This is a genomic window from Rhodosalinus sediminis (genome assembly GCF_003385555.1).
GTDB lineage: Bacteria > Pseudomonadota > Alphaproteobacteria > Rhodobacterales > Rhodobacteraceae > Rhodosalinus > Rhodosalinus sediminis.
In genome coordinates, this window is record NZ_QOHR01000001.1 from 1 (window position 1) to 52,148 (window position 52,148).

General features: G+C 73.2%; 60 protein-coding genes, 2 tRNA genes, 1 other RNA gene and 1 riboswitch (1 of these 64 running past the window's edge). Of the genes, 32 read left to right on the forward strand and 31 right to left on the reverse strand.

Annotation, left to right across the window (positions count from 1 at the left end; all coding sequences use genetic code 11):
• Nucleotides 1-501: 501 nt before the first annotated feature.
• The gene (locus tag DRV84_RS00005; protein ID WP_115977701.1) at nucleotides 502-1,761 is read left to right on the forward strand and encodes a vWA domain-containing protein; all 1,260 of its coding nucleotides are present in this window, start codon (nucleotides 502-504) and stop codon (nucleotides 1,759-1,761) included.
• A 255-nt stretch (nucleotides 1,762-2,016) separates the two neighbouring features.
• Here DRV84_RS00005 and chrA read toward each other — a convergent pair whose 3' ends face one another.
• Nucleotides 2,017-3,234, reverse strand: coding sequence for a chromate efflux transporter (gene chrA / locus DRV84_RS00010; RefSeq protein ID WP_115977702.1), 1,218 nt, complete (start codon nucleotides 3,232-3,234; stop codon nucleotides 2,017-2,019).
• Nucleotides 3,235-4,514: 1,280 nt separating this feature from the next.
• Here chrA and DRV84_RS00015 point away from each other — a divergent pair.
• Together DRV84_RS00015 and ychF are read left to right on the forward strand one after the other, a co-directional pair.
• A complete protein-coding gene (locus tag DRV84_RS00015) occupies nucleotides 4,515-4,718 on the forward strand; it encodes a hypothetical protein (protein WP_115977703.1) in 204 nt (67 codons plus the stop codon).
• Between the two features lie 67 nt (nucleotides 4,719-4,785).
• Nucleotides 4,786-5,883 carry a redox-regulated ATPase YchF gene (gene ychF / locus DRV84_RS00020; protein ID WP_115977704.1) on the forward strand — a complete coding sequence of 366 codons (1,098 nt, stop codon included), beginning with the start codon at nucleotides 4,786-4,788 and terminating at the stop codon, nucleotides 5,881-5,883.
• Between the two features lie 22 nt (nucleotides 5,884-5,905).
• Here the strand turns inward: ychF and DRV84_RS00025 are convergent, their stop codons facing one another.
• Nucleotides 5,906-6,715, reverse strand: coding sequence for a response regulator (locus DRV84_RS00025; RefSeq protein ID WP_115977705.1), 810 nt, complete (start codon nucleotides 6,713-6,715; stop codon nucleotides 5,906-5,908).
• A 178-nt stretch (nucleotides 6,716-6,893) separates the two neighbouring features.
• Between DRV84_RS00025 and DRV84_RS00030 the strand changes: the two genes are divergently transcribed.
• Nucleotides 6,894-7,352, forward strand: a complete 459-nt coding sequence (locus tag DRV84_RS00030) for a GNAT family N-acetyltransferase (RefSeq protein WP_115977706.1) — start codon at nucleotides 6,894-6,896, stop codon at nucleotides 7,350-7,352.
• Between the two features lie 79 nt (nucleotides 7,353-7,431).
• Here the strand turns inward: DRV84_RS00030 and DRV84_RS00035 are convergent, their stop codons facing one another.
• The 6 genes from DRV84_RS00035 to DRV84_RS00060 form a co-directional block, all read right to left on the reverse strand.
• Nucleotides 7,432-8,049, reverse strand: coding sequence for an ABC-type transport auxiliary lipoprotein family protein (locus DRV84_RS00035; protein WP_158547703.1), 618 nt, complete (start codon nucleotides 8,047-8,049; stop codon nucleotides 7,432-7,434).
• A gap of 8 nt (nucleotides 8,050-8,057) precedes the next feature.
• Complete coding sequence (locus tag DRV84_RS00040; RefSeq protein ID WP_115977708.1) at nucleotides 8,058-9,797, reverse strand: MlaD family protein; 1,740 nt, start codon at nucleotides 9,795-9,797, stop codon at nucleotides 8,058-8,060.
• 9 nt (nucleotides 9,798-9,806) lie between these two features.
• Entirely contained in the window at nucleotides 9,807-10,595 is a 789-nt protein-coding gene (locus tag DRV84_RS00045; protein ID WP_115978029.1) for an ABC transporter ATP-binding protein, read from the reverse strand.
• 2 nt (nucleotides 10,596-10,597) lie between these two features.
• Entirely contained in the window at nucleotides 10,598-11,731 is a 1,134-nt protein-coding gene (locus tag DRV84_RS00050) for an ABC transporter permease (RefSeq protein ID WP_115977709.1), read from the reverse strand.
• Between the two features lie 140 nt (nucleotides 11,732-11,871).
• Nucleotides 11,872-12,561 carry an NAD-dependent deacylase gene (locus DRV84_RS00055; RefSeq protein ID WP_115977710.1) on the reverse strand — a complete coding sequence of 230 codons (690 nt, stop codon included), beginning with the start codon at nucleotides 12,559-12,561 and terminating at the stop codon, nucleotides 11,872-11,874.
• Nucleotides 12,562-12,565: 4 nt separating this feature from the next.
• Nucleotides 12,566-12,751, reverse strand: coding sequence for a CTP synthetase (locus DRV84_RS00060; RefSeq protein WP_115977711.1), 186 nt, complete (start codon nucleotides 12,749-12,751; stop codon nucleotides 12,566-12,568).
• A 206-nt stretch (nucleotides 12,752-12,957) separates the two neighbouring features.
• Between DRV84_RS00060 and DRV84_RS00065 the strand changes: the two genes are divergently transcribed.
• From DRV84_RS00065 to DRV84_RS00085, 5 genes are all read left to right on the forward strand, one after another.
• On the forward strand, nucleotides 12,958-13,272 hold the full coding sequence (locus DRV84_RS00065) for an HPF/RaiA family ribosome-associated protein (protein WP_115977712.1): 315 nt from the start codon (nucleotides 12,958-12,960) through the stop codon (nucleotides 13,270-13,272).
• 51 nt (nucleotides 13,273-13,323) lie between these two features.
• The gene (locus tag DRV84_RS00070) at nucleotides 13,324-13,722 is read left to right on the forward strand and encodes a DUF2177 family protein (RefSeq protein WP_115977713.1); all 399 of its coding nucleotides are present in this window, start codon (nucleotides 13,324-13,326) and stop codon (nucleotides 13,720-13,722) included.
• Between the two features lie 41 nt (nucleotides 13,723-13,763).
• Nucleotides 13,764-14,066 (forward strand): hypothetical protein, encoded by a 303-nt coding sequence (locus DRV84_RS00075; protein ID WP_115977714.1) that lies wholly within the window; start codon nucleotides 13,764-13,766, stop codon nucleotides 14,064-14,066.
• A gap of 111 nt (nucleotides 14,067-14,177) precedes the next feature.
• Nucleotides 14,178-14,969, forward strand: coding sequence for an inositol monophosphatase family protein (locus DRV84_RS00080; RefSeq protein WP_115977715.1), 792 nt, complete (start codon nucleotides 14,178-14,180; stop codon nucleotides 14,967-14,969).
• A gap of 213 nt (nucleotides 14,970-15,182) precedes the next feature.
• A complete protein-coding gene (locus DRV84_RS00085) occupies nucleotides 15,183-16,214 on the forward strand; it encodes an AI-2E family transporter (RefSeq protein ID WP_115977716.1) in 1,032 nt (343 codons plus the stop codon).
• A gap of 250 nt (nucleotides 16,215-16,464) precedes the next feature.
• Here the strand turns inward: DRV84_RS00085 and DRV84_RS15835 are convergent, their stop codons facing one another.
• A complete protein-coding gene (locus DRV84_RS15835; protein ID WP_205026712.1) occupies nucleotides 16,465-16,800 on the reverse strand; it encodes a hypothetical protein in 336 nt (111 codons plus the stop codon).
• 489 nt (nucleotides 16,801-17,289) lie between these two features.
• On the opposite strand from DRV84_RS15835, the gene DRV84_RS00095 reads away from it, so the two are divergent.
• From DRV84_RS00095 to DRV84_RS00110, 4 genes are read left to right on the forward strand one after another with little or no spacing between them, the layout of a single operon-like run.
• Nucleotides 17,290-17,790 (forward strand): type III secretion system chaperone family protein, encoded by a 501-nt coding sequence (locus tag DRV84_RS00095; RefSeq protein WP_115977717.1) that lies wholly within the window; start codon nucleotides 17,290-17,292, stop codon nucleotides 17,788-17,790.
• Nucleotides 17,791-17,820: 30 nt separating this feature from the next.
• Complete coding sequence (gene proC / locus DRV84_RS00100) at nucleotides 17,821-18,636, forward strand: pyrroline-5-carboxylate reductase (RefSeq protein WP_115977718.1); 816 nt, start codon at nucleotides 17,821-17,823, stop codon at nucleotides 18,634-18,636.
• Nucleotides 18,629-18,967, forward strand: a complete 339-nt coding sequence (locus tag DRV84_RS00105; RefSeq protein WP_115977719.1) for a tRNA-binding protein — start codon at nucleotides 18,629-18,631, stop codon at nucleotides 18,965-18,967. Before proC ends, DRV84_RS00105 begins: the two co-directional genes overlap by 8 nt.
• Nucleotides 18,964-19,914, forward strand: a complete 951-nt coding sequence (locus DRV84_RS00110) for a 2-hydroxyacid dehydrogenase (protein ID WP_115977720.1) — start codon at nucleotides 18,964-18,966, stop codon at nucleotides 19,912-19,914. Before DRV84_RS00105 ends, DRV84_RS00110 begins: the two co-directional genes overlap by 4 nt.
• Before the next feature lie 86 nt (nucleotides 19,915-20,000).
• Here the strand turns inward: DRV84_RS00110 and DRV84_RS00115 are convergent, their stop codons facing one another.
• From DRV84_RS00115 to DRV84_RS00140, 6 genes are all read right to left on the reverse strand, one after another.
• Nucleotides 20,001-20,255, reverse strand: coding sequence for a hypothetical protein (locus DRV84_RS00115; RefSeq protein WP_115977721.1), 255 nt, complete (start codon nucleotides 20,253-20,255; stop codon nucleotides 20,001-20,003).
• Between the two features lie 57 nt (nucleotides 20,256-20,312).
• Complete coding sequence (locus tag DRV84_RS00120; RefSeq protein WP_115977722.1) at nucleotides 20,313-20,903, reverse strand: thymidine kinase; 591 nt, start codon at nucleotides 20,901-20,903, stop codon at nucleotides 20,313-20,315.
• 38 nt (nucleotides 20,904-20,941) lie between these two features.
• A complete protein-coding gene (locus DRV84_RS00125; RefSeq protein WP_115977723.1) occupies nucleotides 20,942-21,322 on the reverse strand; it encodes a thiol-disulfide oxidoreductase DCC family protein in 381 nt (126 codons plus the stop codon).
• Between the two features lie 54 nt (nucleotides 21,323-21,376).
• Nucleotides 21,377-21,619: a CDGSH iron-sulfur domain-containing protein gene (locus tag DRV84_RS00130; protein ID WP_115977724.1), complete on the reverse strand. Its 243-nt coding sequence runs from the start codon at nucleotides 21,617-21,619 to the stop codon at nucleotides 21,377-21,379.
• Between the two features lie 65 nt (nucleotides 21,620-21,684).
• The gene (rimO, locus tag DRV84_RS00135) at nucleotides 21,685-23,043 is read right to left on the reverse strand and encodes a 30S ribosomal protein S12 methylthiotransferase RimO (RefSeq protein WP_115977725.1); all 1,359 of its coding nucleotides are present in this window, start codon (nucleotides 23,041-23,043) and stop codon (nucleotides 21,685-21,687) included.
• Between the two features lie 194 nt (nucleotides 23,044-23,237).
• Nucleotides 23,238-23,897: a GcrA family cell cycle regulator gene (locus DRV84_RS00140; protein WP_115977726.1), complete on the reverse strand. Its 660-nt coding sequence runs from the start codon at nucleotides 23,895-23,897 to the stop codon at nucleotides 23,238-23,240.
• 232 nt (nucleotides 23,898-24,129) lie between these two features.
• Between DRV84_RS00140 and DRV84_RS00145 the strand changes: the two genes are divergently transcribed.
• The gene (locus DRV84_RS00145; RefSeq protein ID WP_115978030.1) at nucleotides 24,130-24,915 is read left to right on the forward strand and encodes an ABC transporter permease; all 786 of its coding nucleotides are present in this window, start codon (nucleotides 24,130-24,132) and stop codon (nucleotides 24,913-24,915) included.
• 4 nt (nucleotides 24,916-24,919) lie between these two features.
• On the opposite strand, the gene DRV84_RS00150 is transcribed toward DRV84_RS00145, so the two are convergent.
• From DRV84_RS00150 to fsa, 4 genes are all read right to left on the reverse strand, one after another.
• Nucleotides 24,920-25,612: a CDP-alcohol phosphatidyltransferase family protein gene (locus tag DRV84_RS00150; RefSeq protein ID WP_115977727.1), complete on the reverse strand. Its 693-nt coding sequence runs from the start codon at nucleotides 25,610-25,612 to the stop codon at nucleotides 24,920-24,922.
• A gap of 353 nt (nucleotides 25,613-25,965) precedes the next feature.
• Entirely contained in the window at nucleotides 25,966-26,895 is a 930-nt protein-coding gene (locus DRV84_RS00155) for a tyrosine recombinase XerC (RefSeq protein WP_192881375.1), read from the reverse strand.
• Nucleotides 26,892-27,614 (reverse strand): DUF484 family protein, encoded by a 723-nt coding sequence (locus DRV84_RS00160; RefSeq protein WP_115977729.1) that lies wholly within the window; start codon nucleotides 27,612-27,614, stop codon nucleotides 26,892-26,894. Before DRV84_RS00160 ends, DRV84_RS00155 begins: the two co-directional genes overlap by 4 nt.
• A 39-nt stretch (nucleotides 27,615-27,653) precedes the next feature.
• On the reverse strand, nucleotides 27,654-28,307 hold the full coding sequence (fsa, locus tag DRV84_RS00165) for a fructose-6-phosphate aldolase (protein WP_115977730.1): 654 nt from the start codon (nucleotides 28,305-28,307) through the stop codon (nucleotides 27,654-27,656).
• A gap of 72 nt (nucleotides 28,308-28,379) precedes the next feature.
• Between fsa and DRV84_RS00170 the strand changes: the two genes are divergently transcribed.
• The gene (locus tag DRV84_RS00170; RefSeq protein WP_115977731.1) at nucleotides 28,380-30,578 is read left to right on the forward strand and encodes a primosomal protein N'; all 2,199 of its coding nucleotides are present in this window, start codon (nucleotides 28,380-28,382) and stop codon (nucleotides 30,576-30,578) included.
• A gap of 25 nt (nucleotides 30,579-30,603) precedes the next feature.
• Here the strand turns inward: DRV84_RS00170 and DRV84_RS00175 are convergent, their stop codons facing one another.
• On the reverse strand, nucleotides 30,604-31,665 hold the full coding sequence (locus DRV84_RS00175) for a YeeE/YedE family protein (RefSeq protein WP_115977732.1): 1,062 nt from the start codon (nucleotides 31,663-31,665) through the stop codon (nucleotides 30,604-30,606).
• A 146-nt stretch (nucleotides 31,666-31,811) separates the two neighbouring features.
• Here DRV84_RS00175 and DRV84_RS00180 point away from each other — a divergent pair, with 146 nt between their 5' ends.
• Nucleotides 31,812-32,687: a 50S ribosomal protein L11 methyltransferase gene (locus tag DRV84_RS00180; RefSeq protein ID WP_115977733.1), complete on the forward strand. Its 876-nt coding sequence runs from the start codon at nucleotides 31,812-31,814 to the stop codon at nucleotides 32,685-32,687.
• A 108-nt stretch (nucleotides 32,688-32,795) separates the two neighbouring features.
• Nucleotides 32,796-33,134 (forward strand): hypothetical protein, encoded by a 339-nt coding sequence (locus tag DRV84_RS00185; RefSeq protein WP_115977734.1) that lies wholly within the window; start codon nucleotides 32,796-32,798, stop codon nucleotides 33,132-33,134.
• Between the two features lie 103 nt (nucleotides 33,135-33,237).
• Here DRV84_RS00185 and DRV84_RS00190 read toward each other — a convergent pair whose 3' ends face one another.
• Nucleotides 33,238-33,438 carry a DUF1127 domain-containing protein gene (locus tag DRV84_RS00190; RefSeq protein WP_115977735.1) on the reverse strand — a complete coding sequence of 67 codons (201 nt, stop codon included), beginning with the start codon at nucleotides 33,436-33,438 and terminating at the stop codon, nucleotides 33,238-33,240.
• A gap of 359 nt (nucleotides 33,439-33,797) precedes the next feature.
• Between DRV84_RS00190 and ruvC the strand changes: the two genes are divergently transcribed.
• The 3 genes from ruvC (at nucleotide 33,798) to ruvB (ending at nucleotide 36,074) form a co-directional block, all read left to right on the forward strand.
• The gene (gene ruvC / locus DRV84_RS00195; RefSeq protein WP_115977736.1) at nucleotides 33,798-34,298 is read left to right on the forward strand and encodes a crossover junction endodeoxyribonuclease RuvC; all 501 of its coding nucleotides are present in this window, start codon (nucleotides 33,798-33,800) and stop codon (nucleotides 34,296-34,298) included.
• Entirely contained in the window at nucleotides 34,295-34,972 is a 678-nt protein-coding gene (gene ruvA, locus DRV84_RS00200; protein WP_115977737.1) for a Holliday junction branch migration protein RuvA, read from the forward strand. Before ruvC ends, ruvA begins: the two co-directional genes overlap by 4 nt.
• A 70-nt stretch (nucleotides 34,973-35,042) precedes the next feature.
• On the forward strand, nucleotides 35,043-36,074 hold the full coding sequence (gene ruvB, locus DRV84_RS00205) for a Holliday junction branch migration DNA helicase RuvB (protein WP_115977738.1): 1,032 nt from the start codon (nucleotides 35,043-35,045) through the stop codon (nucleotides 36,072-36,074).
• Nucleotides 36,075-36,378: 304 nt separating this feature from the next.
• Here ruvB and DRV84_RS00210 read toward each other — a convergent pair.
• A tRNA-Tyr gene (locus DRV84_RS00210) sits at nucleotides 36,379-36,462 on the reverse strand.
• Nucleotides 36,463-36,591: 129 nt separating this feature from the next.
• Here DRV84_RS00210 and DRV84_RS00215 point away from each other — a divergent pair.
• From DRV84_RS00215 to DRV84_RS00240, 6 genes are all read left to right on the forward strand, one after another.
• Nucleotides 36,592-37,371, forward strand: a complete 780-nt coding sequence (locus tag DRV84_RS00215; protein ID WP_115977739.1) for a TrmH family RNA methyltransferase — start codon at nucleotides 36,592-36,594, stop codon at nucleotides 37,369-37,371.
• A 10-nt stretch (nucleotides 37,372-37,381) separates the two neighbouring features.
• A complete protein-coding gene (locus DRV84_RS00220) occupies nucleotides 37,382-37,744 on the forward strand; it encodes a hypothetical protein (RefSeq protein WP_115977740.1) in 363 nt (120 codons plus the stop codon).
• A gap of 179 nt (nucleotides 37,745-37,923) precedes the next feature.
• The gene (gene ribB / locus DRV84_RS00225) at nucleotides 37,924-39,048 is read left to right on the forward strand and encodes a 3,4-dihydroxy-2-butanone-4-phosphate synthase (protein ID WP_115977741.1); all 1,125 of its coding nucleotides are present in this window, start codon (nucleotides 37,924-37,926) and stop codon (nucleotides 39,046-39,048) included.
• Nucleotides 39,048-39,599, forward strand: coding sequence for a 6,7-dimethyl-8-ribityllumazine synthase (locus tag DRV84_RS00230; RefSeq protein ID WP_115977742.1), 552 nt, complete (start codon nucleotides 39,048-39,050; stop codon nucleotides 39,597-39,599). Before ribB ends, DRV84_RS00230 begins: the two co-directional genes overlap by 1 nt.
• 10 nt (nucleotides 39,600-39,609) lie before the next feature.
• On the forward strand, nucleotides 39,610-40,089 hold the full coding sequence (gene nusB / locus DRV84_RS00235; protein WP_115977743.1) for a transcription antitermination factor NusB: 480 nt from the start codon (nucleotides 39,610-39,612) through the stop codon (nucleotides 40,087-40,089).
• Between the two features lie 69 nt (nucleotides 40,090-40,158).
• A complete protein-coding gene (locus tag DRV84_RS00240) occupies nucleotides 40,159-40,473 on the forward strand; it encodes a hypothetical protein (protein WP_115977744.1) in 315 nt (104 codons plus the stop codon).
• 60 nt (nucleotides 40,474-40,533) lie between these two features.
• Here the strand turns inward: DRV84_RS00240 and ssrS are convergent.
• A non-coding RNA gene (gene ssrS / locus DRV84_RS16305) (6S RNA) lies at nucleotides 40,534-40,690 on the reverse strand.
• Nucleotides 40,691-40,775: 85 nt separating this feature from the next.
• Here ssrS and DRV84_RS00245 point away from each other — a divergent pair.
• On the forward strand, nucleotides 40,776-41,237 hold the full coding sequence (locus tag DRV84_RS00245; RefSeq protein ID WP_115977745.1) for an MmcB family DNA repair protein: 462 nt from the start codon (nucleotides 40,776-40,778) through the stop codon (nucleotides 41,235-41,237).
• Here the strand turns inward: DRV84_RS00245 and DRV84_RS00250 are convergent.
• Nucleotides 41,234-41,449, reverse strand: coding sequence for a DUF6324 family protein (locus DRV84_RS00250; RefSeq protein ID WP_115977746.1), 216 nt, complete (start codon nucleotides 41,447-41,449; stop codon nucleotides 41,234-41,236). The two genes, DRV84_RS00245 and DRV84_RS00250, sit on opposite strands and share 4 nt — an antisense overlap.
• A gap of 183 nt (nucleotides 41,450-41,632) precedes the next feature.
• On the opposite strand from DRV84_RS00250, the gene DRV84_RS00255 reads away from it, so the two are divergent.
• Nucleotides 41,633-41,709: transfer RNA gene (locus DRV84_RS00255), tRNA-His, on the forward strand.
• Nucleotides 41,710-41,816: 107 nt separating this feature from the next.
• Here DRV84_RS00255 and DRV84_RS00260 read toward each other — a convergent pair.
• On the reverse strand, nucleotides 41,817-42,569 hold the full coding sequence (locus DRV84_RS00260) for a hypothetical protein (protein WP_239994940.1): 753 nt from the start codon (nucleotides 42,567-42,569) through the stop codon (nucleotides 41,817-41,819).
• Nucleotides 42,570-42,642: 73 nt separating this feature from the next.
• Nucleotides 42,643-43,218 (reverse strand): gamma-glutamylcyclotransferase family protein, encoded by a 576-nt coding sequence (locus tag DRV84_RS00265; protein WP_115977747.1) that lies wholly within the window; start codon nucleotides 43,216-43,218, stop codon nucleotides 42,643-42,645.
• A gap of 93 nt (nucleotides 43,219-43,311) precedes the next feature.
• Here DRV84_RS00265 and DRV84_RS00270 point away from each other — a divergent pair, with 93 nt between their 5' ends.
• The 4 genes from DRV84_RS00270 (at nucleotide 43,312) to gcvP (ending at nucleotide 48,482) form a co-directional block, all read left to right on the forward strand.
• Nucleotides 43,312-43,755 (forward strand): RrF2 family transcriptional regulator, encoded by a 444-nt coding sequence (locus DRV84_RS00270; protein WP_115977748.1) that lies wholly within the window; start codon nucleotides 43,312-43,314, stop codon nucleotides 43,753-43,755.
• Nucleotides 43,756-43,792: 37 nt separating this feature from the next.
• Nucleotides 43,793-43,882: riboswitch (glycine riboswitch) on the forward strand.
• 155 nt (nucleotides 43,883-44,037) lie between these two features.
• Nucleotides 44,038-45,156: a glycine cleavage system aminomethyltransferase GcvT gene (gcvT, locus tag DRV84_RS00275; protein WP_115977749.1), complete on the forward strand. Its 1,119-nt coding sequence runs from the start codon at nucleotides 44,038-44,040 to the stop codon at nucleotides 45,154-45,156.
• A 17-nt stretch (nucleotides 45,157-45,173) separates the two neighbouring features.
• The gene (gcvH, locus tag DRV84_RS00280) at nucleotides 45,174-45,533 is read left to right on the forward strand and encodes a glycine cleavage system protein GcvH (protein ID WP_115977750.1); all 360 of its coding nucleotides are present in this window, start codon (nucleotides 45,174-45,176) and stop codon (nucleotides 45,531-45,533) included.
• 108 nt (nucleotides 45,534-45,641) lie between these two features.
• Nucleotides 45,642-48,482 carry an aminomethyl-transferring glycine dehydrogenase gene (gene gcvP / locus DRV84_RS00285; protein ID WP_115977751.1) on the forward strand — a complete coding sequence of 947 codons (2,841 nt, stop codon included), beginning with the start codon at nucleotides 45,642-45,644 and terminating at the stop codon, nucleotides 48,480-48,482.
• 106 nt (nucleotides 48,483-48,588) lie between these two features.
• Here gcvP and pheS read toward each other — a convergent pair whose 3' ends face one another.
• From pheS to pyk, 5 genes are all read right to left on the reverse strand, one after another.
• Nucleotides 48,589-49,662: a phenylalanine--tRNA ligase subunit alpha gene (gene pheS, locus DRV84_RS00290; RefSeq protein WP_115977752.1), complete on the reverse strand. Its 1,074-nt coding sequence runs from the start codon at nucleotides 49,660-49,662 to the stop codon at nucleotides 48,589-48,591.
• 256 nt (nucleotides 49,663-49,918) lie between these two features.
• Entirely contained in the window at nucleotides 49,919-50,284 is a 366-nt protein-coding gene (gene rplT, locus DRV84_RS00295) for a 50S ribosomal protein L20 (protein WP_115977753.1), read from the reverse strand.
• A 12-nt stretch (nucleotides 50,285-50,296) separates the two neighbouring features.
• The gene (rpmI, locus tag DRV84_RS00300; RefSeq protein WP_115977754.1) at nucleotides 50,297-50,497 is read right to left on the reverse strand and encodes a 50S ribosomal protein L35; all 201 of its coding nucleotides are present in this window, start codon (nucleotides 50,495-50,497) and stop codon (nucleotides 50,297-50,299) included.
• 107 nt (nucleotides 50,498-50,604) lie between these two features.
• A complete protein-coding gene (locus DRV84_RS00305; RefSeq protein ID WP_115977755.1) occupies nucleotides 50,605-50,829 on the reverse strand; it encodes a hypothetical protein in 225 nt (74 codons plus the stop codon).
• 30 nt (nucleotides 50,830-50,859) lie between these two features.
• A protein-coding gene (pyk, locus tag DRV84_RS00310; RefSeq protein ID WP_115977756.1) for a pyruvate kinase crosses the window boundary here: on the reverse strand, nucleotides 50,860-52,148 show its 3' portion. The gene runs 157 nt beyond the window's last position; the window shows 1,289 of its 1,446 coding nt (coding positions 158-1,446); the start codon falls outside the window, past its right edge; the stop codon is at nucleotides 50,860-50,862.

Genomic DNA, 52,148 nt, shown 5'->3' on the forward strand with positions numbered 1-52,148 from the left:
CGCCCCCGGCCGCGCCGCGCGCCGCGCGCGCCCCGCCGCAGGTCTCCGCACCGCCCCTCCGCCGAAGCCCGCGCGTCGCGTCGCCGCCCGCTCCCGGACACCACCGGCCGCCGCCCGGGGCCCCGTCCCCGCGCGCGCCGCCTGCCGCTTCCGCCACCTTTCGCCCGCACGCCCACGCGACGGAGCCCCCGCTCGGTCCCGGCCCCGGTCTTCTTCTTGGCGAAAATATCCCGGGGGAGTCCGCCGCAGGCGGACGGGGGCAGCGCCCCCTCTGCCGCCGACGCCCCGTGCGCGGCCGGAGTCTGTCCGCGCGCCGTCCCCACGCGCCCCCGACCTCTATGACAGGCCCCGCGCGCCGCGACGGGTCCCGGTCCCTTCCTCTTGCGGAAAATATCCCGGGGGAGGCCGCCGCAGGCGGACGGGGGCGGCGCCCCCTGCCGACGGCGTCCTCCGCGCCGCCCTCCGGTCCCCGCGTCCCGGCCCCGTGAGCGCCTGACCCCGATGCCCGAGCACGCGCCCCTCGATCTGCCCGACGACCCGCAGCTCGTCGCGAACCTCGTCCATTTCGCCCGCGCGCTGCGCCGGGCGGGGCTCCGGGTGGGCACCGGGCGGGTGGCCGACGCGATCCGCGCGGTGGAAGCGGCGGGCTTCACCGACAAGCGCGATTTCTACCACGTGCTCGAGGCCTGCTTCGTCTCCCGCGCCGAGGAGCGGCGCGCCTTCGCGCAGGTCTTCCGCCTCTTCTGGCGCGATCCCCGCTTCATGGAGCACATGATGGCCATGATGCTTCCGGCCGTGCGCGGCGTCGCCGAGGAGCGTGCGGCGCAGGCGGCCGAGAAACGCGCCGCCGAGGCGCTGCTCGCCGGCGCTGAGAGCCCCCTGCGCGAGGCCGAGGCGGAGCCGCCCGAAGAGACCGAGATCGAGGTGGACGCCGCGCGCACCACCTCCGCCGAGGAGCGGTTGCGCACCCTCGACTTCGAGCAGATGAGCACCGAGGAGATCGCGCAGGCGAAGCGCATGCTCGCGCGTCTCTCGCTGCCCGTCCGCCCCGTTCCCTCGCGCCGGGCGGCCGCCGCCGCGGCCGGGCGCGCGATCGACCGCCGCCGCACGCTGCGCGCCGCGATGCGCACCGGCGGGGAGGTGAGCCGCCTCGCGCGGACCCGGCCGCGCCCGCGCTGGCCCAATCTCGTCGCGCTCTGCGACATCTCGGGCTCAATGAGCCGCTACAGCCGCGTGCTCCTGCATTTCCTGCACGCGGTCTCGAACCGGCAGGGCGCGGGTTGGGCGGAGGTGCACGCCTTCACCTTCGGCACGCGGCTGACGAACGTCACGCGCCACCTGCGCACCCGCGACGTGGACGCGGCCCTCGCCGCCGCGGGGGCGGAGGCGCAGGACTGGGAGGGCGGCACGCGCATCGGCGACTGCCTGCACGCCTTCAACCGCGACTGGTCGCGCCGCGTCATGGGGCAGGGGGCGGTGGTGCTCCTGATCACCGACGGGCTCGACCGGGGCGATCCCGAGCGCCTCGCGCGTCAGATGGAGCGGCTCCAGCTCACCGCCCGCCGCCTCGTCTGGATCAACCCGCTCCTGCGCTACGACGACTTCGCGCCGCGCGCCACGGGCATCCGCGCAATGCTGCCGCATGTCGACAGCTTCCGCGCGGGACACTCCATCGCCACGCTCGAGGACCTCGCCGCGACGATCTCGCGCCCCGACGACGCGGGCGAAAAGGCGCGGCTGATGGCGGCCTTCTCGGGGTGAGCGACAGCCGCCCGCGCGCCGGTTTCACGGTCGGTGCGACTTGGCCGGGCCCGCCCCGGGGCCCCGCCGTGCCGCGCCACGGGACGGCCGCCGGAGGACAGGCCTGTTCCGAGCGGTTCGCGGGCCCGGCGTCCCGGTTCGCCCGCTCGCGGGGACGGCCTCGCGGGGCGTCGTGCCGCCATGCCGGCCCGGCCGTCGGGTCCCCGCTCTCCCGCGTCCCGCGGCATGAGGACAGGCGCGCGCGCCCCGCCCGCCTCATCCCGCCAGCGCCAGCCCGGCGCCCCCGGTCGCGGCCACGGCCACGACCGCCCAGGGGGGCGCCTTCCACAGGGTGAGCAGGACGAAACACAGGAGCGCGAGCGCGAGGTCGCGCAAGTCGCCCACGGCGCTCGTGAAGACGGGCGTATAGAGCGCGGCACCGAGGATGCCGACCACCGCCGCGTTCGCCCCCTGCATCGCCGACTGCGCCTGCGCCATGCGCCGGAACCGGTCCCAGAACGGCAGCACGCCGATCAGGATCAGAAAGCCCGGCAGGAAGAGCGCGCCGAGCGCGAGCGCGGCGCCGGCGAGCCCGTTGGGCGCGGGCTCCAGCACCGCGCCGAGGTAGGCGGCGAAGGTGAAGAGCGGCCCCGGCACCGCCTGCGCCGCGCCGTAGCCCGCGAGGAAGGCGTCGGCCGTCACCCAGCCCGGCGCGACCGTCTCCGCCTGCAGGAGCGGCAGCACGACATGCCCGCCCCCGAAGACTAGCGCGCCGGAGCGGTAGAAGGCGTCGAGCAGGGCCAGCGTCTGGCCGAGCCCGGCGAGCAGCGGCAGCGCGACGAGCAGCGCCGCGAAGGCGGCGAGCGCGGCGAGGGCCGCGCCGCGCCCGACCGGCACCGCCACGTCGCCGCCCGGGGGCGCCCCGGTGCCGCGCCCGAGCGCGAGCCCGGCGAGCATGCCGAGGGCGATCGCGCTCACCATGCCGGCCGCGCCGGGCACGACGGCGAGCAGCGCCACCGCGCCGACCGCGATGCTCGCCCGCGCCCGGTCGGGGCAGAGCGAGGCCGCCATGCCCATGACCGCCTGCGCCACGATGGCGACGGCGACGATCTTCAGCCCCTCCAGCGCACCGGTGCCGATCGGCCCGGAGAGCGCGGCCGCGCCGAGCGCCACCGCGAGCAGCAGCAGCGCCGAGGGCGCGGTGAAGGCCGCGAAGGCGGCGAGACCGCCGAGCCAGCCGCCGCGCATCATGCCGAGCGCGAAGCCCACCTGGCTCGAGGCCGGGCCGGGCAGGAACTGGCAGAGCGCGACGAGGTCGGCATAGGCGCGGTCCGAGAGCCAGCCGCGCCGCGTGACCAGCTCGTCGCGGAAATAGCCGAGGTGCGCGACCGGCCCGCCGAAGGAGGTCAGCCCGAGCTTGAGGAAGGCGGCGAAGACCTCCCCCGCCGTCCCGCGCGGCGCCGGCTGCGATGTCGTCTCGGGTGTCGCGGTCATCCGTGCCTCGGCCCTGCGTGCGTGACCCGCTCTCCCTGACGGCGGGATGTGACAGTTTCACGACACGCCGTCGGCCTCCGGCCCGCGTCGCTCGGAGCGGCCGGGCGGGCGCGCGTCGGGCGAGCCAGCCGCCGGCGGCCGCCGCGCCCGTCCGGCCGCGCGCGGCGCGTGTCGTGCCAGCGTCCCGCCACGGGGCCGTCGGGTTACCGGGTTTCGCGGGGAGCGCCCCAGTTGGCCGGTGCAGTCGGGCGCCCCGCGCCGTTCGGGAGCGGTCGGGCCACTGGAGAGCCGGGTCGCACCCGTCGCAACGGCACGACGGCCCTCGTCGCGCTAACGCCGTTACGGCCTGCGTCCTATGGCTGGCGCGTCCTGTCGCCGGGTAGCGCCGGGAGCGCCCCAGCCGGTCTGTGCAGTCGGTCGTCCCGCGCCCTTTGGGGGCGGTCGAGCCACGGGAGCGGTTCGCAATCGTCAAGACGGCGACGACGGCCCTCGTCGCGTCGATGCCGCTACGGCCTGCGTTCCGTCTCCAGGCCGTCGCTTCACCGGCTGACACGGTGGCCGCGCCATTCGACCGGGGTGTTCGGGCACCCCGCGCCCCTGCAGCGGCCGAGCCGCAGGAGCGCCGCGTCGCACCCGTTCGGGCCGTTCGCCAGGAAAACGACGATGATCCCAGTCGCGTCGATGCGGGTACTGCCCGCTCCCACCTCCGGACCCTCGGGTTACAGGATGACACAGGGAGCGCCCCAGTCGGCCGGTGCAGTCGGGCGCCCCGCGCCGTTCGGGAGCGGTCGGGCCACTGGAGAGCCGGGGCGCACCTGTCGGGACGGCACGACGGCCCTCGTCGCGCTAACGCCGTTACGGCCTGCGTCCTACGGCTGGCTCGTCCGGTTACCGGATGATGCCGGGGCCGCCCCAGTCGGCCGGGGCGGTCGGGCGCCCCGCGCCGTTTGGGGCGGTCGAGCCCCAGGAGCGGTTCGCAATCGTCGTGACGGCGAGGACCACCCCTGTCGCATCGCCCGCGGGCCACGCGGGTGTCCGTCAGACGTCCGCGCACCTCTTTATGTCCGAGGCGGCACCACGCTTAACCCTGTCAGGCGTCCGCGCACATCGTCGTGTCCGAGGCCGCGCGCGGGCCGGTGCCGCCCATGCGCGCGGCCCGCCCCCGGCGCGCGGCGGGCGGCCGGCCCCTCGCACGCGGCGGCGGGAACGGTGTCGGCCCGTTCGTCGTCCCGTGCAGCCGTTCCCTCGCACGCGAGCCGCGCCGGCCCTATCTTCCATTCATGAACTACGTCCTCGCGCTCCTTCTGCCGCCGCTTTCGATCCTGATCGCGGGGCGGCCCGTCGTCGCCCTCGTGGTGTTCCTGATCTGGGTGCCGGCGATCCTCGTCTCCGGCGGGCTCACGCATCCGATGTTCGTGCTCCTGGCCTGGCTGCTGATCCTCCAGGCGGGCGAAGAGCGCCGCGCCCGGCGCGGGCGCGACTGAGCCGGGCGGCTTGCATGGGCCGGACACGGCCCCTAGAGAAGCTACGCTGCGCTTGAGGGAGACGGGCATGGGATTTCGCATGGGTATCGTTGGGCTGCCGAACGTGGGCAAGTCCACGCTCTTCAACGCCCTCACCCGGACCGCCGCGGCGCAGGCGGCGAATTTTCCCTTCTGCACGATCGAGCCCAACGTGGGCGAGGTGGCGGTGCCCGACCGCCGGCTCGACACGCTCGCCGGGATCGCCGGGTCGAAGCAGACGATCCCGGCGCGGCTGACCTTCGTGGACATCGCGGGCCTCGTGCGCGGCGCCTCGAAGGGGGAGGGGCTCGGCAACCAGTTCCTCGCCAACATCCGCGAGGTGGACGCGATCGCCCATGTCCTGCGCTGCTTCGAGGACGGCGACGTGGCGCATGTCGAGGGGCGCGTCGATCCGGTGGCCGACGCCGAGACCATCGAGACCGAGCTGATGATCGCCGACATGGAGAGCATCGAACGCCGCCTTCAGACCATCGCGCGCAAGGTGCGCGGCGGCGACGCGGAGGCCGTCACGCAGGAGCGCCTGCTCAGGGCCGCCTTCGCCGCGCTGGAGGAGGGCAGGCCCGCCCGCACGGTCGAGGTCGCCGAGGACGACCGCAAGGCCTGGCGCATGCTGCAGCTCCTGACGTCGAAGCCGGTGCTCTACGTCTGCAACGTCGAGGAGGGCTCCGCCGGGACGGGCAATGCGCAGTCCGCCCGCGTCGCCGAGATGGCCGCCGCGCAGGGCGCGGGCGTCGTCGTGATCTCCGCGCGCATCGAGGAGGAGCTCGCGCAGCTCGACGCCGCGGAGGCGGAGATGTTCCTCGAGGAGATGGGCCTCGAGGAGCCGGGGCTCGACCGGCTGATCCGCGCGGGCTACGACCTGCTGGGGCTTCAGACCTTCTTCACCGCCGGGCCGAAGGAGGCGCGCGCCTGGACGATCCCGCGCGGCGCCACAGCGCCGCAGGCCGCCGGCGTCATCCACGGCGATTTCGAGAAGGCCTTCATCCGCGCCGAGACGGTCGCCTACGACGACTACGTGGCCTTGGGCGGCGAGGCGAAGGCGCGCGAGGCCGGCAAGCTCCGCGCCGAAGGCAAGGCCTACGTCGTGCAGGACGGCGACGTGCTCAACATCCTGCACGGGGCCTGACGCGAGGCCCGCGCGCCGCGGGTCAGGCCCGCAGCGTCTCGGTCGAGGAGAAGAACATCGCCTGAGCGACGGCCGAGCGCACCTGCTCCTCGGAGTAGGGCTTGGCGATCAGGAAGGCGGGTTCCGGCCGCTCCCCGGTGAGCAGCCGCTCGGGGAAGGCGGTGATGAAGATCACCGGCCGCTCGCCGAACTGCTCGAGGATCTCGTTCGCCGCGTCGATGCCCGAGGAATCGTCGGCGAGCTGGATGTCGCAGAGCACGAGGTCCGGCACTTCCTCGGCGGCGAGCTCCACGGCGCGGTCGCGCGTGCGCGCGATCCCGGTGACCTTGTGACCGAGGTCGGCGACGACCGTTTCGAGGTCCATGGCGATGATCGCCTCGTCCTCCACGATCAGCACCTTGCCCGTGGTCGCGTCGCTCATCTCCTGCCGCGCGATCTCGACGAGCTCGCGCGCCTCGCTCTCGGGCAGGTCCATCACCTGCCCGATCTCGTCGAAGCCGAAGCCCTCGACCGCGTGCAGGAGGAGCGCCTCGCGGCTGTTGGGCGTCAGCCGCGCGAGGTGGCGCTGGGCGCGCCCCTCGATCCCCTCGGGCGTTTCCGCGACCGGCGTGCCGGCGCTCGCCCAGAGGCGGTGGAAGACATGGAACAGCGCGACATGCGGCGCGAACCGGTCGAGCGCGGAGGCATCCTCCAGAAGCGCCTCGAGCGCGGCGGCGGCGTAGCGGTCGCCGCTCGCCTGTCGCCCGGTCAGGGCGCGCGCGTAACGGCGGAGGTAGGGCAGGGCCTCGCCCAGCGCGTCGGTCTTGGGCGCCGCGGAGTCTGCGTCTGTCATGGTCGCTCCCCTGAAGTCTGTCCAACCCGTCAACGCGCGTCGCGCGCCCCCGGTTCCATACACGAGGTCGCCGCCCGGGTCGAATTCCCGCCCCCGGGTTTCGTCGCGCGCCCGGCCGTGAGAGGCACGGCCCGACCGCAGCGACACGGCAACCAGACGGCAACCGAACGGAGGCCCGATGACGGAACTCGCCACCCGCCGCAGTGCGACGCGCGATCTCGCGCCGCTGGCCCGGCTCCTCGCCGATCCCGACGATCTCGCCCGCGTCAATCCGAGCGCCAAGCACCCCTTCGACGCCGCCGAATGGCGCGAGAAATGGCTGAACGAGGCCGACGACGAGGCCTTCTACCTCGTGGACGGCGCGGGCCGCGAGGTGGGCTTCTTCGCGCTGCGCGTCGGCATCGGGCCGGAGGTGCGGCACCTCGCCTATGTCTTCGTCGAGGAGGCGATGCGCGGCGGCAGCGGCGCGCGCCTCGCCGAGCTGGCCGAGAGCGCGGCGCGCGATCTCGGCGCGCTGACGATCACGCTCAAGGTCGAGCTCGACAACCCGGCGGCGGTGAACCTCTATCACGGCGCGGGCTACGAGGAGATCTCGCGCCGGAACGGCCTCGCCACCATGCGGCGCGACCTGGACTGAGGCTCGCGCGCGGCTCCGCGCGACGGACAGGGCAGGCGGGCGCCGGCCCCGCTACCTGCCGGATACGCCGGGCCGCCCCTCAGCCGCGCCCCGCGGCGCGCGCCGCCCAGCCCGCCAGATCGGTCAGCACCGCGTCCGAAACCGCCGCGAAGCCCGAGAGGAGCGCGGGCGTCGAGGTGTCGGGCACGCGCACGGCATGGGCGAAGCGGCGCGCGGCCACGATCTCGGCGTCGCGCTCGCGCACGAGGCGCGCGACGAGGGTCATCGCGACCTCGGCGCCCTCGCCCCCGGCCTCGGGCCGCGCGCCGAAATCCACCAGTTCCGAGACCAGCGCATAGTCCCCCGTGGCGCCGAGCGGGCGGCGGCCGACGAAGCCGAAGGCACCCGCGCGGATCAGCGTCTCGACCATGGCGGAGCGCACCATCTCGGGCGCCTCGGCGCTCCAGCGCGCGTCGGGCAGATAGGCGACCTGCGTGGCGCCCTCGCGCACGAGGATGCGGTCCGTCGCGATGGCGCCGGCGGCGGAGGGCGCCTCCACCACCACCTGCGCCGCCCCGCCCCCGGGGGCCGCGGGCACCTCCGCCGGCGCGCGCAGCTCGTGCACGTCGAGAGGCTCGGCCGCGCGGTCGAGCGCGCCGAGCGCGGCGCAGCCCGAGAGCGTCACGGCGGCGAGACAGAGGAGCAGGGCGCGGCGCATGGCGGACCTCATCGTCTGTAGGCGGGCGCTTCGCGGCCCAGGAAGTAGCGCGCCGGGTCGCGCTCGATCTGGCGCACGAGCTGGCGCAGGTTGTCCACGAGTTCGCGCCCCTCGCGGGCGAGGCGGGTGTACTGCGGCAGCCCTTCGTCGGCGAAGGTCTCGAGGCGCGGGCCGAGCCGCTCCGCCGCGCCCTCGACCCCGGCGAAGGTGGCGTCGGCGCGCTCTGCCGTGCGCCGGATCTGCGCGGTGATCGCGGGCACGTCCTCGGCGACCGCGCCGATGGCGGCGTCGAGCCGGTCGAGCGTGTCGCGCAGCCCGGCGACGATCTCTTGCGCGTCCTCGCGCAGCACGGTGTCGGCGGCGGTGAAGGCCTCCTCGGCCGCCGAGAGCGCCGAGTCGCCCGTCTCGATCGCGCCGTTCAGGCGCTCCAGCGTGGCGTTGGCGCTTTCGAAGGTCGACGAGACCGTGTCGAGCGTCTCCGCCGCCTCGGCCGAGATGGCGTCGGCCCGCCCGGCGGCGGCGGAGAGATCGGCGCCGACGCTCTCGACGGTCGCCGCCGCGGTCTCGGTCGCGCTCCGGATGTCGGCGAGGATCGCGGGCAGGTCCTCCTCGGCCACGGTGACGGCGGCGCGCGCCACTTCGTCGGCGTTGGCGAGGAAGGTCCGCGCCTCGGCCACCAGCGCGGTCCCGTCCTCGGCCACGAAGCGGTCGAGGCGCGTCGCCGCCGCCTCCACCGCCGCGACGCTGTCCGAGACCTCGGCGAGCACCCTGTCGGCGGCGGCGATGGTGGCCTCCGCCTCCTCGAGCCGCGCGGTGGCGACCTCGCCCGTGCGGCGGAACTCGGCGAGCGTCGCGCCCGCGTCGTCGCCCACGCGCCCGACCTCGGCGCGCAGCTCGGCGAGCGTGGTCTCGAGCTCGGAGACGAGGCCCGGCAGCTCCGTCTCGAGGAAGGCGTTCGCGCGATCGAAGGTGCGCCGCCCGCTCTCGAGCGCAGCGTCGCCCGTCTCGAGCGTGCCTTCGGCCCGCTCGGCGAGGCGGCCGACATCGCGCAGCGTGTCGTCCGCGGTCTCGAGCGTGGCCTGCGCGCTGCCCGAGATGTCCTCGAGCCGCGCGGTGAAGGCGCCGATGTCCTCGGTCGCCTCCGCCATGGTGCGCGTGACCGACGAGACGTCGTCGAGCGCCTGCGAGAGGCGGGCGGAGGAGTCCTCGACGTTTTCGAGGATGTTGGCGACGCGGCGCTGGTTGTCGGGGCCGAGCACCTCGCCCACCTGCCGCGTGACCTCGAGCACCTCCTCGAGGATCCGCGGGGCGTCGGCCGTCAGCGTCTGAAGGACCGAGCGCCCCGCCTCGATCTCGGGGATCTCCGCCTCCGAGGCGCGTTCGAGCAGCGGATCGCCCGGATCGCCCGACGAGATGCTGACGTAGCCCTGCCCGGTGACGCCGAGCGTCTCGACGGTGGCGACGCTCGAGGTGCGCACGGGCGTCGCCGCGTCCAGCTCGACGCCCACGCGCACCCGCCCGCTGCGGTCCGGGGCGAGGGCGACGTCCACCACCTGCCCCACGGGCAGACCGCTGAAGCGCACCTCGGAGGCCGACGAGAGCCCCGTCACCGTCGGAAACACGATGTCGTAATAGTCGAACTGCCGGTCGAGCTCGACGCGGGCGAACCACAGCAGGAACCCGAGCAGCCCGAGAAACCCCGCGAGGGTGAAGGCGCCGATCAGCAGGTAGTTCGCGCGTGTCTCCATCCCTCGGGCTTACGCGTCCGCGGGAGGCGTCGCAATCTCCTCGCCGCGCGCGGCGCGGGCGCGCGGCCCCTGGAAATACGCGCGCACCCAGGGGTGATCGACCTCCAGCATGTCGTCGAGCGTGCCGGTCACGAGCACTCGCTTCTCGGCGAGAACGGCGATCCGGTCGCAGGTGGCGTAGAGCGTGTCGAGATCGTGGGTCACCAGAAAGACGGTCAGCCCGAGCGCCGTCGAGAGCCCGCGGATCAGCTCGTCGAAGTCCGCTGCGCCGATCGGGTCGAGGCCCGCCGTCGGCTCGTCCAGAAAGACGATCTCGGGGTCGAGGGCGAGCGCGCGGGCGAGCCCCGCGCGCTTGCGCATGCCGCCCGAGAGCTCGGAGGGATACTTGTCCCCCGCCGACCACGGCAGCCCGGCGAGCGAGATCTTGAGCCGCGCGAGGCTCTCGCGCGTCTCCGCGTCGAGGTGCGACAGGGTGGTGAGCGGCGTCTCCACATTCTCGCGCACCGTGAGCGAGGAGAAGAGCGCCCCGTCCTGGAACATCACGCCGATGCGCGCGGCGAGCGCGTCGAGCTCCGCCTCGCGCGCGTCCTGCATGTCGGTGCCGAGCATCCGCACGCGCCCCGCCGCCGGGGTTACGAGCCCGGTGATCGCGCGCAGAAGCACCGATTTGCCGGTGCCCGAGCCGCCGACGACGCCGAGGATCTCGCCGCGCCGGACGTCGAGGTCGAGCCCGTCGTGCACGACATGGGGGCCGAACTGCGTGCGCAGGCCGCGCACCTCGATCACCGTCTCCGCCACGCTCACACTCCGATCTGCTGGAAGAAGATGGAAAAGAGCGCGTCGGCGAGGATCACCGCGAAGATCGCCGCCACCACCGCCGCCGAGGTCATGCGGCCGAGCGATTCGGCCGTCGATCCGACCTGAAGCCCCGCCCGGCAGCCGATCACCCCGATCAGCACGGCGAAGACCGGCGCCTTCACGAGGCCGACCGCGGCATGGTTCAGGTCCGTGCCCTCCGAGAGCCGCGTCATGAACATCGCCGGCGAGATGCCGAGCTCGATCCACGACATCAGCGCGCCCCCGAAGAGCCCCGCGACATTGGCCAGAAGCCCGAGGATCGGCAGCATCAGCACGAGCGCGAGGACCCGCGGCACGATCAGCGCGTGGCCCGGATCGATGCCGAGGGTGCGCATGGCGTCGATCTCCTCGCGCATCTTCATGGAGCCGATGGCCGCCGTGAAGGCCGAGGCCGTGCGCCCCGCCACGATGATCGCGGTCAGCAGGATGCCGAGCTCGCGCAGGATGGAGATCGCGATCAGATCGACCACGAAGACCTCCGCCCCGAACTGCCGCAGTTGCGCCGAGCCCTGAAAGGCGAGCACCACGCCGATCAGGAAGGACATGAGCGCGACGATCGGCACCGCCTGAAGCCCCACCGCCTGACAGTGGTGGGCGAGCGCGGTGAGCCGGAACTCTCGCGGGCGCAGGAGCGCGCCGAAGAGCCGCGCGACGAAGAGGCCGAGCAGGCCGAGGAAACTCAGGAAGCCCTCCCAGCCGCCCGCGACATGCGCGCCGAGGCGCTCGATCTGGACGCGGAGGCCGCGCGGCGGGCCGGGCTGCGGCTCGGGCTCGGGCAGGGCGGCGCGCACCGTCTCGAGGATCGCGGCCACGTCGCCCGTCGCGCCCGCGATCTCGGCCCGCGTGCCGCCCGCGGCCAGCCGGTCGCGCGCGGTCAGCAGCGCCCAGGCGACGGCGGTGTCGATTCGCCGCGCCCCGGAGAGGTCGAAGGTGACGGGCCCCTCGATCCGCGCGAGGCGCGCCTGAAGATCGGGCAGATCGGCGAGGCCGAGCGCGCCCGTCAGCAGGGCGCGGGTCTCCGCGCCCTCCGCCGCGAGCCTGAGCCCGCCTGCCTCGCCTGCGTCGTTCCCGTCCATCCGGCCTCTCGTCCCCGGGGCCCGCGCCGCTCCTCGGGCCCGTGCGGGCCCTCCTCGCGAAGAGCGCCCGACCGGGCGCGATGAGCGCCGCCGGAGGGCTTACATCGCACGAAGCCGGGCCGGAGGAAACGGCCCCGCGCTCAGTCGCCCAGCATCTCCGCGACCCACGCCGGGACCAGCGTGCTCGCCGGACCCTGCCGCGCCTCGTCGAAGAGCGCGCTGCCCCGCGAGGCCTCGAGGTTGAGCTCGAGCGTGCGGATGCCCCGCGCGGCGGCCTCCTCGACGAAGCCGGCGGCGGGATAGACTTCGCCGGAGGTGCCGATCGAGACGAAGAGATCGGCCTCGCCCAGCGCCGCGAGGATCGTCTCGATCTCGTAGGGCATCTCGCCGAACCACACGACGTCGGGCCGCGTCGCCGGCGCGCCGCAGCTGGGGCAGGGATCGTCCGGCGCCATCCGCGCGGGCGCGGGCCAGCGGTGGTCGCAGGCCGCGCAGAGCGCCCGGTCGAGCCGGCCGTGCATGTGCACGACGTTGCGCGCGCCCGCCGCCTCGTGCAGCGAATCGACGTTCTGCGTGACGATCGTCACCTGCCCGTCGAGCTCCGCCTCGAGCCGCGCGAGCGCGTCGTGCGCCGGGTTGGGCCGCGCCGCGGCCGCCTGCGCGCGGCGCGCGTCGTAGAACGCGAGCAACTTCGCCGGATCGCGGCGCCAGCCCTCGGGCGTGGCGACCTCCTCCAGCGGGTAGCGCGTCCAGAGACCGCCGGCGTCGCGGAAGGTGCCGAGCCCGGACTCGGCGCTGATCCCCGCGCCGGTCAGGATCGTCACGCGCACCGGGTCAGCCTTCCTCGTAGAGTTGCCGCGCGACGAGCCAGCTCACCGGGAAGCCGCCGATGAACCCGGCGAGCCCGGCGATCACGATCGGCCAGAGCGTGCCGTAGCCGGCCACCAGCACGGCGATGATCGCGCTCCCCGCGAGGGTGGCGCCGATGAAGATGTGCAGCACGAGGGCGAGTTTGAACATGACGCTCTCTCTCATGATTTTCCGCCCGGACCCTTGCATCCCCCTGCGTCGCGGGCCTTGATCCAAATCAGGGCGGCGCCGGCCTGCCGGCGTCACGACTGAAAATCGCCGGACGCGGGACCGGACGGGGCGGCGCGCGCGTTGCCGTCGCACCCCCGGGCCCGCCCGCGGGGCGCGGCGTCCGGCCAGCGGAATGAGGAGCTTCGATGCACATACAGGTCAACACCGACAACCACATCCACGGCGACGAACGGCTGCAGGAGGTCGTCGAGGAGGCGATCCACGCTGCCCTCGGCCCGCTGGAAAAGCGCCTCTCCGCGGTGGAGGTGCATCTCAAGGACATGAACGCCGACAAGGGCGGCGTCGACATCCGCGCCACCGTCGAGGCCCGGCCCGAGGGCCTGCGCCCCTTCGGCGCGCAGCACGACGACACGACCGTGGCCGCCGCCGTGAAGGGCGCCGCGCGCAAGATGCGCCACCGCCTCGACCACGAGTTCGGCAAGCTCTCGGACAAGCGCTGAGCGATCCGCGGCGCCGCCGCGCCCGTATCCCCGGCAAAGGAGGCGCCGCCCATGCAGATCGTCACGCTCTACCTCGTCACCGCGCTCGTGTTCCTGATCCTCGACGCGGTGATGCTCAACCTCGTGCTCAAGCCGCTCTTCGAGGCGCGCATCGGCCCGATCATGGCCGAGAACCTGCGCCTCGGGGCGGCCGCGGCCTTCTACCTCGCCTATGTCGCGGCGCTGCTCTACCTCGTTTCGGTCCCGGCGCTGCGCGTGGGCGACCCGGCGCAGGCGCTCTTGGGCGGCGCGGTGCTCGGCTTCGCGGCCTACGGCACCTACGAGTTCACGAGCTACGCGATCCTGCGCGACTGGCACTGGAGCATGGTGGCCACCGACGTCGCCTGGGGCACGGTGCTGACCGCGGTCGCCGCCTGGGCCGGGGTGGCGGCGCTGCGCGCCTTCGGCTGAGGCGGATGGACCGGGCGTCCTGACGCCGTTACATTGGTGTCATGAAACTGTTGCAAACGGCCCTGCTCGGGGCGGCCGTCGCCGTGGCCGCGTCGCCCGCCCCGGCCACATCGCCCATCGCCGAGGTGATCTGCGCGCCGACCGAGCGGATGCAGGCCCGGCTCACCCGGCAGTTCGGCGAACGCCGCACCGCGAGCGGCCTGCGCAGCCCCGACGAGGTCATGGAAGTCTGGACCGACGCGGAGGGCGGCTGGACGCTGGTGATGCGCTACGCCCACGGCACCTCCTGCATCGTCGCGATGGGCGAGCACTGGGAGACCGCGCCGCAGACCGGGCGGGGCTGACGCATCGTCCCAAGGGCGCCGCCCGCGCGCCCGTGCACGACCGATCGCCCGCCCTTGGCATCGCCCGGCCGCGCGCGTATAGGCGCGCCCTGACCGAACAGGAGCCGGGCCATGCAGGGCAGCGCCAATCTCAACATCATGATCAAGGCCGCGCGCCGCGCGGGCCGCTCCCTCGTGAAGGACTTCCGCGAGGTCGAGAACCTGCAGGTCTCGTCCAAGGGCGCCGGCGATTTCGTCAGCCGCGCCGACCTCGCCGCCGAGCGCCTCCTGAAGGAGGATCTCCTCGGCGCGCGGCCCAACTACGGGTGGATCGCCGAGGAAGGGGGCGAGATCCCCGGCGCCGACAAGACCCGGCGCTGGATCGTGGACCCGCTCGACGGGACGACCAACTTCCTGCACGGCCTGCCGCACTGGGCGATCTCCATCGCGCTCGAGCACAAGGGCCAGATCACCGCGGCGGTCGTCTTCGACCCGGCCAAGGACGAGATGTTCTACGCCGAAAAGGGGCAGGGCTGCTGGCTGAACGACTCGCGCCGGATGCGCGTCTCCGGGCGCGACCGCATGTCGGAGGCGATCTTCGCCACCGGCGTGCCCTTCGGCGCCAAGCGCACGCTGCCGGCGACGCTGCAGGACCTCGCGCGGCTGATGCCCGAATGCGCCGGCGTGCGGCGCTGGGGCGCGGCGTCGCTCGACCTCGCCTATGTCGCCGCGGGCCGCTACGACGGCTACTGGGAGCGCGAGCTGCAGATCTGGGACCTCGCCGCCGGCTCGCTCCTCGTGACCGAGGCGGGCGGCCTCGCGGGGCCCGTGCGCGACGGGGCCGAGCCGCTCGCGCACGGCGAGATGATCGCCGCCAACGGCGCGCTCTTCGACCGCCTCGCCGGGATCCTGCGCGGCGCCTGAGCCGGGCGCGCCGCTCGCCGGGGGCGCTTGAACCCGGCGCGCGGCGCACCATCGCGGTCAAGCGCCGGCCCCCGTCGGCGTATCCCGAAGGACAGTCGCCCGCATCGCGGGCGCCCCCGCCGCCCCGGCAGGCGGGCCGGCGCCTGCGTGTTGACAGTCCGCGGACCGGCACCCAAGAGATTGCGCAGGCGGGCCTTCGCTTCGGGATGCGGGATGCGCAACACGACCTACGGCTTGGCGCTGGCGCTGATGCTGGGCTGGCTCCTGTGGATCGGCAAGCCGGTCCTCCTGCCGGTGCTCGCCGCGGGCATCGCGGTCTACGTGCTGTCCACCGCGGCGGCGAGCATGGAGAGCGTGCCGCTGCTCGGCCGGTTGCCGGGATGGATGCGCCGGACGCTGATCCTGATCGCCTTCGCGGTCGCCGTGGTGCTGCTCTTCGTGCTGGTGATCAACAACCTCGCGCAGGTGGTCGCGGCGCTGCCGCGCTACGAGGCGAACCTCGACGCGCTCGTCACGCGCGGCGCCGGGCTCATGGGGATCGAGGACGAGCCGACCTGGGAGAACCTGCGCCGCGCGACGATCGATCGGATCGACGCCGGGTCCTGGGTGACGCCGGCGCTCCTGTCGCTGCAGGACTTCGGCACGACGCTCTTTCTCGTGGTGCTCTACGCGAGCTTCCTGATGGCCGAGCGGGGCATGATGGCGCGCAAGGTGGTCATGGCCATGGGCGGCGAGGAGGCCGGCGCGCGGGCGCTGTCGCTGCTGGCGCGGGTCAACGAGCGGATCGGTGGCTATCTCTTCGTCAAGACTGTGGTCAACGTCATCCTCGGGGCGCTGTCCTACGCGATCATGCTGGTGCTCGGCATCGAGTTCGCGCTCTTCTGGTCGGTGCTGATCGCCTTTCTCAACTACATTCCCTACATCGGCTCGATCATCGGCGTGATCTTTCCCGTGCTGCTCAGCCTCGCGCAGTTCGGCACGCTGTGGATGTCGGGCGTGGTCATGATCGCGCTGACGACGGCGCAGATGGTCGTGGGCGGCTGGCTGGAGCCGCGGATGATGGGGCGCGCCTTCAACCTGAGCCCCTTCGTGGTGCTCCTCGCGCTGGCCTTCTGGAGCACGCTCTGGGGACTGGCCGGCGCGCTGCTGGCGGTGCCCATGACGGCGAGCCTCGTGCTGGTGCTCGCGGAGATCCGGGCGACGCGGCCGCTCGCGGTCCTGCTCTCGGCGAGCGGGCGGGTCTGAGCGGAGCGGCCTTCCGGGCCGGGCGCGGGGCGCCGCCCGAGCGGCGGCCGCGGGCGAGGGGGGCGTCCGCCCCCCTCTTGGCCTGACGGCCAATTCACCCCCCGAGAGTATTTGACCCAAGATGATGGGGCCGGGGCGCCCGGCGGTCGGGCGTCGCGCGGGGCCGCCGTGGGGCAAATCAAGGAGTATACCGGCAATTCCGACGAGGCGAACGGTGCGCGCGGCGCGCACGGCCCGGCACCTTCGTGCGTCAGCGCCCGCGCCGCCGCCGGGTCTTCCAGCGCCGGCGCACCCGGATGATCGCGGCCGAGACCGGGCCGCGCAGCGGCGGCAGGTCGATCGCCAGCAGCAGCAGTCCCGCCGGCAGCATCCAGAGCCCGAGCACCGGCAGGAACGAAAACACCCCGCCCGCCACCAGCAGAAGCCCCGCCGGCGTCCGGATCAGCGACCCGCCCGAGCCCTGCGCGGCCCGGATCGCGGGCCGCAGGCGGGGCGGCGCCGCGCGCTCCAGCGCGCGGAACTGCCGTGCGAGACGGCGGCGCTGTTTCTCGCGCCGCGCGGGCCGGGCGCTTCGGGGATGTCGCATCGGTTTCGGCCCGGGCGGCTTCGGTCTCTGGGGCGGTTGCCCCGAAGGTGAGGCCGCGGCGCGGGCCGCGCAAGGCCGCCGCGCCCATGTTCCGGATGGACGGTGCGCCCTGCGAGAGGCCGCAGTGGCCCGGCGCCCCCGACCGGGCCGCGTCCCTTGGGCGACGCGCCGTCCGCGCACCGGGGCGCGGACAGGCGCCTCCGACGCCGCGCCCCGGCCCGCGCCGTCGCGCGTGTGTCCGCTCACGAAACGCCGCGGCGCGACATCGGACGCCGCCACCGTGGGGAGCACCGGCGCAGATCGGCGGCAGGTTTCGTCCCGGCGGGGCGCCGCGCCACCAATCATTGCGGGTGTCACCGAATTATCGCTTTACAGGGCCGCGCGGTGGTCGCACCATATCTCGTGAGGGGCAGGGCGTCAGACCCCGCCCCTTGAGGAGGCACCGAGTGCTTGGGGGTCTCCCCCGCACGCAGGCAGAGAGGTGGCGCCATGTCCGTTTCCGAGCAGTATATCGAGGACGATCTGCACCCGATCGACATCGTGGAGCATCTGGCCGAGCACAACGCGTGGGATTTCGACCGCGTCGCGGAGGACCAGATCGCGATGGCCGTCGAGGGGCAGTGGCGCACCTACTCCCTCACCCTCGCGTGGTCGCCCGCCGACGAGACGCTGCGGCTCATCTGCACCTTCGAGATGGAGCCGCCCGCCGACCGCGAGGGCGCGCTGGTCGCCGCGCTCAACGCCGTCAACGAGCGCTGCTGGGCCGGCGCCTTCTGCTGGTGGGGCGAGCAGCAGCTCATGGTCTGGCGCTACGGGCTCGTCCTCGCCGGCGGGCAGGTGGCCAGCGCCGAGCAGATCGATACCATGATCGCCGCCGCCGTGCTCTCGGCGGAGCGCTACTTCCCGGCCTTCCAGCTCGTCGTCTGGGGCGAGCGGAGCCCCGAGGAGGCGCTTCAGGTCGCCATTGCCGAGGCCTACGGCCGCGCGTAACACTGGCCCCGTCCGGATCAGGGAGGGGGCATGGCACTCGACGATATCGCGCGGCGCGGGCTGGTCCTGCTGGGCTGCGGGAAGATGGGCGGCGCCATGCTGGAGGGCTGGCTCGCCCGCGGGCTGCCGCCGGGCTCCGTATGGGTGCTCGACCCCGCGCCGCCCGAAGGGCTCGGCCCGCGCGGCGTGCATCTGAACGAGGACCCGCCCGCGCGCCCGGCCGTCGCCCTCGTCGCCGTCAAGCCGCAGATGATGGACACGGCGCTGCCGCGCCTCGCGGGGATCACGGGCCCTGACACGCTGGTGATCTCCGTCGCCGCGGGCACGCCGCTTTCGCGGTTCGAGACCGCCTTCGGCGCCGAGACCCCGGTGATCCGCGCGATGCCCAACACGCCGGCCGCCGTGGGGGCCGGGATCAGCGCGATCATCGGCAACGCCGCGGCGCGCGAGGCGCATCTCGCGCTCGCCGAGGAGCTTCTCTCGGCGGTGGGGCAGGTCGTCCGCCTCGCGCACGAGGGTCAGATGGACGCGGTGACCGGCGTCTCGGGCTCCGGGCCGGCCTACGTCTTTCACATGATCGAGGCGCTGGCGCAGGCGGGCGAGGCCGAGGGGCTCGCCCGCGATCTCGCCATGGCGCTGGCGCGCGCGACGGTGGCCGGCGCCGGCGCGCTCGCCGCGCAGTCGGAGGAGAGCGCGGAGACGCTGCGGCGCAACGTCACCAGCCCGGGCGGCACCACCGCCGCGGGGCTCGAGGTGCTGATGGACGAGGCGCAGGGGCTTCCGCCGCTCATGCGGCGCACGGTGGCCGCCGCCGCGGCGCGGGCGCGGGAGCTGCGCGATGGCTGAGATCGGGATCGAGGACTTCCACGCGGTCGACATCCGCGTGGGCACGGTGGTGCGTGCGGAGAGTTTTCCGGAGGCGCGCAAGCCCGCGATCAAGCTCTGGATCGATTTCGGCCCGGAGATCGGCGAGCGGCAGAGCTCGGCGCAGATCACCGCGCATTACGAGCCCGCGACGCTCAAGGGCCGGCAGGTCGCGGCGTTGGTGAACTTTCCGCCCCGCCGCATCGGTCCCTTCGTGTCCGAGGTCCTCGTCCTCGGGCTGCCGGACGAAAACGGGGAGATCGTGCTGGTGGGGCCCGACACCCGCGTGCCCGACGGGGGGCGGCTGCAGTGACCCGCGTGCTCGTCACCCGCCCGCTGCCCGAGCGCGTGCTGGAGGCCGCGCGCGCGCAGTTCGACCTCGAGGTGCGCGAGAGCACGGCCCCCATGGACGGGACCGAGATGCGCGCGGCGCTCGCGCTCTACGACGGGGTGCTGCCGACGCTGGGCGACCGCTTCTCCGAAGAGGTCTTCGCCGAGGTCGAGACGCCGCGCTGCCGGATCCTCGCCAACTTCGGCGTGGGCTACAACCATATCGACGTGGCGGCGGCGCGGGCGCGCGGCGTGACGGTCACGAACACCCCCGGCGCGGTCACCGACGCGACGGCCGACATCGGCATGATGCTGATCCTGACGAGCTGCCGCCGCGCCTCGGAAGGCGAGCGCCTGCTGCGCGCCGGCGCGTGGGAGGGCTGGCACCCGACGCAGCTCCTCGGGTTGCACGTCACGGGAAAGCGCCTCGGCGTCGTGGGCTTCGGCCGGATCGGTCAGGCCATCGCGCGGCGCGCGCATCTCGGCTTCGGCATGGAGATCGCCTACGCCAACCGCTCGGAGAAGCAGGCCGAGGTGCCCGCGACGCGCATGGCGCTCCTCGATCTCGCGGCCTGGGCCGACGTGCTGGTGGTCGCGCTGCCCGGCGGCGCCGAGACGCGCCACATGATCGGCGCGGAGGTCTTCGCCGCGATGCCGGCGCACGCGCGCTTCGTGAACATCGCGCGTGGCGACATCGTGGACGAGGCCGCGCTGATCGACGCCCTGCGCTCGGGCGAGATCGCGGGCGCGGGGCTCGACGTCTACGAGCGCGAGCCGGAGGTGCCGCGCGCGCTTACCGAGATGGAACAGGTCACGCTCCTGCCGCATCTCGGCACCGCCGCTCTCGAGGTGCGCGAGGCGATGGGGCACATGGCGGTCGAGAACCTCGCGGCCTTCTTCGCCGGCCGCGCCGTGCCCAACACGGTGTGAGCCCCGCGAATTTTCGTACGAAAATTCGCAACGACCCCAAGCGCGCGGCGCCGAAGAATTTTCGGACGAAAATTCTTCTCCGCCCGTCAGACCTCGGGCGCGTCGCGCGGGGGCACGTAGCCGTAGTCGCCGGGTTCGGCGTCGGGCTCCCATTCCGGATCGTCCTTCTTGATCCGCTGCGAGATCAGGTAGGCCGCCGGCCAAGCGAGCGTGAAGCCAACCACCGCCGCCACGGCGACGGCGACCCACGTGTAATACCCGAGGCTGAAGGCCGCGATGGCGATGCCGCCGGTGAGCACCGAGCCGGTGAAGATGCTGATGATCAGGCTGAGGCGGTCCATGATGGCGTTTCCTTCCGGTTTGGCGGGAAACGTGCGGGGCGGCGCCGCGGTTCCGCCTCAGCGGCGCGCCCGGTCGCCCATCTCCTCGCGCCAGTGGCGCCGGCAGAGCGAGACGTAGGTCTCGTCGCCGCCGATCTGCACCTGCGCGCCCTCGCGCAGCGCGGTGCCGTCCGGGCCGCGGCGCACCACCATCGTCGCCTTGCGCCCGCAGTGGCAGATCGTGCGCACCTCGCGCATCTCGTCGGCGAGTGCGAGCAGCGCCGCGGAGCCGGGGAAGAGATCGCCCCGGAAATCCACGCGCAGGCCGTAGCACATGACGGGCAGGCGCAGGTCATCCACCACGCGCGCGAGCTGCCAGACCTGTTCGGGCATCAGGAACTGCGCCTCGTCCACGAAAACGCAGGCGAGCTGCGCCTCCTCCAGCCGCCCGGCCACCCGCGCGGCGAGGTCGTCCTCCGGCGCGAAGACTTCGGCCGCCGCGCCGATCCCGATGCGCGAGCCGATGCGGCCCTTCCCTGCGCGCGTGTCCACCGCTGCGGTCAGGAGGAGCGTCTCCATCCCGCGCTCGCGGTAGTTATGCGCCGCCTGCAGCAGGAGCGCCGACTTGCCCGCGTTCATGGTGGAGTAATGAAAGTGCAGCTTCGCCATGCCCGCCTCCTCGCGCGCAGGGCGGCGGGACGCAAGGCTCAGGCCCGGGCGCGCGCCTTGCGCCGCAGGTGCATGCGGTAGATGAGCGGCGCGAGCACCTTGTCGTAGACGAGGCCGGCGAGCGGGCGCAGCCCCGGCAGCCCCACGATCCGCGCGAGCCAGCGATAGCGCGGCATCGCGCGCCAGAGGATCAGGAAGCCGTCGATGCCACCGTGGAAGGTGCCGTCCCGCGCGACGTAGAGGCGCCGGGCGGCCTCGTCCCCCGAGAGGCCCCAGGCGGCGCGCGCCGGGCCGTTCAGGTCATCGAAGCGGATCGGCAGGTCCCGCCGCTCGGCGTAGGCCTTGTAGTGCCCGATCTCGGCGGAGCAGATCGGGCACTCGGCGTTGTAGAGCACGTGGATTTCGGCAGCGTCGGTCATGCTTCATGACCTAGCCGCGCGCGCCGCCCGGTCCAGCGGCGCGGCGTCGCGGGCTCAGAGCCGCGAATGCGAGCCGTCGCAGAGCGGGGAGTCGCCCGTCGCCTTGCAGCCGCAGAAGAAGACCTTGCCGTCCGCCTCCGCGGTGTAGCGGATGGGGGCGAAGTCCGTGCCCTTGTGGCTGCCGTCGCAGAAGGGCTGCTTGGCCGAGCGCCCGCAAGCGCACCACATGTAGCTTTTCCCGGCGGTCACCTCGACGGGGTAGGGCGCTTTCTGCGCGATCTCGGGGGTGTCGGACATCCGGCTCTCCTTTCCGATGGCTGGTCCGCACGGGTAGGTAAGCGCCCCGCGCCGCGCGGAAAGGGTCAGATGCGCCGGCCCCAGAGATCGTAGTCGCCCGCCTCGTCCACCTCGACGGTCACGACGTCGCCCGGGGAGAGGCCCTCGTGGCCCGCGTCGATGAAGAGGCAGCCGTCGATCTCGGGCGCGTCGGCCTTCGTGCGGCAGGTGGCGGCCTCGGCGTCGACCTCGTCCACGATCACCTCGAGGCGGCGGCCCACCGTCTCGGCGAGCTTCGCCTCCGAGATCGCCTGCGCCTTTTCCATGAAGCGGTGCCAGCGCTCCTCCTTGACCTCCTCGGGCACGTGATCGGGCAGCGCGTTGGAGCGCGCGCCGGCGACGTTCTCGTACTTGAAGCAGCCCACCCGGTCGAGGCGCGCCTCCTCCAGCCAGTCGAGCAGCGTCTGGAACTCCGCCTCCGTCTCGCCGGGATAGCCCACGATGAAGGTGGAGCGCAGCGCGATCTCGGGGCAGATCGCGCGCCAGGCGGCGATCTCATCGAGCGTCCGCGCCGCCGCGGCGGGGCGCGCCATGCGCTTCAGCGTCTCGGGGTGGGCGTGCTGAAAGGGGATGTCGAGGTAGGGCAGCACCAACCCCTCCGCCATCAGCGGGATCAGCTGGCGGACGTGCGGGTAGGGATAGACGTAATGCAGCCGCACCCAGGCGCCGAGGCTCCCCAGATCGCGGGCGAGCCGGGTGATCGGCGCCTCCTCGCCCAGCCGCTCCTGATCGGTGAGATAGGCGGAGGTGTCCTGACTGATGACGAGAAGCTCCTTCACCCCCGCCTCGACCAGCTTCTCGGCCTCGCGCATCACCGCGCGGTGCGGGCGGGACGCGAGCTTCCCGCGCATGTCCGGGATCACGCAGAAGCGGCACTTGTGGTTACAGCCCTCGGAGATCTTCAGGTAGCTGTAGTGGCGCGGCGTGAGCGTGACGCCCGAGGCGGGCAGCAGGTCCACGAAGGGATCGGGCGCCGGCGGCACGGCGGCATGCACGGCGTCGAGCACCTGTTCGTACTGGTGCGGGCCGGTGACGGCGAGGACCTTGGGATGCGCCCCGGTGATGTACTCGGGCTCCGCGCCGAGGCAGCCGGTCACGATCACCCGCCCGTTGGCGTCGAGCGCCTCGCCGATCGCCTCGAGGCTCTCGGCCTTCGCGCTGTCGAGGAAGCCGCAGGTGTTGACGATCACCGCGTCGGCGCCCGCGTAATCGGGCGAGATGCCGTAGCCCTCCGCCCGGAGCCGCGTGAGGATGCGCTCGCTGTCCACCAGTGCCTTGGGGCAGCCGAGCGAGACCATCCCGATGGTGGGTTGTCCGGGGCGGCGCGTCTCCGCGAGGCGGGCCTGAGCGAGGTCGGGGCGCAGATCGGGCGGGTTCGCGGTCATGGGGTTGGATATAGGCCCCCCGCTCCCCGGGGCACAAGCCACACGGCCGGATGCCTCTCGCTTGCGGGCGGCCACCGGGCCAAGGCGCTTGCAAGCGCCTTGGCGGGCGCCCGGCTGCGCCGTCGCGTCCCGCCGCAGGCGCCGGTTCGGCACCGCCCGCGGTTCGCGGGTGCGCCGGGCAGCCGTCCGTCGTGTTACCGCTTCCGGTCGCGCCGGGAGCTCATCGGCTGGAAGGCGACGCCGACATGCGCCTCGCAGTAGGGCTTGCCGGGCTGCACGGGCAGGCCGCAGAACCAGAAATCCTCGGTCGCCGGGTCGCCGAGCGGCCATTTGCAGGTGCGCTCGGTCAGCTCCATCAGCGTGATCTTGCGCGCCTTCTTCTCGACCTCGCTGACCTTGGCGAGCGCCTCGGGGCTGATCTCGTTGGTGGACGGCTGGGGGGGCATCGGCTGGCCCGGCACGGGCTTGCGCGCCGGCGCCGCCTCGGCGCTCTCCGCGTCCGCCTCCTCGTCTTCGGCGGCCTCGTCCTCCATCGGGTCGACCGCGGCCGGCTCGGGCGCCGGGGCGGGCTCGGGCGCCGCCTCGGTTTCGGCGGGCTCTGCGGGCGCGGCGGGCTCCGCCGCGGCCGGTGCCGGGTCGGCGGCGACCGGGGCGGGCTCGGCCTCGGCCGGCGCCGCCTCTTCCGCGGCGCCGGCCGCCGCGCCCGTCCCGCGGTTCGAGAGCCCGAGGCGGTGCACCTTGCCAATCACGGCGTTGCGCGTGACGCCGCCGAGCTCCTTGGCGATCTGCGAGGCGGACTGCCCCTCGCTCCACATCCGTTTCAACAGCTCGACGCGTTCCTCGGTCCAGGACATGCAGATTCCCAAAAGCTTCGTGAAGGCCCGATCCAGACGGCGACGCGCGGAGGCCGCCGGCCGCCCGCCGCGTGGACATTTCTCAGCACTCCATTCTATGCACTCGCACGTGGGTTACAAGGCCGCGACTCGCGCGGGACGCGGCGAAAGGAGGCAGGCGATGGCGACCGAGACGCAGACCGGCGTGCAGACGGGGACGCAAGGCGCCGCGCGCCCGGCGGCAGGGCAGACCATGGGAGTGCGCCGCTTCGGCCGGGTGAACTGGCTCGGGCTCTGGACGCTGATCGAGCGGGAGGTGATGCGCTTCGTCGCGGTCTGGACGCAGACGCTGCTCGCGCCGCTGGTCACCGCGGGGCTCTTCGTGGCGATCTTCACCCTGGCGATCGGACCGCGGCGGGGCGACGTCATGGGCGTCGATTTCACCACCTTCATCGCGCCCGGCATCCTGATGATGATGGTGATCCAGAACGCCTTCGCCAATTCGTCCTCCTCCATCATGGTCTCCAAGGTGCAGGGCAACATCGTGGACACGCTGATGCCGCCGCTCTCCTCGGGCGAGCTGGTGATCGGCTATCTCGCCGGTGCGGTGGCGCGCGGGCTCTTCGTGGCGCTCGGCGTGGGCGCGGGCTTTCTCCTCGTGCTCGGCATCGGCATCGCCCATCCGCTCTGGGCGCTGACCTTCGTGCTCTTGGGCTCGGCCTTCCTCGGGGCGCTGGGCGTGATCGCGGGCATCTTCGCGCGCAAGTTCGACCAGATGGCGGCGATCACCAATTTCGTCATCACGCCGCTCAGCTTCCTGTCGGGGACCTTCTACTCGGTCGAGGCGCTGCCCGACGCGATGTGGACCGTGACCCACGTCAACCCGGTCTTCTACCTGATCGACGGGGTGCGCTACGGCATCCTCGGCGTCTCGGACAGCTCGCCGTGGCTCGGCCTCTGGATCTGCATGGCCTCGACGGCGGCGGTCAGCCTCGTCTGCTGGTGGCTCTTCCGCCGCGGCACGCGGCTCAAGGCCTGAGCGCTCAGCCCCGCGCCGGGATGGCCTGCTGCGCGATCCCGGCCAGCAGCAGGTAGACCGAGGACAGCCCCAGCGCCCAGCTCGCCGCCGGCCCGCCGTCGAAGCCGTGCCAGGCGGTCCAGAAGACGAGCGCCGACCAGAGCACCGCCACCGGCAGCGAGACCGCCCGCCAGCGCGCCGTGCGCACCGGATGCACGAAGCGCAGCGGCAGGAACATCGCCACGGCGAGCGCCGCCACCAGCGCGAGGATCAGCCAGAAGTTGGGCTCGATCACGAAGAGCACCGGCACCACCATGTTCCAGGCGCCCGGGAAGCCGTTGAACGACTTGTCCTCCGTCTTCATCCGCGTGTCGGCGAAATAGAGCGCCGAGGCGAAGGTGATCAGGATGATCGCCACCCAGCCCGTCCAGCCCGGTAGAAGCCCCGACTTGAAGAGCGCGAAGGCCGGGATGAAGACGTAGGTCAGGTAGTCGATGATCAGGTCGAGCAGATCGCCGTCGAACCGCCCGCCGTGACTGCGCACGTGGTAGCGCCGGGCGAGCGGCCCGTCCACGCCGTCCACAGCGAAGGCGACGATCAGCCAGAGCACCATCATCGGCCAGTCGCCGTCCGCCGCCGCGAGCATGGCGAGCATGGCGAAGACGGCGCCCGTGGCGGTGAAGAGATGGACGAGAACGGCCTTGGCGGTCATGGTCATGCCGCCCCTCATGGCGGAACTGCGGCAGCGGTTCAACAGCCCCGTCCGCCCGTCCGCCGCCGCGCGCCCCGTGTCTCCCTCTCCCCCCGCGCCGGGGCGGCATCGCCCGCCGGGAACGCCCGCGCCGCCGCCTCGCATGCGGAGATCGCCCCGCAGGCCCGGCGCGCCCCGGTCGCCCCGGGTCCCCGGAGCCGCCACGACCAGCCGGAGCACCGACACGCCAGGCGGAGACCGAAAGCCGCGCCGCCCGTCCCGCGCCACCCGATACCCCGCGGTCCTTCTTCTTGGCGCAAATATCCCGGGGGTGAATTGGCCGCAGGCCAAGAGGGGGCAGCGCCCCCTCCGCCGCCGCCTCAACCCGCGCCGCCGCCCGCTTTCGGATGCGCCGCCGCGTAGACGTCCATCAGCCGCGCGGTGTCCACTTCTGTGTAGCCCTGCGTCGTCGAGAGCGACGCGTGGCCGAGGAGCTCCTGGATCGCGCGCAGGTCGCCCCCGGCCGAGAGGAGATGCGTCGCGAAGCTGTGGCGCAGCGCGTGCGGCGTCGCCGTCGCCGGCAGGCCGAGCTGGGCGCGCGCGCGGGCGGTCGCCTTCTGCACGAGGCGCGGGTTGAGCGCCCCGCCCCGCGCGCCGCGAAAGAGCGGCGCCCTGGCCGCGCGCGGGTAGGGGCAGAGGGCGAGATAGGCGCCCACCGCTTCCGTCGCCGCCGGGATCAGGGGCACGAGCCGCGTCTTCCCGCCCTTGCCCGCGATGCGCAGGCTCTCGCCGAAGGGCCAGTCGGCGCCGGTGAGCCCGAGCGCCTCCGAGATGCGCAGCCCGCAGCCGTAAAGGAGCGTCACGACGGCTGTGTCGCGCGCCGCGATCCAGGGCTCGGGGTGCTGGTGGCCCAAGGTCCCGAGCATCTCGCGCGCGGCGTCCTCGGGGAGCGGGCGGGGCAGGCGGCGCGCGTGCTTCGGCGCGCGCGCGGCGAGGATCGCCGAGGCGTCGAAGCCGTCGGTCTCGGCGAGCCAGCGGTAGAAGCTCTTCACCGCCGAGAGCCGCCGGGCGAGCGTGCGCGGCCCGGCGCCCGCCGCGCGCCCCGCGGCGAGCCAGGCGCGGATGTCCGAGAGCCCCGCGCGCGAAAGCGCGGCGCGGCCCTGCGGCCCGCCGCGGTGCCCGGCGAGAAAGGCGAGGAAGCCGGCGACGTCCCGGCGATAGGCGTCCTCGGTGTTGGGCGCCGCGCCCGTCAGCGCGCGCCGCGCGGCGAGCCAGTCCTCGAGCGCCTCAGCCGCGCCCGGCGCGATCACGCCAGCCAGCGCCGCATCGAGCGCTCGAAGACGCCGCCGAAGAAGGCCAGGAGATCGGTGCCGTGCTCCGGGCTGAACTGCTGCGGGTCCCGCGACGCCATCAGCAGCATCCCCGGCAGGCGCCCCTCCCCGAGGTCGAGCCGGAGGCAGGCCTCCGAGCGCAGATCGCCCGCGCGCGGCCCGTAGAGCCAGCCCGCGCCGCTCTCGATCCGGCGCAGCGTCACCGGCCGCGGCTCGCCCCGGGCGTTGCCGCGCGCGCCCGCGTAATCGCGCCCGAAGCCCGGCGCCGCGACCTGCAGCACCGCGCCGAGACGGGCGAGCGCCGGGTCCTCCGCGCTCCGCGCCGATTCGAGCACCAGCCGGATCGCGTCCACCCTGAGGATCGCGGCGACCTCGCCCTCGAGATCGGCGAGGAAGGTCTCGAACTCCAGCGGGTCGAGCATCCGCAGCACGGCGCGGTGGATCTGGTTCGTGCCGGCGAGGTTCTCGTAGGCGGCCGCGATCACGCTGCGGTGGGTCTCTTCCAGCCGGTCGAGCCGCGCCTCGAGCCGCTCCATCGCGAGGCCGCGCATGTCCACGACGTTGGCGCCCATCGCCCGCTCGTTCGCGGCGACGAGGGCGCGCATGACCTCCGCGTCCTCTAGGATCGTCTCGGGGTCGCGGATCAGGCGCGCGCGCAGCGACGGGTCGATCTCGGCGGGGCTCGCGGTGCTGCTCATGCCGGCCTCTCGGTCGTTTTCCATGACCCTACCACGCGGTCAGAGAATTTTCTGCCCCGTTTTTTCCCAGTCGGCGAGGAAGGTGGCGAGGCCCTTGTCGGTCAGCGGATGCGCCGCCATCGCCCGGATCACCGCCGGCGGCGCGGTGGCCACGTCGGCGCCGATCTTCGCGCATTCGGTCATGTGGTTGACCGAGCGGATCGAGGCGGCGAGCACCTCGGTCTCGTAGCCGTGCATGTCGTAGATCTCGCGGATGTCGGAGATCAGCTGCAGCCCGTCGAGGTTGACGTCGTCGAGCCGGCCGATGAAGGGCGAGATGAAGCTCGCGCCCGCCTTCGCGGCGAGAAGCGCCTGCGCGGCCGAGAAGCAGAGCGTGACGTTGACCATGCGCCCCTCGCCCGAGAGCGTCTTGCAGGCCTTCAGCCCCTCCCAGGTCAGCGGCACCTTGATCGCGATGTTCCCGGCGATGGTGGCGAGCTCGCGGCCCTCGGCGATCATGCCCTCGGCGTCGGTGGCGACGGTCTCGGCGCTGACGGGGCCGTCGACGAGGGCGCAGATCTCGGCGGTGACCTCGCGGATGTCGCGGCCCGCCTTCATGATGAGCGAGGGGTTGGTGGTCACGCCGTCCACGACCCCGAGGGCGTGAAGATCGCGGATGGCCTCGATGTCGGCGGTGTCGACGAAGAATTTCATGGGCTGTCTCTTTCGCTGCGGCGCGGTTGCGGCTTGGCCTCTGTCGCGCTCGCCTTTACTCCGGTTGCGGCCATGAGCAAAGCCCCGATCCCCGACGCCTTCCCCGAGGGCGCGCGCATCGCCGTGCTGACGACGCAGCCGCTCGGGCGCCCGCTCGATTACCGCGCGCCGGCGGGCGGGCTGCGCGCGGGTGCCTTCGTCGAGGTGCCGCTCGGCCCGCGCAAGGTGCTCGGCGTGGTCTGGGGCCCCGGCACGGGGGAGGTGGCGGCGGGCAAGCTCCGGTCGGTGCTGCGCGTGCTCGACGCCGCGCCGATGCGCCCCGAGCTGCGCGCCTTCCTCGAGCGGGCGGCGGACTACACGCTGACGCCGCTGCCGGCGATGCTGCGGCTCGCGACCCGCGCGCCGGGCCTCGGCGATCCGCCGGCGATGCGGCGGCTCTTCGTGGCCGGAGAGCGCGCGCCGACGCGGATGACCGACGCGCGCGCCCGCGTGCTCGACGCGCTGGAGGCGGCCACCTCGGGCCTGACGCTCGCCGAGCTCACGGAGGCGGCGGGCGTCTCGGCCTCGGTGGTCAAGGGCCTCGTCGCGCAGGGCGCGGTGGCCGAGATCGAGACGCCGCGCGACGCGCCCTTTCCCCGCCTCGACCCGGAGGTGCGCGGCAAGCCGCTCAGCGCCGATCAGGCGGCGGCGGCCGAGGCGCTGCGCGCGGGCGTCGCCGCGGGCGGCTACGCGACAACGCTCCTCAAGGGCGTGACCGGCTCGGGCAAGACGGAGGTCTATCTGGAGGCGGTCGCGGAATGTCTCGCGCGCGGGCGGCAGGCGCTCGTCCTCCTGCCCGAGATCGCGCTGACGGCGGAGTTCCTCGACCGGGTCGAGGCGCGCTTCGGCGCGCGCCCGGCGGAGTGGCACTCGGGCCTGACCATGACCGAGCGCCGCCGCGTCTGGCGCATGACGGGCGAGGGCGGCGCGCAGATGGTGGTGGGCGCGCGCTCGGCGCTTTTCCTGCCCTTCGCCGACCTCGGCCTCGTCATCGTCGACGAGGAGCACGACAGCTCCTACAAGCAGGAGGAGGGCGTGCTTTACAACGCCCGCGACATGAGCGTGCTGCGCGCCGCGCACGCGGGCGCGCAGGTGGTGCTCGCCTCCGCCACGCCCTCGCTCGAGACATGGGCGAACGTCGAGGCGGGCAAGTATGACCGGCTCGAGCTCGCCGCGCGCTTCGGCGCGGTGCTGCCCGAGATGCGCGCCATCGACATGCGCGCCGAGGGGCTGCCCGCGGGGCGCTGGATCTCCGAGACGCTGGCGCGCGCGGTCGAGACGCGCATCGCGGCCGGCGAGCAGGCGCTTCTCTTCATCAACCGGCGGGGCTACGCGCCGGTCACCCTCTGCCGCGCCTGCGGGCATCAGATCGCCTGCCCCGATTGCGACGCGCGGCTGGTGGAGCATCGCTTCCTGAAGCGGCTCGTCTGCCACCAGTGCGGCGAGTCGATCCCGACGCCCGCGGCCTGTCCCGAGTGCGGCAAGGAGGAGAGCCTCGCCGCCATCGGCCCGGGCGTCGAGCGCCTCGCCGAGGAGGCGCAGGCGCGCTTTCCCGAGGCGCGGCTCGCGGTGCTCAGTTCGGATCTCTTCGCCTCCGCCCGCGCGCTTAAGGCCGAGATCGCCGCCATCGCCGAGGGCGGCGCCGACATCGTGATCGGCACGCAGCTGGTGGCGAAGGGCCACAACTTCCCGCTCCTGACGCTCGTCGGCGTGATCGACGCCGACCTCGCGCTGCACGGCTCGGACCTGCGCGCGGCCGAGCGCACCTTTCAGCTCATGCGGCAGGTGGCGGGGCGCGCCGGGCGCAAGGAAAAGCCGGGCGTGGCGATGCTTCAGACCCATCAGCCCGACCACCCGGTGATCCGCGCGATCCTCGCCGGCGACGAGGAGGGCTTCTGGCGCGCCGAGGCTGCGGCGCGGCAGGCGACCGGCATGCCGCCCTACGGCCGGCTCGCCGGGATCATCCTCTCCGGGCCGGAGCCCGAGCCCGTGTTTCAGCTGGGCCAGGCGCTCGCCCGGGCGGATGGGCCGCTGCGCCGCATCGGGGCGGAGGTCTGGGGCCCCGCGCCCGCGCCCATCGCGCGGATACGCGGCCGCCACCGGGTGCGGCTCCTCGTCAAGGCCGCGAAGGGCGCGCCGCTTCAGCCCGCCCTGTCCGAGTGGCTCGCTCAGGTCGAGGTGAAGGCGCCGCTCCGCCTCGCCGTGGACATCGACCCGCAGAGCTTCTTCTGAGGGGGGCGCCGCCGCGCCCGCACCCTCAGGCCGCCGCGGCGGCGGCGCGCTGGTCCACGAGCAGGTCGGTGAGCATCGCGCCGATCCACATGCAGAAGAGCGCGGTCCAGGCGGTCGCGGCGAAGATCGAGCCGCCGGTGACACCCGCGCCGATGGCGCAGCCGCCCGCGAGCATGCCGCCGAAGCCCATCATCGCCGCGCCGGTCATCGCCTTGCGCATGTTCACCTCGTTCTCGAAGCCCTGGAACTTCAGATCGCCCGCCCACCACGCGGCGAGGAAGGCGCCGAGGAAGACGCCGGGCACCAGCCCGATGTCGAAGCCGAGGACCGGATCGCGCTCGAGGGTGAACATCAGCGTTTCCGCCGAGGGGCCGGTGAAGGTGACGCTCTCGACCGTCACCGGGTCGAAGGCGACCTGCGCCAGCGAGAAGGTCAGCCAGTAGCCCACCGCGACCGAGAAGCCGACGCCCGAGGCGAAGATCAGCCGTGCGGGCCCGATGCGGTTGCGCCGCGCCAGTTCCAGCGCGAGCGCGGCGATCCCGACGCCGAGCGCCACGCCGCCCCACTGGGGCAGGCCCGCGGCGGTGAGCAGGTTCACGTTCTGCCCGCCCTCGGTGACCCAGAGGCCCGCGATCCGGTCGCGCAGCGGCGAGAGCCACCCCGCGAGGCTCATCTGTGCGACCACGGCGAAGATCAGCCCCGAGACGACCGAGCGCAGGTTGCCCGTCGCCGCCAGCACCAGAAGCCGCCCCGAGCAGCCGCGCGCCAGCACCATCCCCGCGCCGAAGAGGAGCCCGCCGACGATCGCGCCGGACCAGCTTCCGGGGACGGCGAGCATGCGCGCGTCCTCGGGCCTCATCAGCCCGGCGAGCGAGGCCGCCTGCACCCAGAAGAGCGCGGTGGAAAAGGTCAGGAGCCACACGGCCACCTTGTCGCCCATGGCGCCGCGCGCGAACTCCACCGTCGCCGCGCGCAGGCAGAAGCGCGAGCGCTGCGCCGCCACGCCGAAGATCAGGCCGGTGAGCAGCCCGAAGATGGCCGCCGCCGGTGCCTCGCCCACGCGGTCGAGGAAGGGAATGATGTCCATGGCGCGTCTCCCTCGCCGAAACCCGACGCAGGGTTAGCCCGGCCGCGCGCCGCGCGCCTTGATGCAGATCAGAGGCGGCGCCGTCCTGCCTTGACGCCGGCGCGCGGGCTTGCCACGAGCCGCGCGACCCCGACGGAGCGCGCCCCATGACCAGCTACACCGCCTTCACGACGCTGCACGGCAAGGAGGCCGCCGAGGCCCTCGGCGAGGCGCTCGAGGCGCTCGAGCCCGCGCCCACGGGCGTCGGCGTCTTCGAGATCGAGGACGGCGCGGGCCGCTGGGAGGTGGGCGCCTATTTCGACGCCGCGCCCGACGAGGTGGCGCTGGCGCTGCTCGCGGCGGCGCATGGCGCCGACCGTTTCCTCGTCTCCGCGCTGCCCGAGACCGACTGGGTCGCCAAGGTCCAGCGCGAGCTCGCGCCGGTGGAGGCGGGGCGCTTCTTCGTCCACGGCGCGCACGACGCCGGGAAGGTGCCCGAGGGCGCCGAGGCGCTCCTGATCGAGGCGAGCATGGCCTTCGGCACCGGCCACCACGGCACGACGCAGGGGTGCCTCCGCGCCCTCGAACGGGCGGCGCAGGGGGGCTGCGCGCCGGCGCGGGTGGCCGACATCGGCTGCGGCACCGCGGTGCTCGCCATGGCGGCGGCGCGGCTCTGGCCCGGGGCGGCGGTTCTGGCCTCCGACAACGACCCCGTCGCCGTCGAGGTGGCGGAGGCGAACCTCGCCGCGAACGGGCTGTCGGAGCGCGTGGCCTGCGTCACGGCAGAGGGCTTTCAGCACCCCGACATCGCCGCGGCGGCGCCCTTCGACCTGATCCTCGCCAATATCCTGAAGGGGCCGCTGATCGCGCTCGCCCCGGCGATGGCGGCGCATTGCGCGCCCGGGGGGCGGCTGATTCTCTCCGGCATCCTCGCCGATCAGGGCGAGGATGTGGCGGAGCATTATGCACGCCACGGCTTCGATCTCGTCGAGCGGGAGCAGATTGTCGACTGGCTCACGCTCGAGCTGCGCAAATCCGCCTGATTTCGGCCCCTCCGGCGTACAAGTCGCGGCGTTCGCCTTGATGTCGCCACATTTTTGGCCACAGTATGCCGCAACCGGTGGGGGCCGGTGACCCGGAGACGTGCGCGCATGGCTCATGCGGATTTCGAGAAGCGCCGGCGGCGCATCCTGCGTCGGCATCGCCGCCTGTCGCGCGGCGCGGAGCCCTATATCGACAGCACGGGGCTCGTGACCTACCGACCCCGACGTGCCAGCCTGTTCGCGCCGCTGCGCGGGCTCCTGCTGATCGCGGTCGGCTTCATCGGCTTCAAGGGGCTCGTCCTCGCCCACCTCGGCGCCCCGCTCTACGAGGAGCGGCTCGACCTGCTGCGCGGCGGCACGGTGGTCGAGCAGGCCGGTGCCTGGGCGATGCAGGCCGATCCGGCGAGCGTCTGGGTCGCGGCGCGCATCGCGCCCTACATCGACTGAGCGCGGCTCCGGGCGCCGGCCGCCCCGAGCGCGCGTCCCGACATGCGAAGGCCCGGCCGAAATGGGCCGGGCCTTGCCTATCGTCCGTGCGCTGGTGCGGGGGTCAGCCGATCCGGTCGATGTCGCCGCGGGACAGGCCGATGTCTTCGAGCTCGCGGTCGCTGAGCTTCGACAGGGTCTTGCGCGTCACGCGTGCGTCATTCCACGCCGCGAGGGCGCCGACGAAGCCGGCGATCCCGAGCGACGTGCGGCCGGTCACGGCCGACGTGCCGTAGTGCGTACGGGCGGTATCGAATGCAGCCATTTCCAGCCTCCTTCTGCCTGCGCGGACCGGTGGGTCGACGCGGCGGAGACCCCGCCGCGAGACCTGCCGTTCCTGTGTCCGACCCGCCGCAGTTAGGCCCGGGCGAGGCCCCGCACAATCGCGAAAAACGCATGGGTCGCATGCAGCGCCGACATGCCTCTTGACAGGTAACAACGCGCTGACATGAAACGATAAATTGAGGCCGAAAATGTCGCTCCGGGACCGTTTCGCGTCGCTTTCCGGCACCCCTGTCGCCTGCCTGCGACACGGGTGTCGCGAACAGGCCATCCGCGGTTTCGAGTTGGCGCGCGTTCGCCTTTCGTGCTAGTGCGTCCGAAAGGCAACAGAGCGGGGCGGACATGCGGGTTCTCGGGATCGATCCGGGCTTGCGCACCCTCGGGTGGGGCGTGATCGAGGCCGAGGGCGGGCGACTCGCCCATCTCGCCAACGGGCACTGCCGCTCGGGCGAGGGCGGGCTGCCCGAGCGGCTGCTGTCGCTGCACGCCCAGCTCACCGACGTCGTCGCCCGCTGGGCGCCCGACTGCGCGGCGGTCGAGCAGACCTTCGTCAACAAGGACGCGGCCGGCACGCTGAAGCTCGGGCAGGCGCGGGGGATCGCGCTCCTCGTGCCGGCGCAGGCGGGGCTCGCGGTGGACGAATACGCCCCCAACCAGGTCAAGAAGACGGTGGTCGGCGTCGGCCACGCCGCCAAGGAGCAGATCCAGCACATGGTCCGCATGCAGCTCCCGGGCGTCGAGATCGCGGGGCCCGACGCCGCCGACGCGCTGGCCGTCGCGATCTGCCACGCGCATCACGCCAACGGGCGGCGGCTCCATGCGCTCGCGGGGGCGGCGCGATGATCGGGCGGCTCGCCGGGCGGATCGAGTACCGCGCCGAGGATCACGTGCTGATCGACGTGCGCGGCGTGGGTTACGTCGTCCATTGCTCCGAGCGCACGCTGGGCGCGCTGCCCGCGCCGGGGGAGGCGGTGGCGCTCTGGACCGATCTCCTCGTGCGGGAGGACCTGCTGCAGCTCTACGGCTTCCTCACCCTCGGCGAGCGGGAGTGGCACCGCCTGCTGATGCGGGTGCAGGGCGTGGGCGCGAAGGCCTCGCTCGCCATCCTCGGCGCGCTGGGCGCCGACGGGGTGAGCCGGGCGGTGGCGCTCGGCGACTGGTCGGCGATCCGCGCGGCGAAGGGGATCGGCCCCAAGACCGCGCAGCGCGTCGTCAACGAGCTCAAGGACAAGGCGCCGGGGGTCATGGCGCTCGACCACGCCGCGTCGCCCCCGGCGTCGCCGGAAGAGGGCGCGGGCGACGCGGTGCCCGCGGCTGCACCCGCCCCGGCCGCGCCGCGCCCGGCGCCGCCGCAGGAGACGCCCGCCCGGGCCGAGGCCTTGTCGGCGCTCGGCAATCTGGGCTACGCCCCGGGCGAGGCCGCCGCCGCGGTGGCCGAGGCGCTGGACGCCGCGCCCGAGGCCGACACCGCGGCGCTGATCCGCGGAGCGCTCAGCCGCCTCGCGCCGAAGGGATAGGAGAGATGCGCGCTCATCGGTCCCGCATGGTCCCTCTTCGCGATGACAGCCCGTACGGGCTGGAAGAGCGATGACCGCCGGCCCCGATCCCACGCTCCGCCCCGAGCGGCAGGCGGGCGACGCGGACCGCGCGCTGCGCCCGCTCGCGCTCGGCGATTTCGTGGGGCAGGCGGAGGCGCGCGCGAACCTGCGCGTCTTTCTCGAGTCCGCCCGCGCCCGCGGCGAGGCGATGGATCACACGCTCTTCTTCGGGCCGCCCGGCCTCGGCAAGACGACGCTGGCGCAGATCGTCGCGCGCGAGCTCGGGGTCAATTTCCGCATGACCTCGGGCCCAGTGCTCGCCAAGGCGGGCGATCTCGCCGCGATCCTCACCAACCTCGAGGCGCGCGACGTCCTCTTCATCGACGAGATTCACCGCCTGAACCCGGTGGTCGAGGAGGTGCTCTACCCGGCGATGGAGGATTTCGAGCTCGACCTCGTGATCGGCGAGGGACCGGCGGCGCGCACCGTGCGGATCGAGCTGCAGCCCTTCACGTTGGTGGGGGCGACGACACGGCTCGGCCTCCTGACGACGCCGCTGCGCGACCGTTTCGGCATCCCGACGCGGCTGCAGTTCTACGAGGTGGCCGAGCTCGCGCAGATCGTGGCGCGCAACGCGGAGAAGCTCGGCGTCGCGGCCGAGCCCGCCGGCGCCGAGGAGATCGCGCGCCGCGCCCGCGGCACGCCGCGCATCGCCGGGCGGCTCCTGCGCCGGGTCGTCGATTTCGCCGTGGTCGAGGGCGACGGGCGCGTGACGAAGGCGCTCGCCGACGGGGCGCTGACCCGGCTCGGGGTGGACGACCTCGGCCTCGACGGGGCCGACCGGCGGTATCTGCGGCTCATCGCGGAGAGCTACACCGGCGGGCCGGTGGGCATCGAGACGATCGCCGCTGCGCTGTCCGAGAGCCGCGACGCGCTGGAGGAGGTGGTCGAGCCCTACCTCCTGCAGCAGGGCCTTCTGCAGCGGACGCCGCGGGGCCGGATGCTCGCGCCGCGCGGCTGGACGCACCTCGGCCTCGCCCCGCCGCCGCCTCCGGGGCAGCCGGGGCTGTTCGAGGGGTGACGCTCCGGCGCGGCGGGGCGCGGGCCTCGCCGTGGCCGGGCCGGCCGGGCTGTAGCGCCCGGCGCGGCCGTGGCGAGGGGGCTGTCCGCCCCCTCTGCCGCTGACGCGGCATTCACCCCCGAGAGTATTTCCGCCAAGATGATGGGCGGTCGCGTGGAGAGGCTTTGGCGGGCGCCGGTCAGGTGGGGCGGGGCAGGGGCGCCCTGCGGCGCCGGCGCGGGGCGGTTTTTCGGACGGCGGCCCGCCGCCGGGAGACCACAGTCGATGAGGCCGTGCGGCGCGGGACGTGGGGTGTCGTGAGGAGTGGTGGGCGACCCAGGAATCGAACCTGGCATGGGTCTCCCCGGCGGATTTACAGTCCGCTGCCGCACCTTGCAGCTCGTCGCCCGACCGTCGGGCCGCGGCCCGTGTCGTGGCGCGGTGGTTATCCGGGGGCGGGCATCGCGTCAACGGGAAAATCGCTTGCAGGGGCGTGGATGCGTGCCCATTGTCCGGGCGGTCCGGACAAGGAGCGCGCATGGCCAGGAAACCCGCCTGGGTAATCGAGAAGGAGCGCGGCCGGCGCGCCGCCGCCGCGGAGACCGTGTGGCTCTTCGGGCTGCACGCGGTGCGCGACGCGCTGATGAACCCGCGACGCGACCGGCGGCGGCTGATCGTCACGCCGAACGCGCGCGACAAGCTCGCCGACGCCATCGCCGCCGCGGGGATTGTGCCCGAGGTGAGCGACCCGCGCCGCTTCGCCGCGCCGCTCGATCCGGGCTCGGTGCACCAGGGCGCGGCGCTCGAGGTGCGCCCGCTCGACTGGGGGCCGCTCGCCGAGGCGGCGCTCGCGGGGCCGGCGCCGCTGCGCGTCGTGGCGCTCGACCGGGTGACGGACCCGCACAACGTGGGCGCGATCCTGCGCTCGGCCGAGGTCTTCGGGGCCGCCGCCGTGATCGCGCCGCGCCATCACGCCGCGCCGGAGACCGGCGCGCTCGCCAAGGCGGCCTCGGGCGCGCTGGAGCGTCAGCCCTACCTGCGGGTGCGCAACCTCGCCGATGCGCTCGAGGAGCTGAAGGGACTCGGCTTCGCGGTGGTGGGGCTCGACGGCGCGGCGGAGGCGGAGCTCGCCGAGGCGCTCGCGCCGCATGCGGCGGGGCCGCTCGTGCTCGCGCTGGGCGCCGAGGGGCCGGGGCTGCGCCCGCGCACGCGCGAGACCTGCGATGCGCTGGCGCGGATCGCGCCCGCCGGCGGCTTCGGCTCGCTCAACGTCTCCAACGCCGCGGCGGTGGCGCTCCACGCCGCGCGGACGGCGTGAGGGAGGGGCGATGCCGCGGGCCACGAAGATCGCCACCTGCAGCTACTGCGGCACCCGCGCGGCGCTCGAGTTCGACGGGCGCCGGCACGAGCTCGTCTGCACGGCCTGCGGCGCGCCGCTGCACGAGCTGAAGGCGCTGCGCGCCGACGCGGTGGAGCCCGAGGCGCATCGCCCGCCCGCGCCCGGCGCCAAGGGGCGGCGCCGCGACGGGCGGCGCGTCGCGCCCGCGCCGCCCGCGGAGGTGCGCGGCCCCGCCCCCGCGCGGGTGCCGCCGAAGGCGCTCGGGAAGAAGAAGAAGAAACGCAAGCGCAAGTCGGTCTTCCGCAAGGCGCTGTCGGAGGTGGTGGACGCGATCGAGGACATCTTCGACTGAGCGTCGGCCGCGCGGGAGGGGGCTCTCCGCCCCCTCTTGGCCTGCGGCCAATTCACCCCCGAGGATATTTGCGCCAAGAAGAAGGGCCGGGCCGGGCCGGACCGGGTGCGGCGCCGCGGCGCTCTGGCCAAAGCGCATTGCGTGGTCTAGATGCCCGCTGAGCAAGGGAAGGCGCACGCATGACCTACGAACGTCCCGGCCCGGTCGAGGAGAGCTGGCACGACGCGATCTCTCCGATCGAGGAGATCATCGAGGACGCGCGCAACGGGCGGATGTTCGTGCTCGTCGATCACGAGGACCGCGAGAACGAGGGCGATCTCGTGGTGCCGGCGCAGATGGCGACGCCGGAGGCGATCAACTTCATGGCGGTGCACGGGCGCGGGCTGATCTGCCTCGCGCTGACGGCGGAGCGGGTGGACACGCTCGGCCTCGACCTGATGGCGCAGCAGAACTCCTCGCGCCACGAGACGGCCTTCACCGTCTCGATCGAGGCGCGCGAGGGGGTGACGACGGGCATCTCGGCCGCCGACCGGGCGCGCACCGTCGCCACGGCGATCGACGCGGCCAAGGGGCCGCAGGACATCGCGACGCCGGGGCATGTCTTTCCGCTGCGCGCGCGCGACGGCGGCGTCCTCGTGCGCGCGGGGCACACGGAGGCGGCGGTGGACGTCTCGCGCCTCGCCGGGCTCAATCCCTCGGGCGTGATCTGCGAGATCATGAACGAGGACGGCACGATGGCGCGGCTTCCGGAGCTCGTCGCCTTCGCGCAGCGCCACGGGCTGAAGATCGGCACGATAAGCGACCTGATCGCCTATCGGCGGCGGCACGACAACCTCGTGCGGGTGGTGCGCGAGGACACGATCACCTCGGAGTTCGGCGGCGACTGGCGCCGGCGCATCTACACCGACACGGCGCACGGCGACGAGCACATCGTGCTGACGAAGGGCGACATCCCCGGCGACGGGCCGGTGCTGGTGCGGATGCATGCGCTCGATCCGATGCTCGACGTGGTGGGCTCCGGGCCGCCGGGGCGCGCGGGCGAGTTCGGGCAGGCGATGGAACATGTCGCGCGTGAGGGGCGGGGCGTCGTCGTGCTCCTGCGCGACACGGAGATGAAGATGACCCAGCCGGACGAGGCTTCGCCGCGGACGCTGCGCCAGTACGGGCTCGGGGCGCAGATCCTCTCGTCCCTCGGGCTGTCGGATCTCATCCTGCTCAGCAACTCGCCGCAGCCCCGGGTCGTCGGGCTCGAGGCCTACGGGCTCGAGATCGTGGGGACGCGACGCATCGACGGAGGCGCCTGATGGCGGGACAGGAAACGCATTACACGCTGCCGCGGCCGTCCTTCGAGGCGGCGCCGAAGCTTCTCCTCGTGGTCGCGCCCTATTACCGCGACATCGCCGACAACCTGATCGCGGGCGCGGTGGCCGAGATCGAGGCCGCGGGCGCCACGCAGGAGACGATCGAGGTGCCCGGCGCGCTGGAGATTCCGCCGGCCGTCGGCATGGCGGAGCGGCTGTCGGATTTCGACGGCTACGTCGCGCTCGGCTGCGTGATCCGGGGCGAGACGACGCATTACGAGACGGTCTGCAACGACAGCTCGCGCGGGCTGATGCTGCTCGGGCTGCAGGGGCTCTGCATCGGCAACGGCATCCTCACGGTGGAGACCCGCGCGCAGGCCGAGGTGCGCGCCGATCCGGCCGCGCAGAACAAGGGCGGCGGCGCGGCGGCGGCGGCCTTGCATCTGATCGCGCTCGCGCGTAAGTGGGGCGGCCGGCAGAAACCCGTCGGCTTCGTGCCCGCGGGCGGGGAGGCCAGCCTCGCCGCCGAGGACGATCTCTCCACCACGCGATGAGCCTTCAGACATGACGTCCGACACCGTCCCCCGCGCGCCCGGCGCGCGGCAGATGCGATCCGCTTCCCGCCTCTACGCCGTGCAGGCGCTCTTTCAGATGGAGGCCTCCGGGCAGGCCTCCGACCGGGTGATCCGCGAGTTTCTCGATCACCGATTCGGCGCGCGCTATGACGGCGACGAGATGGCCGAGGGCGATCCGGACCATTTTCGCACCGTCGTCGAGCAGGCGGTGAACTGGCAGGCGCGCGTCGACCAGATGACCGACCGGGCGCTCGTGGCCAAGTGGCCGATCGCGCGGATCGACCCGACGCTGCGCGCGCTCTTCCGCGCGGCGGGCGCGGAGCTCGTCGCGCTCGAGACGCCGCCGCGGGTGGCGATCACGGAATACGTCGAGATCGCGCGCGCCTTCTTTCCCGAGGGCAAGGAAGCGGGCCTCGTCAACGCGGTGCTCGATCACATGGCGCGCGAGGCGCGGCCCGAGGCGTTCTAGATCGATCCCGGGGGTTTTTCTCCGCGTCCGGCCGGCTACATTGAGGGTCAGGCCAAGAAGGGAACCCCGATGCCCAAACTCATTCGCCTTTACATCCGCCAGGTGATCCTCGGCTTCGTGATCTCGGCCGGGTTCGTCGCGATGATCCTGTGGTTCAACGTGGCGAACCTCTGGCATCTCGTGACGCATGACCCGGCCGGTCCGCTCGCCGTGGGGCTGCTCTGGCTCTTCAACGGCATCGTCTTCTCGGGGGTGCAGTTCGGCATCTCGATCATGCGCCTCGCCGAGGACGAGGACGACACCGGCGGCACCGGCGCGCCGGAGGCGGTGGAATACGCCACCATTCCCGCCCGCGCCGACGAGGGGCCGCGCCGCCGCCTTTGACAGGTCCTGGACGAATCGGAAAAGGGCCGCGCCGGGGGCTCCGGCGCGGCCCTTTTGCGTGACGGGACCGCCGCGACCGTCGGGTTATCTCATTCCCGAGGACCTGTGTGTACAGGTGGGCGCCGGTATACCCGGACCAGGGCCCGGGCAGAGCCAGCTCCCTCGGAGTTGCGTAAGGCCAGCGGAATGCAACCGATGACGCGAAGGGCAGTGCCCGCCACGCACGGCAGGTAGCGTCCGCGCCCGGCCTCGGCAAGGGGGCGCCTCTTGTCTTTCGTTCACGGAATGTTCATAGTTCGCCCATGCCGCTCGAGACCGCCCCCTCCGCCCTCGCGCCCGGGCAGGTGATCGCCCGGGGCGCGGCGCGTCACCTCGCGTCGCTCGGCTTCGCCTGCGTCGAGGAGATTGTGCCGACGCGCGGGCTCCGCCTCGACATCCTCGCGCTCGGGCCGAAGGGCGAGCTCTGGGTGGTGGAGTGCAAGTCCTCGCGCGCGGATTTCACCTCGGACGGGAAGTGGCACCACTACCTCGAATGGGGGGATCGCTTCTTCTGGGCGGTGGGTGCGGATTTTCCCACGGAGCTCCTGCCGGAGGCGAGCGGGCTGATCGTCGCCGACGGCTACGGCGGCGAGATCCTGCGCATGCCGGAGGAGACGCGGCTCGCCGGTGCGCGGCGCGCGGCCGTCACGCGGCGCTTCGCGCAGCACGCGGCGCGGCGGCTACAGGCGCTGCGCGATCCGGGCGCCCGGCTCGGCGAACTCTAGCTCGACTTGGGCCGACCCTTGCGCCGTGCGCTGCCGCGCGCGGCTTCGGCGGCGCTACGGATTTCCTCGGCGATCTCCAGCGCCTCGTCGGGGTCGAAATCCATCGGGATCTCGAGGCCGTCCTGCGTCGCCACGAAGATGCGCACGAAGCCGCGATCGGTCGGGCCGATCTGCAGGTTGGCGGCGATGTCCTGTTCGTCGTTGATGCCCATGCCTCGTCTCCTGCGCGCGAGCGCCCGTCCTGCCGGGCGCGACTGGCGCGGCGTAGCGCCGCCGGCCGCGCGAGGCAAGACGCACGTCCCGCGGGGCCGGGGCCGGTCGGCCGGCCGCGGGCACGAAATCGGGCGGCAGGTCTTGCATCGCCGCGCCTCTGCGGCTAACTCCCCCGTCACCGGGCCGCCTTAGCTCAGTAGGTTAGAGCGCTTGATTGTGGATCAAGAGGTCCCCCGTTCGAGCCGGGGAGGCGGTACCACACCCAGCCTTGCAGAGTGACCGGCCGATCGGCGCGTGAGCGCACCGTCCCTGTCCGCCGCCGCAGCACCATGACCCGGTCGGGCGCGTCCGGCGCCGGCGCGGCGCTCACTCGGCGCCCGTCCCGCGCAGGCCCCGCAGGGTCGCCGCGGCCATGGCGAGCGCGCCCGCGGCGGCGAGCAGCGCGACGCCCGAGGCGGTGCCCGTGTTCGCTACGGCCACGCCGATGAGCGCCCAGATCGCCGCCGCCCCGTAGAAGGGCGCGCGCCCGATGCGGAGCTGCACCGTCGCCGCTGTCGCCAATGCCCCGACGAGCGCGAGGATCGCCCAGCCGGTCGCGCCCGGCCCGATCCCGTAGCCCGCGCCGAGAAGGCCGACCGAGACCCAGGAGGCCGCGGTCAGCCAGCCGGCGTAGAGCGCCACGGGCCCGCGCAGCAGCCACGGGTCGCGCGCCGGCGTGCGAAAGAGCGCCATGAGCGCGAGGAGCAGCATCGCCCAGATCAGCACCGTGGCCCAGATCGCGCTCGCCTGCGCGATGCCGAGCCATGCGGCGCCGATCACGAGGCTTCCGATCAGCGGCCAGCGCGGCGCGTCCCAGTCCGGCGCCTCGGCGCGCCGGACGAGGCCGACGCCCGCCGAGACGAGGAGCCAGAGATAGATCGGCCCCCAGATCGCGAAGGCGTAGCCCGCCGGCTGCACGGGCGGGTCGTCCTGCGGGATGGGGAAGAGCTCGGGGTCGAATCCCTGAAACGGCACGGCGAGCGGCGCCGCCGCGAAGAGGAGCGCCGCGACGGCGAGGAGCGCGGCCTTCATCCGGCGGTGGTCGACGTCGCGGGTCTGGGTTTCGGGGGTCTCGGGCATGGGGCGCGCCCTTTCGCGTCGGTGCGGGTGCCCCCCGCCTACGCGATCCCCGCGGCGATGGCCATGATCGGGGTCACGGCGCCGCGGGCAGGCGCGTGACCGGCAGATCGGCGAGCAGCCCGTCGACCACGGCCCGCTCCCGGGCGTCGAGGCGCTGCGCACGCGGATAGCGGGGGGCGTCGCGGTCGTCGAGCACGGGCGCGTCCCAGCCGGCGGTGGTCTCCGCGAAGCGCTCGGCGCCCGCGCGCCCGAACTCGGCGAGGAAGCCCTGCACCACGACGTCCACGTAGCTCAGGAGAATCGGGTGCGCCGCGCATGGGGCCGCGTGCTTCGGATCGACGAGGCGGTAGAGCGCCACCTCCGGCCGGCCCGGCGCGGCGTGGCGGACCTGATCGGTCACCGGCACGCGGGCATAGGCCGCCTCGCGCGCGTCGAGCGCGGCCCAGTCGCCGTCGGGCACCGCGGCGATCAGCCCCTCGATCTCCACCCCCGGCGCCGGCTCCACCGAGAGGAAGGCCGCCGGCTGCCCCGGCGCCCGGCGCCAGACGCGGCGCCAGCCCGACGCCCGCGCGGGATGCGCGGCGGCGTAGGCGTGGGTCGCGCGGTTCACGAGGCTGCCGTAGCCGAAGAAATGCGGATGGTGGAGCATGTCGGGCTTTTTCCTGCGGTGTTGATGCATGTCAAACAGTTACGCGCCGCTTCGGTGCAGGGTAGCCTCGCACCATTCCGGAAGGGCTTCCCCGTGCGCGTCACCAAGCGAACCAACATCGCCATCCGCGTCCTGATGTACTGCGCCATGAACGACGACCGTCTCGTCACCAAGCACGAGATCGCCGAACGGTGCAACGCGTCGGAGAATCACCTCGCGCAGGTCGTCCACCAGCTCGCGCAGCTCGGCTACCTGCGCACGCAGCGCGGCCGCCACGGCGGGCTCGGCCTCGCCCGGCCGGCGCGCGCGATCCAGATCGGCGCGGTCTTCCGCGCGCTGGAGGCGCCGGTGCCGATCGCCGAATGTTTCGCGGACACAGACAATACCTGCCCGCTGAAGGAGGGCTGCCGGCTGCGCACGGCGCTGACCGACGCGATCGAGACCTTCTTCGCGCATCTCGACGAGATCACCCTCGACGCCCTCGTGTGCGACAATCCGAGGCTCGAGGCGCTGCTCGCCCCGGCCACCTGCCGCTAGAGGGTTGCCGCGCGGCACGCCGGACGCTAGGTTCTTTCCCGTCAGATCGGGAGAACCGGCCCGCGTGGCCGGTGCCGAAGGAGCAACCGCCCCGGAAACTCTCAGGCGTCCGGACCGATCCGACCACATATGACTCTGGAGAGAGGCGCGCCGCGCGCGCCCGCCGAAGGGATAGCGATCTCAGGCGAAAGGACAGAGGGGGCATCGCGGGCGCGCCGGAGGGCGCGCTGAACACGGGATGCCGGATACTTCGCACAGGCCGGCGAACGGGAAGGGGAGGCGATGGCTCCGCTCGACCGACTGCCGCTCGACGCGCTCCACCGCGCGCTGGGCGCCAAGATGGGCGCCTTCGCCGGCGTCGAGATGCCGATGCAGTATGCCGGCGTCATGGACGAGCATCGGCACGCGCGTACGCGCGCCGCGCTCTTCGACGTCAGCCACATGGGACAGGTGGTGCTCGACGCGCCGGCGGACACCGCCGCCGCCGCGCTCGAGGCGCTGGTGCCGCAGGACATCGCGGGGCTGAAGGCCGGCCGGCAGCGCTATGCCTTCTTCACCAACGCCGAGGGCGGGATCGAGGACGACCTGATGATCGCCGACTACGGCGGACAGATCCGGCTGGTGATCAACGCCGCGCGGCGCGAGGCGGACATGGCGCTCCTGCGCGCGGGGCTCCCCGCCGACGTGCCGGCGCGTCTCTTGAGCGACCGCGCGCTGCTCGCGCTGCAGGGGCCGGAGGCGGAGGCCGCGCTCGCGCCGCTCGCGCCCGAGGGCGCCGCGATGCGCTTCATGGACGTGGCCGAGATGGAGGTGGCGGGCGTGCCCGCCTGGATCTCGCGTTCGGGCTACACGGGCGAGGACGGCTACGAGATATCGCTGCCCGCCGACCGGGCGGACGCGGTGGCGCGCGCGCTTCTCGACCGGCCGGAGGTCGCGCCGGCGGGCCTCGGCGCGCGGGACACGCTGCGCCTCGAGGCCGGGCTCTGCCTCTACGGTCAGGACATAGACAGCACCACCTCGCCGATCGAGGCCGGCCTCGGCTGGGCGATCCAGAAGGCGCGGCGCGCGGGCGGCGCGCGCGAGGGTGGTTTTCCGGGCGCGGCGCGCATCCTGCGCGAGATGGCCGAGGGCGCGCCGCGCGCCCGCGTCGGGCTGCGCCCCGCGGGCCGCGCGCCGATGCGCGCGGGCGTCCCGCTCTACGAGGGCGAGTCGGGCGGCGCGCCGGTCGGCACGGTCACCTCGGGCGGCTTCGGGCCTACGGTGGGCGCGCCGGTGGCGATGGGCTATGTGCCGGCCGCGGCGGCGCGGCAGGGCCACGAGATTTTCGGCGAGGTGCGCGGCAAGCGCCTCGCCGCGACGGTGAGCGATCTGCCTTTCGTGCCGGCGCGCACGAAGCGATGAACACGGAGAGGGACGGCATGAAATACACCGAGGACCACGAGTGGCTGCGCGACGAGGACGAGGTGCTCATCGTGGGGATCACCGAGCACGCGGCCGAACAACTCGGCGACGTGGTGTTCGTCGAACTGCCCGAGGAGGGCGCGACGGTGACCAAGGACGACGAGATCGTGGTGATCGAGAGCGTCAAGGCCGCCTCGGACATCCTCGCGCCGATGGACGGCGAGATCACCGAGGTCAACGAGGCGCTCGTCGAGAACCCGGCGCTCGTGAACGAGGACCCGCTCGGCGACGCCTGGTTCTTCAAGATCCGCCCCTCCGACCGGGCGCAGCTCGACGACCTGATGGACGAGGCCGCCTACAAGAAGCTCATCGGCTGAGGCGGCGCCGGGCCGGGGCGCGGGCCACGCGCGCCGGCCCCCTCGCGCGGGGGACGCGCCAACGAGGACGACGGACCGCCGCGGCGGGCCCAACGACGGGAGTGTCACATGACCTATCAGCGCACCGACTACGAGCCCTACGACTTCGCCAACCGGCGCCACATCGGCCCCTCGCCGGACGAGATGGCCGAGATGCTGCGCGTCGTCGGCGCCGGCAGCCTCGAGGCGCTGATCGACGAGACGATGCCGGCCGACATCCGGCAGGCCGAGCCGCTCGATTTCGGCCCGGCGCTTTCGGAAAGCGGCGCGCTCGACGTCATGCGCGAGGTGGCGGACCGCAACCGGGTGCTCACCTCGCTGATCGGGATGGGCTATCACGGCACGATCACGCCGCCCGCGATCCAGCGCAACGTGCTGGAAAACCCGGCGTGGTACACCGCCTACACCCCATATCAGCCCGAGATCGCGCAAGGCCGGCTCGAGGCGCTCCTGAACTTCCAGACGATGGTGAGCGACCTGACTGGCCTCGAGGTCGCCAACGCCTCGCTCCTCGACGAGGCGACGGCCTGCGCCGAGGCGATGGCCATGGCCGAGCGCGTCGCGAAGTCGAAGTCCAAGGCCTTCTTCGTGGATGAGAACTGCCACCCGCAGAACATCGCCGTGGTCCGGACCCGCGCGGAGCCGCTCGGCATCGAGGTGATCGTCGGCGCCCCCGAGGAGCTTCAGGCGGAGCGCGTCTTCGGCGCGCTCTTCCAGTATCCGGGCACCCACGGCGAGATCCGCGATTTCACCCCCCAGATGGAGGCGCTGCACGCGGCGAAGGCGATCGGCATCGTCTCGGCCGATCCGATGTCGCTTCTCCTCCTGAAGGAGCCGGGCGCAATGGGGGCCGACATCGCCATCGGCTCGACCCAGCGTTTCGGCGTGCCGGTGGGCTACGGCGGGCCGCATGCGGCCTATATCGCGACGAAGGACGCCTACAAGCGCGCGCTGCCGGGCCGGCTGGTGGGCGTCTCGGTGGACGCGCGCGGCAACCGCGCCTACCGCCTCGCCCTTCAGACGCGCGAGCAGCACATCCGCCGCGAGAAGGCGACCTCGAACGTCTGCACCGCGCAGGCGCTGCTCGCCGTGGTCGCCTCCTTCTACGCGGTCTTCCACGGGCCGAAGGGCCTGCGCGCCATCGCCGAGCGCATCCACGCGCGCACCGTGCGCCTCGCCCGCGGGTTGGAGGCGGCGGGCTTCGCGGTGGAGCCCGAGACCTTCTTCGACACGATCACCGTGGACGTCGGCCCGCTGCAGCACGCGGTGATGAAGTCGGCGGTGGACGAGGGCATCAACCTGCGCGCCGTGGGCGCGACGAAGGTGGGCATCACCCTCGACGAGCGCACCACGCCCGAGGTGGTCGAGGCGGTCTGGCGCGCCTTCGGCATTGTCGGCGGACCTGCCGAGGACGGCGCCTTTCGCCTGCGGGAGGCGCTCTTGCGGCTTACGCCCTACCTCGAGCACGAGGTCTTTCAGATGAACCGGGCCGAGACCGAGATGATGCGCTACATGCGCCGGCTCTCGGACCGCGACCTCGCGCTCGACCGGGCGATGATCCCGCTCGGATCCTGCACGATGAAGCTGAACGCGGCGGCCGAGATGATGCCGATCAGCTGGGACGCCTTCGCGCTGATGCATCCCTTCGCGCCCGAGGAGCAGGCGGCGGGCTACAAGCACATGATCGACGACCTGTCGATGAAGCTCTGTGCGATCACCGGCTACGACGCCTTCTCGATGCAGCCCAACTCGGGCGCGCAGGGGGAATACGCCGGCCTCCTGACCATCGCGCGCTGGCAGCGGGCGCGGGGCGAGGGGCACCGCGACGTCTGCCTGATCCCGCTCTCGGCGCACGGCACGAACCCGGCCTCGGCGCAGATGGTCGGCTGGCAGGTGGTCACGGTGAAGACCGCCGACAACGGCGACATCGATCTCGACGACTTCCGCGCCAAGGCCGAGGACTACGCCGACCGGCTCGCCGGCTGCATGATCACCTACCCTTCGACGCACGGTGTCTTCGAGGAGACGGTGCGCGAGGTCTGCGCGATCACCCACGACCACGGCGGGCAGGTCTACATCGACGGGGCGAACCTGAACGCCATGGTGGGGCTCTCGCGGCCCGGCGACCTCGGCGGCGACGTGAGCCACCTGAACCTGCACAAGACCTTCTGCATCCCGCACGGCGGCGGCGGGCCCGGCATGGGGCCGATCGGGGTGAAGGCGCATCTCGTGCCCCATCTGCCGGAGCACCCGGTGACGGGCGAGGGTGCAGTGAGCGCGACGCCCTACGGCTCGCCCTCGATCCTGCCGATCAGCTGGGCCTATATCCTGATGATGGGGGGCGAGGGCCTCGCGCAGGCGACGCGGGTCGCGATCCTGAACGCCAACTACATCGCGCGCCGCCTCGAGGGCGCCTACGACGTGCTCTACAAGGGGCCGAAGGGCCGCATCGCGCACGAGTGCATCCTCGACGTGCGCCCCTTCGCCGAGAGCGCCGGCGTCAGCGTCGACGACATCGCCAAGCGGCTGATGGACTGCGGCTTCCACGCGCCGACGATGAGCTGGCCGGTCGCGGGCACGCTGATGGTCGAGCCCACCGAGAGCGAGACCAAGGCGGAACTCGATCGCTTCTGCGACGCGATGCTCGGCATCCGCGAGGAGATCCGCGCCATCGAGGAGGGCCGCGCCGATCCGGAGGACAATCCGCTGAAGCGCGCGCCGCACACGGTCGAGGACCTGGTGGGCGCCTGGGACCGGGCCTATTCGCGCGAGGAGGGCTGCTATCCGCGCGGCACCTTCCGGGTGGACAAGTACTGGCCGCCGGTGAACCGGGTCGACAACGTCTATGGCGACCGGCACCTGATCTGCACCTGCCCGCCGCTGGAGAGCTACGCCGACGCTGCGGAATGAGGGCGGGGGAGGGGGGCTGTCTGCCCCCCTCTTGGCCTGACGGCCAATTCACCCCCCGAGAGTATTTGGGCCAAGATGATGGGGCGCGCGGCGCGGGTTGTCCCGCTCAGCGGCTGAGCCCGCGGTGCAGGGTGGGCACGTCGAGCGACGCGAAGCCGTAGTGGCGCAGCCACCGCAGGTCCGATTCGAAGAAGGCCCGCAGATCTGGGATACCGTATTTCAGCATGGCGATCCGGTCGATCCCCATGCCGAAGGCGAAGCCCTGCCAGGCGGCGGGGTCGATGTTGCCGGCGGCGAGCACCTTGGGGTGGACCATGCCGCTGCCGAGGATCTCGAGCCAGTCGTCGCCCTCGCCGACCTTGAGCGTCCCGCCCTGCCAGGAGCAGCGGATGTCGACCTCGGCCGAGGGCTCGGTGAAGGGGAAATGCGAGGCGCGGAAGCGCAGCTCGACCGCGTCCACCTCGAAGAAGGCCTTCACGAACTCCTCGAGAACCCATTTCAGGTTCGCCATGGAGATGTCGCGGTCGATGGCCAGCCCCTCGACCTGGTGGAACATGGGCGTGTGCGTCTGGTCGTAGTCGGCGCGGTAGACGCGGCCGGGGCAGATCACGCGGAGCGGCGCGCCCGCGGCCTCCATGCTGCGGATCTGCACCGGCGAGGTGTGGGTGCGCAGTACGTGCGGCGGACGCGTGTCGCCCTCGGGCCGCGCCATGTAGAAGGTGTCCATCTCGGCGCGCGCCGGGTGGTGGCCGGGGATGTTGAGCGCGTCGAAGTTGTGCCAGTCGCTCTCCACCTGCGGGCCCTCGGCCACGGAGAAGCCGAGATCGGCGAAGATCGCCGTGACCTCCTCGGTGACCTGCGCGATCGGGTGGACGGTGCCCATGCGCTGCGGCCGCGCGGGCAGGGTGACGTCGAGCCATTCGGTGCGCAGGCGTTCCTCGAGCGCGGCGTCGGCGAGGGCGGTCTTCTTGGCCGCGATCGCGGCGTTGATCTCGTCCTTGAGAGCGTTGAGGCGGGGGCCGGCCTCCTTGCGCTCCTCCGGGGTCATGCGGCCGAGCTCGCGCATCTGCGCGCTGATTTCGCCCTTCTTGCCGAGCGCCGCCACGCGCACCGCCTCGAGCGCCGCCTCGTCCCCGGCGCCGGCGACGGCGGCCAGCCACTTCTCGCGCAGATCGTCCATGCCGGACCTCCCCGATTGCCGGGGCCTAGCTATCCAGCCCGGCGGGGCGGCGCAAGGTGGCCGGCGCAGGAGAGGGCGGGTGCGGTCGCCGTCGGTGCGGGCGGGCGACGCCGCCGGCGGGCGCGGGGCTGCGGGCGGCGCAGGTCGCGCGCCACGCAGCCGTGGGCGCTCGGATCGACCGTGATGTCGGGGAGAAGGAGGGCGCGGCCGGGGGCCGCGCGGGGGCGACCGGCCGCAGGGCCGGTCGCGGGAGGGCTCAGGCCGCGAGGGCGCCCTTGGCTTGCTGCACGATCGCGCCGAAGGCCTCCGGCTCGCGCACGGCGAGATCGGCCAGCACCTTGCGGTCCACCTCGATGCCGGCGCGGTTCAGCCCGTCGATGAAGCGCGAATAGGTCAGGCTCTCGTCATGCGCGCGCACGGCGGCGTTGATCCGCTGGATCCAGAGCGCGCGGAAATTGCGCTTGCGGTTCTTGCGGTCGCGCGTGGCGTACTGGTTCGCCTTGTCGACGGCCTGTTTGGCGGTCTTGAAGGTGCTCTTGCGGCGGCCGTAGTAGCCCTTGGCGGACTTGAGGACCTTCTTGTGGCGCGCGTGGGTGACGGTTCCGCCCTTGACTCGGGACATGTTCGGGCCTCCTCAGCGCTGGTAGGGCATCATCGGCTTGACGATCTTCTCGTCAGCCTTGGACATCACGGCGGTGCCGCGGGCGTTGCGGATGAACTTGTTCGTCCGCTTGATCATGCCGTGGCGCTTGCCGGCCTGCTGGAACTTGACCCGGCCGTTGGCCGTCACCTTGAACCGCTTCTTGCAGCTCGACTTCGTCTTCATCTTCGGCATTTCCGTCTCCTGATCGATCGGTCGGGCGCGCGCCTCGGCATGCCGTCCGGGCCGGCCGCGCGGTGAAGTCGGGCTGATAGGCGATCCCCGGCCGGGGCGCAAGGGGCTCAGGGCAGGAGGCGGGCGACGACGGCGATCACGGCCTCGGGGACCTCGGCGAGCGTGTAGCCTCCGGGCTTCGCCGTGAGCGCCCAGATCACGAGCCCGCCGGCGACCAGGACCGCGACCGCGGCGGCGCGGGGCACGCGGCCCTCGGACCAGGCCGAGATCGCCGCCGGGATGGCGATCGCCCCGACGGCCAGCCCGGCGACCAAAGCGAGATCGGTGTCCATGCGGCGCCCCCGGTTGCCCTCGGGGCAAGCTTACTCCGGGTCGGTGGCCCAGATCAAACGCTCGTCGCAAGGCGCGACGCGCAGGATGTTCGTCGTCCCCGGCACGTTGAAGGGCACGCCCGCGGTCACCACGATCTGATCGCTCTCCTCGGCGTAGCCCTGTTCGCGCGCGGCGCGCGCGGCGTTCACAACCGCCTGCTTGAAGCGGTCGAGCCCGCCCGTCATCACGCAGCTCGTCCCCCATGTCAGCGCGAGGCGGCGCGCGGTGTCGCGCAGGTTCGTCATGGCGATGATCGGCACGCGCGGGCGTTCGCGCGCGACGAGCGCGGCGGTGGTGCCGGACTGCGTGAAGCAGGCGATGGCCTTGATGTCGGTGGTCTCGGCGATCTCGCGGGCGGCGGCGACGATGCCGTCGGCGACGCTCTCGCGCCGGGCCACGCGCGAGGCCTCGATGACCTCGGTGTAGGTCGGGTCGTCCTCCACCTCGCGGGCGACGGAGTCCATCGTCGTCACGGCCTCGACCGGGTACTGGCCCGCGGCGCTCTCGGCCGAGAGCATGATGGCGTCGGCGCCCTCGTAGATGGCGGTGGCGACGTCCGAGACCTCGGCGCGGGTGGGCATCGGGCTCTCGATCATGCTCTCGAGCATCTGCGTGGCCACGATCACCGGCTTCGCCGCCGCGCGGCACTTGCGCACGATGCGCTTCTGGATGGGCGGCACGTTCTGCACCGGCAGCTCGACGCCCAGATCGCCGCGCGCGACCATGATCCCGTCCGAGGCGGCGATGATCTCGTCGACGCAGCGCACCGCCGCGGGCTTCTCGATCTTCGAGAGGATCGCGGCGCGCCCGGCCACCAGATCGCGCGCCTCGGTCACGTCCTCGGGGCGCTGCACGAAGGACAGCGCGACCCAGTCCACGCCGAGCGAACAGGCGAACTCGAGGTCCTCGCGGTCCTTGTCGGAGAGCGCGGCGAGCGGCAGCACCACGTCGGGCACGTTCACGCCCTTGCGGTTGGACACCGTGCCGCCGGTGACCACCGTGCAGTCTGCGAAATCGGCGCCGCAGGCCTCGACGCGCAGGCGCACCTTGCCGTCGTCCACGAGGAGCTCCGCACCGGGCGCGAGGGCCGCGAAGATCTCGGGGTGGGGCAGGCGCACGCGGTGGGCGTCGCCCTCGGCGTCGTCCAGATCGAGGCGGAAGGGCGCGCCGTCCTCGAGTTCCACCGCGCCGGCGGCGAAGGTGCCCACGCGCAGCTTCGGCCCCTGCAGGTCGGCGAGGATGCCGATGGGCGTGCCGCGCTCGGCCTCGACCTCGCGGA

Excerpts from the sequence above, each read along its gene's own strand:
- DRV84_RS00150 (WP_115977727.1), bottom strand. The coding sequence starts at position 25,612 with ATGACCATGACCGCCAAGGCCGTTCTCGTCCATCTCTTCACCGCCACG.
- DRV84_RS00025 (WP_115977705.1), bottom strand. The coding sequence starts at position 6,715 with ATGACAGACGCAGACTCCGCGGCGCCCAAGACCGACGCGCTGGGCGAG.
- rimO (WP_115977725.1), bottom strand. The coding sequence starts at position 23,043 with ATGACCGCGAACCCGCCCGATCTGCGCCCCGACCTCGCTCAGGCCCGC.
- DRV84_RS00030 (WP_115977706.1), top strand. The coding sequence starts at position 6,894 with ATGACGGAACTCGCCACCCGCCGCAGTGCGACGCGCGATCTCGCGCCG.
- gcvT (WP_115977749.1), top strand. The coding sequence starts at position 44,038 with ATGGCTCCGCTCGACCGACTGCCGCTCGACGCGCTCCACCGCGCGCTG.
- DRV84_RS00070 (WP_115977713.1), top strand. The coding sequence starts at position 13,324 with ATGCAGATCGTCACGCTCTACCTCGTCACCGCGCTCGTGTTCCTGATC.
- DRV84_RS00130 (WP_115977724.1), bottom strand. The coding sequence starts at position 21,619 with ATGTCCGACACCCCCGAGATCGCGCAGAAAGCGCCCTACCCCGTCGAG.
- nusB (WP_115977743.1), top strand. The coding sequence starts at position 39,610 with ATGACGTCCGACACCGTCCCCCGCGCGCCCGGCGCGCGGCAGATGCGA.
- rplT (WP_115977753.1), bottom strand. The coding sequence starts at position 50,284 with ATGTCCCGAGTCAAGGGCGGAACCGTCACCCACGCGCGCCACAAGAAG.
- DRV84_RS00190 (WP_115977735.1), bottom strand. The coding sequence starts at position 33,438 with ATGGCTGCATTCGATACCGCCCGTACGCACTACGGCACGTCGGCCGTG.
- DRV84_RS00075 (WP_115977714.1), top strand. The coding sequence starts at position 13,764 with ATGAAACTGTTGCAAACGGCCCTGCTCGGGGCGGCCGTCGCCGTGGCC.
- DRV84_RS00250 (WP_115977746.1), bottom strand. The coding sequence starts at position 41,449 with ATGGGCATCAACGACGAACAGGACATCGCCGCCAACCTGCAGATCGGC.
- DRV84_RS00125 (WP_115977723.1), bottom strand. The coding sequence starts at position 21,322 with ATGACCGACGCTGCCGAAATCCACGTGCTCTACAACGCCGAGTGCCCG.
- DRV84_RS00015 (WP_115977703.1), top strand. The coding sequence starts at position 4,515 with ATGAACTACGTCCTCGCGCTCCTTCTGCCGCCGCTTTCGATCCTGATC.
- DRV84_RS00105 (WP_115977719.1), top strand. The coding sequence starts at position 18,629 with ATGGCTGAGATCGGGATCGAGGACTTCCACGCGGTCGACATCCGCGTG.
- gcvH (WP_115977750.1), top strand. The coding sequence starts at position 45,174 with ATGAAATACACCGAGGACCACGAGTGGCTGCGCGACGAGGACGAGGTG.
- proC (WP_115977718.1), top strand. The coding sequence starts at position 17,821 with ATGGCACTCGACGATATCGCGCGGCGCGGGCTGGTCCTGCTGGGCTGC.
- DRV84_RS00170 (WP_115977731.1), top strand. The coding sequence starts at position 28,380 with ATGAGCAAAGCCCCGATCCCCGACGCCTTCCCCGAGGGCGCGCGCATC.
- DRV84_RS00065 (WP_115977712.1), top strand. The coding sequence starts at position 12,958 with ATGCACATACAGGTCAACACCGACAACCACATCCACGGCGACGAACGG.
- rpmI (WP_115977754.1), bottom strand. The coding sequence starts at position 50,497 with ATGCCGAAGATGAAGACGAAGTCGAGCTGCAAGAAGCGGTTCAAGGTG.
- pheS (WP_115977752.1), bottom strand. The coding sequence starts at position 49,662 with ATGGACGATCTGCGCGAGAAGTGGCTGGCCGCCGTCGCCGGCGCCGGG.
- DRV84_RS00040 (WP_115977708.1), bottom strand. The coding sequence starts at position 9,797 with ATGGAGACACGCGCGAACTACCTGCTGATCGGCGCCTTCACCCTCGCG.
- DRV84_RS00230 (WP_115977742.1), top strand. The coding sequence starts at position 39,048 with ATGGCGGGACAGGAAACGCATTACACGCTGCCGCGGCCGTCCTTCGAG.
- ruvA (WP_115977737.1), top strand. The coding sequence starts at position 34,295 with ATGATCGGGCGGCTCGCCGGGCGGATCGAGTACCGCGCCGAGGATCAC.
- DRV84_RS00260 (WP_239994940.1), bottom strand. The coding sequence starts at position 42,569 with ATGCCCGAGACCCCCGAAACCCAGACCCGCGACGTCGACCACCGCCGG.
- DRV84_RS00095 (WP_115977717.1), top strand. The coding sequence starts at position 17,290 with ATGTCCGTTTCCGAGCAGTATATCGAGGACGATCTGCACCCGATCGAC.
- ruvC (WP_115977736.1), top strand. The coding sequence starts at position 33,798 with ATGCGGGTTCTCGGGATCGATCCGGGCTTGCGCACCCTCGGGTGGGGC.
- gcvP (WP_115977751.1), top strand. The coding sequence starts at position 45,642 with ATGACCTATCAGCGCACCGACTACGAGCCCTACGACTTCGCCAACCGG.
- DRV84_RS00120 (WP_115977722.1), bottom strand. The coding sequence starts at position 20,903 with ATGGCGAAGCTGCACTTTCATTACTCCACCATGAACGCGGGCAAGTCG.
- ribB (WP_115977741.1), top strand. The coding sequence starts at position 37,924 with ATGACCTACGAACGTCCCGGCCCGGTCGAGGAGAGCTGGCACGACGCG.
- DRV84_RS00305 (WP_115977755.1), bottom strand. The coding sequence starts at position 50,829 with ATGGACACCGATCTCGCTTTGGTCGCCGGGCTGGCCGTCGGGGCGATC.
- DRV84_RS00245 (WP_115977745.1), top strand. The coding sequence starts at position 40,776 with ATGCCGCTCGAGACCGCCCCCTCCGCCCTCGCGCCCGGGCAGGTGATC.
- DRV84_RS00175 (WP_115977732.1), bottom strand. The coding sequence starts at position 31,665 with ATGGACATCATTCCCTTCCTCGACCGCGTGGGCGAGGCACCGGCGGCG.
- DRV84_RS00215 (WP_115977739.1), top strand. The coding sequence starts at position 36,592 with ATGGCCAGGAAACCCGCCTGGGTAATCGAGAAGGAGCGCGGCCGGCGC.
- DRV84_RS00180 (WP_115977733.1), top strand. The coding sequence starts at position 31,812 with ATGACCAGCTACACCGCCTTCACGACGCTGCACGGCAAGGAGGCCGCC.
- DRV84_RS00145 (WP_115978030.1), top strand. The coding sequence starts at position 24,130 with ATGGGAGTGCGCCGCTTCGGCCGGGTGAACTGGCTCGGGCTCTGGACG.
- DRV84_RS00060 (WP_115977711.1), bottom strand. The coding sequence starts at position 12,751 with ATGTTCAAACTCGCCCTCGTGCTGCACATCTTCATCGGCGCCACCCTC.
- DRV84_RS00160 (WP_115977729.1), bottom strand. The coding sequence starts at position 27,614 with ATGAGCAGCACCGCGAGCCCCGCCGAGATCGACCCGTCGCTGCGCGCG.
- DRV84_RS00265 (WP_115977747.1), bottom strand. The coding sequence starts at position 43,218 with ATGCTCCACCATCCGCATTTCTTCGGCTACGGCAGCCTCGTGAACCGC.
- DRV84_RS00240 (WP_115977744.1), top strand. The coding sequence starts at position 40,159 with ATGCCCAAACTCATTCGCCTTTACATCCGCCAGGTGATCCTCGGCTTC.
- ruvB (WP_115977738.1), top strand. The coding sequence starts at position 35,043 with ATGACCGCCGGCCCCGATCCCACGCTCCGCCCCGAGCGGCAGGCGGGC.
- DRV84_RS15835 (WP_205026712.1), bottom strand. The coding sequence starts at position 16,800 with ATGCGACATCCCCGAAGCGCCCGGCCCGCGCGGCGCGAGAAACAGCGC.
- chrA (WP_115977702.1), bottom strand. The coding sequence starts at position 3,234 with ATGACCGCGACACCCGAGACGACATCGCAGCCGGCGCCGCGCGGGACG.
- DRV84_RS00085 (WP_115977716.1), top strand. The coding sequence starts at position 15,183 with ATGCGCAACACGACCTACGGCTTGGCGCTGGCGCTGATGCTGGGCTGG.
- DRV84_RS00140 (WP_115977726.1), bottom strand. The coding sequence starts at position 23,897 with ATGTCCTGGACCGAGGAACGCGTCGAGCTGTTGAAACGGATGTGGAGC.
- DRV84_RS00005 (WP_115977701.1), top strand. The coding sequence starts at position 502 with ATGCCCGAGCACGCGCCCCTCGATCTGCCCGACGACCCGCAGCTCGTC.
- DRV84_RS00050 (WP_115977709.1), bottom strand. The coding sequence starts at position 11,731 with ATGGACGGGAACGACGCAGGCGAGGCAGGCGGGCTCAGGCTCGCGGCG.
- DRV84_RS00115 (WP_115977721.1), bottom strand. The coding sequence starts at position 20,255 with ATGGACCGCCTCAGCCTGATCATCAGCATCTTCACCGGCTCGGTGCTC.
- fsa (WP_115977730.1), bottom strand. The coding sequence starts at position 28,307 with ATGAAATTCTTCGTCGACACCGCCGACATCGAGGCCATCCGCGATCTT.
- DRV84_RS00035 (WP_158547703.1), bottom strand. The coding sequence starts at position 8,049 with ATGCGCCGCGCCCTGCTCCTCTGTCTCGCCGCCGTGACGCTCTCGGGC.
- DRV84_RS00185 (WP_115977734.1), top strand. The coding sequence starts at position 32,796 with ATGGCTCATGCGGATTTCGAGAAGCGCCGGCGGCGCATCCTGCGTCGG.
- DRV84_RS00220 (WP_115977740.1), top strand. The coding sequence starts at position 37,382 with ATGCCGCGGGCCACGAAGATCGCCACCTGCAGCTACTGCGGCACCCGC.
- ychF (WP_115977704.1), top strand. The coding sequence starts at position 4,786 with ATGGGATTTCGCATGGGTATCGTTGGGCTGCCGAACGTGGGCAAGTCC.
- DRV84_RS00080 (WP_115977715.1), top strand. The coding sequence starts at position 14,178 with ATGCAGGGCAGCGCCAATCTCAACATCATGATCAAGGCCGCGCGCCGC.